General features: G+C 75.5%; 49 protein-coding genes and 1 pseudogene (1 of these 50 cut by a window edge). 29 read left to right on the plus strand and 21 right to left on the minus strand.

The annotated features are described in order from the left end of the window. From ABD345_RS40335 to ABD345_RS22775, 5 genes and pseudogenes are all read left to right on the plus strand, one after another. A pseudogene (locus tag ABD345_RS40335) lies at positions 1-96 on the plus strand (neutral zinc metalloprotease); the annotation flags it as partial. 170 nt (positions 97-266) lie between these two features. Further along, a complete protein-coding gene (locus tag ABD345_RS22760; RefSeq protein WP_344554438.1) occupies positions 267-1,598 on the plus strand; it encodes an ammonium transporter in 1,332 nt (443 codons plus the stop codon). Next, complete coding sequence (locus ABD345_RS22765) at positions 1,595-1,933, plus strand: P-II family nitrogen regulator (protein ID WP_014135467.1); 339 nt, start codon at positions 1,595-1,597, stop codon at positions 1,931-1,933. Before ABD345_RS22760 ends, ABD345_RS22765 begins: the two co-directional genes overlap by 4 nt. A 304-nt stretch (positions 1,934-2,237) precedes the next feature. Then, positions 2,238-3,419, plus strand: a complete 1,182-nt coding sequence (locus tag ABD345_RS22770) for a macrolide family glycosyltransferase (protein ID WP_344554439.1) — start codon at positions 2,238-2,240, stop codon at positions 3,417-3,419. A gap of 312 nt (positions 3,420-3,731) precedes the next feature. Continuing rightward, a complete protein-coding gene (locus ABD345_RS22775; protein WP_344554440.1) occupies positions 3,732-5,885 on the plus strand; it encodes a carbohydrate binding domain-containing protein in 2,154 nt (717 codons plus the stop codon). Between the two features lie 133 nt (positions 5,886-6,018). Here ABD345_RS22775 and ABD345_RS22780 read toward each other — a convergent pair whose 3' ends face one another. Continuing rightward, positions 6,019-6,765 carry an SDR family oxidoreductase gene (locus tag ABD345_RS22780; protein WP_380273044.1) on the minus strand — a complete coding sequence of 249 codons (747 nt, stop codon included), beginning with the start codon at positions 6,763-6,765 and terminating at the stop codon, positions 6,019-6,021. A gap of 352 nt (positions 6,766-7,117) precedes the next feature. On the opposite strand from ABD345_RS22780, the gene ABD345_RS22785 reads away from it, so the two are divergent. The 6 genes from ABD345_RS22785 to ABD345_RS22810 all read left to right on the plus strand — a co-directional run bounded on the left by ABD345_RS22785 (position 7,118) and on the right by ABD345_RS22810 (position 12,397). After that, entirely contained in the window at positions 7,118-8,158 is a 1,041-nt protein-coding gene (locus ABD345_RS22785; RefSeq protein WP_344554442.1) for an alpha/beta hydrolase, read from the plus strand. A 210-nt stretch (positions 8,159-8,368) separates the two neighbouring features. Further along, complete coding sequence (locus tag ABD345_RS22790) at positions 8,369-9,121, plus strand: hemerythrin domain-containing protein (RefSeq protein WP_344554443.1); 753 nt, start codon at positions 8,369-8,371, stop codon at positions 9,119-9,121. 103 nt (positions 9,122-9,224) lie between these two features. Beyond that, positions 9,225-9,866 (plus strand): TetR/AcrR family transcriptional regulator, encoded by a 642-nt coding sequence (locus ABD345_RS22795; protein WP_344554444.1) that lies wholly within the window; start codon positions 9,225-9,227, stop codon positions 9,864-9,866. A gap of 69 nt (positions 9,867-9,935) precedes the next feature. Next, positions 9,936-10,691 (plus strand): SDR family NAD(P)-dependent oxidoreductase, encoded by a 756-nt coding sequence (locus tag ABD345_RS22800; RefSeq protein ID WP_344554445.1) that lies wholly within the window; start codon positions 9,936-9,938, stop codon positions 10,689-10,691. A 58-nt stretch (positions 10,692-10,749) separates the two neighbouring features. Continuing rightward, entirely contained in the window at positions 10,750-11,790 is a 1,041-nt protein-coding gene (locus tag ABD345_RS22805; protein ID WP_344554446.1) for an NAD(P)-dependent alcohol dehydrogenase, read from the plus strand. Positions 11,791-11,845: 55 nt separating this feature from the next. Next, positions 11,846-12,397 carry a DUF1697 domain-containing protein gene (locus ABD345_RS22810; RefSeq protein WP_344554447.1) on the plus strand — a complete coding sequence of 184 codons (552 nt, stop codon included), beginning with the start codon at positions 11,846-11,848 and terminating at the stop codon, positions 12,395-12,397. Between the two features lie 28 nt (positions 12,398-12,425). Here ABD345_RS22810 and ABD345_RS22815 read toward each other — a convergent pair whose 3' ends face one another. Next, on the minus strand, positions 12,426-13,430 hold the full coding sequence (locus tag ABD345_RS22815; protein ID WP_344554448.1) for a helix-turn-helix transcriptional regulator: 1,005 nt from the start codon (positions 13,428-13,430) through the stop codon (positions 12,426-12,428). 145 nt (positions 13,431-13,575) lie between these two features. Between ABD345_RS22815 and ABD345_RS22820 the strand changes: the two genes are divergently transcribed. Continuing rightward, positions 13,576-13,974, plus strand: coding sequence for a VOC family protein (locus ABD345_RS22820; RefSeq protein ID WP_344554449.1), 399 nt, complete (start codon positions 13,576-13,578; stop codon positions 13,972-13,974). A 7-nt stretch (positions 13,975-13,981) separates the two neighbouring features. Here ABD345_RS22820 and ABD345_RS22825 read toward each other — a convergent pair whose 3' ends face one another. The 5 genes from ABD345_RS22825 to ABD345_RS22845 all read right to left on the minus strand — a co-directional run bounded on the left by ABD345_RS22825 (position 13,982) and on the right by ABD345_RS22845 (position 17,483). Next, positions 13,982-14,716: a TetR/AcrR family transcriptional regulator gene (locus ABD345_RS22825; protein WP_344554450.1), complete on the minus strand. Its 735-nt coding sequence runs from the start codon at positions 14,714-14,716 to the stop codon at positions 13,982-13,984. Positions 14,717-14,818: 102 nt separating this feature from the next. Beyond that, a complete protein-coding gene (locus tag ABD345_RS22830) occupies positions 14,819-15,043 on the minus strand; it encodes a tautomerase family protein (RefSeq protein WP_344554451.1) in 225 nt (74 codons plus the stop codon). 74 nt (positions 15,044-15,117) lie between these two features. After that, positions 15,118-15,864 (minus strand): SDR family oxidoreductase, encoded by a 747-nt coding sequence (locus ABD345_RS22835; RefSeq protein WP_344554452.1) that lies wholly within the window; start codon positions 15,862-15,864, stop codon positions 15,118-15,120. 126 nt (positions 15,865-15,990) lie between these two features. Continuing rightward, a complete protein-coding gene (locus ABD345_RS22840; RefSeq protein ID WP_344554453.1) occupies positions 15,991-16,965 on the minus strand; it encodes a DUF1152 domain-containing protein in 975 nt (324 codons plus the stop codon). 158 nt (positions 16,966-17,123) lie between these two features. Then, complete coding sequence (locus ABD345_RS22845) at positions 17,124-17,483, minus strand: arsenate reductase family protein (protein WP_344554454.1); 360 nt, start codon at positions 17,481-17,483, stop codon at positions 17,124-17,126. A gap of 274 nt (positions 17,484-17,757) precedes the next feature. On the opposite strand from ABD345_RS22845, the gene ABD345_RS22850 reads away from it, so the two are divergent. Further along, complete coding sequence (locus ABD345_RS22850; protein WP_344554455.1) at positions 17,758-19,011, plus strand: PP2C family protein-serine/threonine phosphatase; 1,254 nt, start codon at positions 17,758-17,760, stop codon at positions 19,009-19,011. 77 nt (positions 19,012-19,088) lie between these two features. On the opposite strand, the gene ABD345_RS22855 is transcribed toward ABD345_RS22850, so the two are convergent. From ABD345_RS22855 to ABD345_RS22880, 6 genes are all read right to left on the minus strand, one after another. After that, entirely contained in the window at positions 19,089-20,003 is a 915-nt protein-coding gene (locus ABD345_RS22855; protein WP_344554456.1) for an ABC transporter substrate-binding protein, read from the minus strand. A 332-nt stretch (positions 20,004-20,335) separates the two neighbouring features. Continuing rightward, positions 20,336-20,923, minus strand: coding sequence for a hypothetical protein (locus ABD345_RS22860; protein WP_344554457.1), 588 nt, complete (start codon positions 20,921-20,923; stop codon positions 20,336-20,338). Positions 20,924-21,035: 112 nt separating this feature from the next. Beyond that, complete coding sequence (locus ABD345_RS22865; protein WP_344554458.1) at positions 21,036-21,533, minus strand: hypothetical protein; 498 nt, start codon at positions 21,531-21,533, stop codon at positions 21,036-21,038. Beyond that, positions 21,530-23,293, minus strand: coding sequence for an alpha/beta hydrolase (locus ABD345_RS22870; protein WP_344554459.1), 1,764 nt, complete (start codon positions 23,291-23,293; stop codon positions 21,530-21,532). The genes ABD345_RS22865 and ABD345_RS22870 overlap by 4 nt, the downstream gene beginning before the upstream one ends. A gap of 2 nt (positions 23,294-23,295) precedes the next feature. After that, positions 23,296-23,628 carry a WXG100 family type VII secretion target gene (locus ABD345_RS22875; protein ID WP_344554460.1) on the minus strand — a complete coding sequence of 111 codons (333 nt, stop codon included), beginning with the start codon at positions 23,626-23,628 and terminating at the stop codon, positions 23,296-23,298. Between the two features lie 437 nt (positions 23,629-24,065). Next, positions 24,066-25,610, minus strand: coding sequence for an MFS transporter (locus ABD345_RS22880; protein ID WP_344554461.1), 1,545 nt, complete (start codon positions 25,608-25,610; stop codon positions 24,066-24,068). A 126-nt stretch (positions 25,611-25,736) separates the two neighbouring features. Between ABD345_RS22880 and ABD345_RS22885 the strand changes: the two genes are divergently transcribed. Then, positions 25,737-26,393, plus strand: a complete 657-nt coding sequence (locus ABD345_RS22885) for a TetR/AcrR family transcriptional regulator C-terminal domain-containing protein (RefSeq protein ID WP_344554462.1) — start codon at positions 25,737-25,739, stop codon at positions 26,391-26,393. Between the two features lie 168 nt (positions 26,394-26,561). On the opposite strand, the gene ABD345_RS22890 is transcribed toward ABD345_RS22885, so the two are convergent. The 4 genes from ABD345_RS22890 to ABD345_RS22905 form a co-directional block, all read right to left on the minus strand. Further along, complete coding sequence (locus ABD345_RS22890; protein WP_344554463.1) at positions 26,562-28,028, minus strand: pyridoxal phosphate-dependent decarboxylase family protein; 1,467 nt, start codon at positions 28,026-28,028, stop codon at positions 26,562-26,564. Further along, positions 28,025-29,440, minus strand: coding sequence for an MFS transporter (locus tag ABD345_RS22895; protein WP_344554464.1), 1,416 nt, complete (start codon positions 29,438-29,440; stop codon positions 28,025-28,027). The genes ABD345_RS22890 and ABD345_RS22895 overlap by 4 nt, the downstream gene beginning before the upstream one ends. Further along, positions 29,437-30,054, minus strand: coding sequence for a TetR/AcrR family transcriptional regulator (locus ABD345_RS22900; protein ID WP_344554465.1), 618 nt, complete (start codon positions 30,052-30,054; stop codon positions 29,437-29,439). The genes ABD345_RS22895 and ABD345_RS22900 overlap by 4 nt, the downstream gene beginning before the upstream one ends. Before the next feature lie 145 nt (positions 30,055-30,199). Then, complete coding sequence (locus ABD345_RS22905) at positions 30,200-33,280, minus strand: AfsR/SARP family transcriptional regulator (protein ID WP_344554466.1); 3,081 nt, start codon at positions 33,278-33,280, stop codon at positions 30,200-30,202. 264 nt (positions 33,281-33,544) lie between these two features. On the opposite strand from ABD345_RS22905, the gene ABD345_RS22910 reads away from it, so the two are divergent. The 7 genes from ABD345_RS22910 to ABD345_RS22940 are packed head-to-tail and all read left to right on the plus strand — an operon-like array spanning position 33,545 to position 43,704. Continuing rightward, positions 33,545-34,579 carry a ScbA/BarX family gamma-butyrolactone biosynthesis protein gene (locus ABD345_RS22910; protein ID WP_344554467.1) on the plus strand — a complete coding sequence of 345 codons (1,035 nt, stop codon included), beginning with the start codon at positions 33,545-33,547 and terminating at the stop codon, positions 34,577-34,579. After that, the gene (locus ABD345_RS22915) at positions 34,570-35,247 is read left to right on the plus strand and encodes an HAD family hydrolase (RefSeq protein ID WP_344554468.1); all 678 of its coding nucleotides are present in this window, start codon (positions 34,570-34,572) and stop codon (positions 35,245-35,247) included. The genes ABD345_RS22910 and ABD345_RS22915 overlap by 10 nt, the downstream gene beginning before the upstream one ends. Next, on the plus strand, positions 35,244-36,899 hold the full coding sequence (locus ABD345_RS22920) for an FAD-dependent monooxygenase (RefSeq protein WP_344554469.1): 1,656 nt from the start codon (positions 35,244-35,246) through the stop codon (positions 36,897-36,899). Before ABD345_RS22915 ends, ABD345_RS22920 begins: the two co-directional genes overlap by 4 nt. Continuing rightward, entirely contained in the window at positions 36,884-39,196 is a 2,313-nt protein-coding gene (locus ABD345_RS22925; protein ID WP_344554470.1) for an MMPL family transporter, read from the plus strand. Before ABD345_RS22920 ends, ABD345_RS22925 begins: the two co-directional genes overlap by 16 nt. After that, the gene (locus tag ABD345_RS22930; protein ID WP_344554471.1) at positions 39,193-40,227 is read left to right on the plus strand and encodes an NAD-dependent epimerase/dehydratase family protein; all 1,035 of its coding nucleotides are present in this window, start codon (positions 39,193-39,195) and stop codon (positions 40,225-40,227) included. Before ABD345_RS22925 ends, ABD345_RS22930 begins: the two co-directional genes overlap by 4 nt. Beyond that, positions 40,224-41,447, plus strand: coding sequence for an alpha/beta hydrolase (locus tag ABD345_RS22935; RefSeq protein ID WP_344554472.1), 1,224 nt, complete (start codon positions 40,224-40,226; stop codon positions 41,445-41,447). Before ABD345_RS22930 ends, ABD345_RS22935 begins: the two co-directional genes overlap by 4 nt. 43 nt (positions 41,448-41,490) lie before the next feature. Further along, entirely contained in the window at positions 41,491-43,704 is a 2,214-nt protein-coding gene (locus tag ABD345_RS22940) for an MMPL family transporter (RefSeq protein ID WP_344554473.1), read from the plus strand. A 120-nt stretch (positions 43,705-43,824) separates the two neighbouring features. Here the strand turns inward: ABD345_RS22940 and dacB are convergent, their stop codons facing one another. Continuing rightward, on the minus strand, positions 43,825-45,447 hold the full coding sequence (gene dacB, locus ABD345_RS22945; RefSeq protein WP_344554474.1) for a D-alanyl-D-alanine carboxypeptidase/D-alanyl-D-alanine endopeptidase: 1,623 nt from the start codon (positions 45,445-45,447) through the stop codon (positions 43,825-43,827). A gap of 215 nt (positions 45,448-45,662) precedes the next feature. Between dacB and ABD345_RS22950 the strand changes: the two genes are divergently transcribed. After that, positions 45,663-46,232 carry a TetR/AcrR family transcriptional regulator gene (locus ABD345_RS22950; RefSeq protein ID WP_344554475.1) on the plus strand — a complete coding sequence of 190 codons (570 nt, stop codon included), beginning with the start codon at positions 45,663-45,665 and terminating at the stop codon, positions 46,230-46,232. A 113-nt stretch (positions 46,233-46,345) separates the two neighbouring features. Here ABD345_RS22950 and ABD345_RS22955 read toward each other — a convergent pair whose 3' ends face one another. The 3 genes from ABD345_RS22955 to ABD345_RS22965 all read right to left on the minus strand — a co-directional run bounded on the left by ABD345_RS22955 (position 46,346) and on the right by ABD345_RS22965 (position 50,597). Continuing rightward, on the minus strand, positions 46,346-47,770 hold the full coding sequence (locus ABD345_RS22955; protein WP_344554476.1) for a DHA2 family efflux MFS transporter permease subunit: 1,425 nt from the start codon (positions 47,768-47,770) through the stop codon (positions 46,346-46,348). Continuing rightward, entirely contained in the window at positions 47,767-48,273 is a 507-nt protein-coding gene (locus ABD345_RS22960) for an FBP domain-containing protein (protein WP_344554477.1), read from the minus strand. Before ABD345_RS22960 ends, ABD345_RS22955 begins: the two co-directional genes overlap by 4 nt. A gap of 101 nt (positions 48,274-48,374) precedes the next feature. Further along, entirely contained in the window at positions 48,375-50,597 is a 2,223-nt protein-coding gene (locus tag ABD345_RS22965; protein ID WP_344554478.1) for an MMPL family transporter, read from the minus strand. A 408-nt stretch (positions 50,598-51,005) separates the two neighbouring features. On the opposite strand from ABD345_RS22965, the gene ABD345_RS22970 reads away from it, so the two are divergent. The 7 genes from ABD345_RS22970 to ABD345_RS23000 form a co-directional block, all read left to right on the plus strand. Further along, positions 51,006-52,445, plus strand: coding sequence for a sensor histidine kinase (locus ABD345_RS22970; protein WP_344554479.1), 1,440 nt, complete (start codon positions 51,006-51,008; stop codon positions 52,443-52,445). Beyond that, entirely contained in the window at positions 52,442-53,128 is a 687-nt protein-coding gene (locus ABD345_RS22975; protein ID WP_344554480.1) for a response regulator, read from the plus strand. The genes ABD345_RS22970 and ABD345_RS22975 overlap by 4 nt, the downstream gene beginning before the upstream one ends. Before the next feature lie 121 nt (positions 53,129-53,249). After that, positions 53,250-53,696, plus strand: coding sequence for a DoxX family protein (locus ABD345_RS22980; protein WP_344554481.1), 447 nt, complete (start codon positions 53,250-53,252; stop codon positions 53,694-53,696). A gap of 79 nt (positions 53,697-53,775) precedes the next feature. Next, positions 53,776-54,696, plus strand: coding sequence for a LysR family transcriptional regulator (locus ABD345_RS22985; RefSeq protein ID WP_344554482.1), 921 nt, complete (start codon positions 53,776-53,778; stop codon positions 54,694-54,696). Between the two features lie 291 nt (positions 54,697-54,987). Beyond that, complete coding sequence (locus ABD345_RS22990) at positions 54,988-55,821, plus strand: inositol monophosphatase family protein (RefSeq protein ID WP_344554483.1); 834 nt, start codon at positions 54,988-54,990, stop codon at positions 55,819-55,821. Between the two features lie 42 nt (positions 55,822-55,863). Beyond that, positions 55,864-56,460 (plus strand): NADPH-dependent F420 reductase, encoded by a 597-nt coding sequence (locus ABD345_RS22995; protein ID WP_344554484.1) that lies wholly within the window; start codon positions 55,864-55,866, stop codon positions 56,458-56,460. Positions 56,461-56,642: 182 nt separating this feature from the next. Continuing rightward, a protein-coding gene (locus tag ABD345_RS23000) for an FAD-dependent oxidoreductase (protein ID WP_344554485.1) crosses the window boundary here: on the plus strand, positions 56,643-56,968 show its 5' end (the start). 805 nt of this gene lie beyond the right edge of the window; the window shows 326 of its 1,131 coding nt (coding positions 1-326); the start codon lies at positions 56,643-56,645; its stop codon lies beyond the right edge, outside the window.

Consider the following 56,968-nt stretch of genomic DNA (forward strand, 5'->3'; position numbering starts at 1 on the left):
GCGGGCCAGAGCGTCACGGTGAAGTTCAGCGCGGTCGAGGACGCCTCGCTGCAGACCTCCTTCGTGATCGACGACACCGCCGTCCAGACCGGCTGACCCCGCTGATCCACCGGGGCCCGGCAGCCGCACCCCTCCGGCTGCCGGGCCCCGGCGCGCCGCCCGCCGGGCGTCCGGACGGTGAGATCCAGGAAACCCCCGGGCAACACGAAACACCGCCGAAACACCGGTGACGGCGACCCGAAATCCGGCCCGGCGACACTCCCCGCATGCTCCTCGCTGACTCCCCACCCACCCTGGACAGCGGCGACACCGCCTGGCTGCTGGCCTGCACCGCGCTCGTGCTGCTGATGACGCCGGGCCTGGCGCTGTTCTACGGCGGCATGGTGCGCACCAAGAGCGTGCTCAACATGATCATGATGAGCTTCGTGTCGATCGCCGTGGTCACCGTGGTCTGGCTGCTCGCGGGCTACTCGCTGGCCTTCGGCACGGACGCCGGCTGGGGCCTGATCGGCTCGCTCGACCACCTCGGCATGGCCGGCATCACCCCGCACAGCCTCACCGGGGACGTCCCCACCCTGCTGTTCGCGACCTTCCAGCTGACCTTCGCGATCATCACCGCCGCGCTGATCTCCGGCGCCATCGCCGACCGGGCCAAGTTCGGCTCCTGGGTCGCCTTCACCGCGGTGTGGACGCTGCTGGTCTACGTGCCGGTCGCGCACTGGGTGTTCGCCCCCGACGGCTGGATCCTCAAGCACCTGGGCGCCCTCGACTTCGCCGGCGGCACCGTCGTCGAGATCGACTGCGGCGCCAGCGGCCTCGCCCTGGCCCTGCTGCTCGGCCCGCGGCTCGGCTTCAAGAAGGAGGCGATGCGCCCGCACAACCTCCCGCTGGTGCTGCTCGGCGCGGGCCTGCTCTGGTTCGGCTGGTTCGGCTTCAACGGCGGCTCCGCGATGGGCGCCAACGGCCTGGCCGCCGCCGCGGTCCTCAACACCCAGGCGGCCGGCTGCGCGGGCCTGCTCGGCTGGCTGCTGGTGGAGAAGAAGCGCGACGGCCACGCCACCACCCTCGGCGCCGCCTCCGGCGCGGTCGCCGGACTGGTCGCCATCACCCCCTCCTGCGGCAGCGTCGACCTGTTCGGCGCCCTGGTCGTCGGCCTGGCCGCCGGCGTGGTCTGCTGCTACGCCGTCAGCTGGAAGTTCCGGCTGAACTACGACGACTCGCTGGACGTGGTCGGCGTGCACTTCGTGGCCGGCGTCCTGGGCACCCTGCTGATCGGCGTGTTCGCCACCGCCGTGATGACCGGCGGCCCCGCCGGACTGCTGCACGGCGGCGGCCTCGGCCAGCTCGGCAAGCAGCTGGTCGCGGTGCTGGTGGTCGCCGGGTACGCGTTCGGCGCGACCTACGGCATCGGCCTGGCGATCGACCGGGTGATGGGCTTCCGGGCCGCGCCCGAGCACGAACTCACCGGTCTGGACCTCGCCGTGCACGCCGAGAACGCGTACGATCACGGCGTCCTGGGCCACGGCTCCGCCAGCGCCCACGCCACCAGCGTGCACCCGCACGGTGCGCCCGCCTCCGACAGGACCCGCACGGTATGAAGCTGATCACCGCCGTCGTCAAGCCGTTCAAGCTGGACGAGGTCAAGACCGCGCTGCAGGAGCTCGGCGTGCACGGCCTGACCGTCACCGAGGCCAGCGGCTACGGGCGGCAGCACGGCCACACCGAGGTCTACCGCGGCGCGGAGTACCGGATCGACCTGGTGCCCAAGGTCCGGATCGAGGTGGTGGTGGAGGACGAGGACGCCGAGCGGGTCACCGACGCGATCGTGGCCGCCGCCCGGACCGGGAAGATCGGCGACGGCAAGGTGTGGGTGGTGCCGGTGGACGGCATCGTCCGGGTCCGCACCGGCGAGCGCGGGCCGGACGCGGTCTGACGGTCCGACAACTCGGTTGCGGCCCCCGGGAGTCCGTCCCCCCGGGGGCCTCCGCCGTTCCCCGGCGCGCCCGTTGGTGCGTCCGTCGGCGCGCTCGTCGGCGCGTCCGTTAATCGGATGCGGGGCGGGCGGTTCCGGGTTAGGGTCCCGGTATGTCCTCCTTCCAGCAGATCTACGGCTGACGCGGCCGGGGCAGTGCCCCGAGCCCGTGCGTCCCGCCCGCCCGCGCGCGCCCCTCGCGGCAGCGCCCGGTGGTGCGGTGTGTTGTCCACGCCCCCGTAGAACGGAAGCAGGTGCTCTCCGCATGACCCGTGCGTCCCGCCGTGCCCACATCGCCATGGTCGGCATCCCGGCCGTCAGCCACGTCCGCCCCAGCCTGGAAGTGATCCGCGAACTCGTCGCCCGCGGCCACCGGGTGACGTACGTCAACGACCCCGCGGTCGCCGAACTGATCGCCCCCACCGGCGCCGAACTCGTCCCGCACCCCTCCACCCTGCCGGTCGCCGACCACGACTGGCCCGCGGACCCGATCGGCGCCATGCGGGTCTTCCTGGAGGACGCGATCGCCATGCTGCCCCGGCTGCGCGCGCACTACGACGCCGACCCGGCCGACCTCTACCTGTACGACATCGGCGCCTACGCGGCCCGGGCGCTGGCCGAGGCGCAGGGCCGGCCGATCGTGCAGCTCTCGCCGACGATCGTCGGCTGGGACGGCTATCAGGACGAGATCGGCGGTCAGCTGCACCAACTGCCGGGCGCGGAAGCCTACTTCGGCCGGTTCGCCGAGTGGCTGGCCGGCAGCGGCGCCACCACGCTCGACGTGGACGAGTTCTCCGGGCGCCCGGCCCGGGCCGTCGCGATGATCACCGAGGCGATGCAGCCGCACGCCGACCGGGTCGACCGGAAGGCGGTGGACTTCGTCGGCCCGTGCTTCGACCTGCGGGCCGAGCAGGGGAGTTGGCGGCGCCCGGCCGGGGCGGAGAAGGTGCTGCTGGTCTCGCTCGGCTCCGCCTTCACCCGGCAGCCGGAGTTCTACCGCAACTGCCTGGCGGCCTTCGGCGGCCTGCCCGGCTGGCACCTGGTGCTGCAGATCGGGAAGCACACCGACCCGGCGGAGCTCGGCGAGGTCCCGCCCGGCGTCGAGGTGCACCCCTGGGTGCCGCAGCGGGCGGTGCTGGCGCAGGCCGACGCCTTCGTCACGCACGCCGGGATGGGCGGCTGCGGGGAGGGCCTGCTCGCAGGGGTGCCGATGATCGCGGTGCCGCAGGCCGCCGAGCAGTTCATGAACGCCGACCGGCTGGTCGAGCTCGGCGTGGCCCGCCGGATCGACACGGCGGACGCGACGCCGCAGGCGCTGCGGGCGGCGCTGGCCGAGCTGACCGGGAGCCCGGCGGTGGCGGCCCGCTCGCGCGAACTGAGCGCCCGGGCGCGCTCCGAGGGCGGCACCGCCCGGGCCTGCGGCCTGATCGAGCAGCAGCTGGGCTGACCTCCCCGGAGTCCGGAACGCGTCGGCCCGCCGTTGACGCACCGTCAGCGGCGGGCCGGCGCGCGCGTTCCCGGGGGTGATCAGCAGCAGGTCACGGCCGTGCAACCTCTCTTGACGGGCGTCCGGGGGGACCCTATGGTCATGCCACTGCAAGTTTCCAGCAAGTTTCAACGGCTTTGCAGCGTCCTTGCAGTCGCGACCCTCCCCCCGTCGCACTGACGGCACCACCCCCGCCGTCGCGGCCCCCCACCCTGCCGCCTCCCGTTCCGCGACCTGCGTCCGCGGCCCGGGCCACCCCCCAGGAGTGCCCCCTTGCCCACCTCCGCCCCCGCCCGCAGAAGGCGCCTCGCCGCCGCCACCACCGCGCTCGCGGCGCTCGGCCTCTCGGTCGGCGCCGGGCTCACGCTCGCGCCCACCGCCACCGCCACCCCGCCGGGCGGCAAGGACGTCACCGCCACCCTCTTCGAGTGGAAGTTCGACTCGGTCGCCAAGGCGTGCACCGACACCCTCGGTCCCGAGGGCTACGGCTTCGTCGAGGTCTCCCCGGCCGAGGAGCACATCCAGGGCGGCCAGTGGTGGACCTCCTACCAGCCCGTCAGCTACAAGATCGCCGGCCGGCTCGGCGACCGCACCTCGTTCCAGAACATGGTCAACACCTGCCACGCCGCGGGCGTCAAGGTGATCGCCGACGCGGTGGTCAACCACATGAGCGCGGGCAGCGGCACCGGCACCGGCGGCACCAACTACACCAAGTACAACTACCCGGGCTACTACCAGGACCAGGACTTCCACTCCTGCCGGACGTCGATCAGCAACTACGGCGACCGCTCCAACGTGCAGAACTGCGAGCTGGTCGGCCTCTCCGACCTGAACACCGGCTCCAGCTACGTCCAGCAGACCATCGCCAACTACCTGAACGACCTGCTCACCCTGGGCGTCGACGGCTTCCGGATCGACGCCGCCAAGCACATCGCCGCCGGCGACCTGGCCGCCATCAAGGCCAGGACGAGCAACCCGAACGCCTACTGGGTGCAGGAGGTCATCTACGGCGCGGGCGAGGCCGTCCAGCCCTCCGAGTACACCGGCAACGGCGACGTCGACGAGTTCCGCTCCGCGACCTGGCTGAAGAGCGCCTTCAACGGCGGCCGGATCTCCGACCTGCAGAGCTGGGGCAGCGGCCTGCTCGGCTCCGCCCAGGCCCGCACCTTCGTCGACAACTGGGACACCGAGCGCAACGGCTCGACCCTCACCTACAAGTACGGCTCCGCCTACACGCTGGCCAACGTCTTCATGCTGGCGAACCCGTACGGCTCGCCGAACGTCTACTCCGGCTACGCGTTCAGCAGCAACGACGACGGCCCGCCCAACGGCGGCACGGTCAACGCCTGCTACCAGGACGGCTGGAACTGCACCCACGCCTGGCGCCAGGTCGCCAACATGGTCGGCTTCCGCAACGCGGTCTCCGGCACCGGCATGACCAACTGGTGGTCCAACGGCAACAACGCGATCGGCTTCGGCCGCGGCAACAAGGGCTACGTGGCGATCAACCGGGAGTCCGGCCCGATCACCCAGACCTTCCAGACCTCGCTGCCGGCCGGCACCTACTGCGACGTCCAGCACGGCGACCCGGTGAACGGCGGCTGCACCGGCCAGAGCTACGCCGTCGGCTCGGACGGCAAGTTCACCGCCACCGTCGGCGCGGGCGACGCGGTCGCCCTGTACGTCGGCGCGGGCGGCAACTCCACCGCCACCCCAACCCCGACCCCGTCGGCCTCCGCGTCCGCCTCGCCGTCCTCCTCCCCGACCGGCAGCGGGAACAGCGCCACCGTCTTCTACTCGACGAACAAGAACTGGTCGGCCTACGACCTGCACTACGCGCCCACCGGCGGCAGTTGGACCACCGCCCCCGGCGTGGCGATGGACGCGGCCTGCACCGGCTGGGTGAAGAAGACCGTCAGCCTCGGCACCGCCACCGGCCTCGCCGCCACCTTCAACAACGGCAACGGCACCTGGGACAACAACGGCGGCAACAACTACGCCCTGGGCACCGGGAACGTCACCGTCAAGGACGGCGCGATCGGCTCCGGCGACCCGTGCGCCACCGCCTCGCCGTCGGCCTCGGCCTCGCCCTCCGCGTCGGCCTCCGCGTCCGCGTCCTCCTCCCCGTCGGTCGGCTCCGGCGCGTCCTTCGCGGTCAACGCCACCACCACGGTCGGCCAGAACATCTACGTGGTCGGCGACGCGGCCGAGCTGGGCGGCTGGGACACCTCGAAGGCGCTGCCGCTCTCCTCCGCCGCCTACCCGGTGTGGAAGCTGGACGTGGCGCTGAACGCGGGCACCGCCGTCCAGTACAAGTACGTCCGCAAGGACGCCGCCGGGAACGTCACCTGGGAGAGCGGCGCCAACCGCACCGCGACCGTCCCGGCGAGCGGAAAGGTCACGCTGAACGACACCTGGCGCAGCTGAGCCCGGTAGCCGATGGCCGGTGGGTCACGGCCCGGGCGGCCGAACCGCCCGAACGGATGGAATCCCGGCTCCGGGGGAGCCGGGATTCCGCCCGTCCCGGAAGCACCGGGCGGGCGGGCCCGGGCCCCGTCGCTCAGCCCCGGCCGACGTACGGCATCGCGGTGGCCATCACGGTGGCGAACTGCACGTTCGCCCCCAGCGGCAGCTCGGCCATGTGACGGACGGTCCGGGCCACGTCCGCGACGTCCATGGTCGGTTCGGGCGCGGTCCGGCCGTCCGCCTGCCGCACCCCGGTGCTCATCGCCGCCGTCATGTCGGTGGCCGCGTTGCCGATGTCGATCTGCCCGCAGGCGATCCGGTACGGGCGGCCCTCCAGCGACAGGGCGCGGGTCAGGCCGGTGACGGCGTGCTTGGTCGCGGTGTAGGCGACGGCGTACGGGCGCGGCACGTGGGCGGAGACCGAGCCGTTGTTGACGATCCGTCCGCCCTGCGGGTCCTGCTCCTTCATCCGGCGGAACGCGGCGCGCGCGCAGAGGAACGCGCCGGTCAGGTTGAGGTCCACCACGGCCCGCCAGTCGGCCGCCGTCACCTCCTCCACCGGCGCGGGGCGGCCGAACGTCCCGGCGTTGTTGAACAGCAGGTCGATCCGGCCGAAGTGCCCGGTCGCGGCGTCGAACAGCGCCTCCACCCGCTCCTCGTCGGTGACGTCGGCGGGCACCGTCAGCACCCGGTCCGGGCCGAGCCCGGCGGCGGTCTCCGCCAGCGGCGCGGCCCGGCGTCCGGCCAGCACCAGCCGCCAGCCGGCCGAGGCGAGTTCGCGGGCCACGGCGCGGCCGACGCCGCTGCCCGCACCGGTGATGACGGCAACCTGCTGGGACACGCGCACACTCCTCGGGGTGGTTTCCGGCCGCGCGGGCTCCGGACGCGGAACCCCATGATCGCCGGACCGGGGCGCCGCGTCAGCCGGAGGAACGTCCAATCCCGCCGCCGGGCCGCCCGCACCCCCGCCGACCGGCCGGAACCACCCCCGCCGGACGGCGGGTCCCGGGCCCCGTCGCAACCGGCTCCGGGGGACGGCACGTCATAGGATCACGGGAGGCCCGGACCGCCGCAGCGCGTGCGGCCGGGGCCGCACCCGGGGTGTGCCGGTGGAAGCGTCGCGGCCCTCCCGACACACACTGACCAGGGCCCCGCCCGGCTGCCGGGCCGGCCCTCCGCCCGGAGAGACCACCGTGCTGCCGCAGCCCCGCACCGCCGTCCGCCGCCCGTGGGCGGCCGCCGTCCTGCTCGTCCTCGCCGCCCCGCTCGCCGCCTGCGGCGGTTCCGGCGGCGGCGCCGCCGACGCCCGGGCGGCGATCTCCACCGACCACGGCTCCGCCGCGTCCGCCGCGCCCTCCGCGCCCGCCAGCAGCAGCCCGCCGCCGAAGCCGTCCAAGGTGCTGATGCCGACCGGCCCGGCCGCCCGGCTCTCCGAGGTCCGCGACACCGGGGCCGGCCCGATCATGATGACCACCCTGGCCGGCGCCAAGTCCGGGGTCAGCGGCAAGGTCTGGGTCTGGCTGCCCCCGCAGTACGACGACCCGAAGTACGCGAAGACCGGCTTCCCGGTGCTGACCCTGTACGCGGGCGGGCAGAGCGCCGGCTACAACACCTGGACCGACGACCAGCTGCCGATCCAGGAGATCGACCAGCAGTTGGTCGCCGAGGGCCGGGCCCACCCGTTCATCATGATCATGCCGGTGCAGAACCTCGACTCCAACGAGTCCAAGGCGCTGGAGTGCGCCGACATCCCCGGCCAGCCGAAGATCGGCACCTGGATGGCCGAGGACATCCCGGACTTCGTCCGGGCCAACTTCCGCACCCTCAGGGGCCGCGACGGCTGGGCCGTGATGGGCGCCTCCACCGGCGCGTTCTGCAGTGCCAAGCTGGCGCTCCAGCACCCCGAGGTGTTCAAGGCGGCCGTCCCGATCGACGGCTACTGGAACCCCGACTCGCCGCTGTGGAAGGGCCACGAGCAGGAGCGCCAGGCCAACAGCCCCGACCAGCTGGTCGGGGCCGGCACCGCGGACGTGCGGATGCTGGCCACCGCGGGCGGCGCCAACCCGTACGAGACCAAGCTGGTCAAGAACTGGGTGGCCAAGGCCAAGACCCCCACCACCGTGGAGTACTACGAGCAGCCCGGCGGCAAGCACCTCACCTCGGACTTCAAGAAGATGATCCCCACCGCGCTGGAGTGGCTGACCGCCAACACCGCCGGGCCGGAGTCCGACTGAGCCCGGACCACCGCCCGCGGACGAGGGCGGAGCTTCGTCAGAAACCGTCACGGGACGCCTGGAAAACGCGCTGACCTGCGCATCAATCGGTCGTTCATTCGCCCCTGATGGAGTGTGGACACCCTGGAGCCGTGGACCGGAGAACTGGACCGGGGCGCCGCACCGCGGCTCCCGCTCCGGCCAGCCCCAGACCGTCGTGAAGAGAGCGCCATGTCCCGTCACCTGCTGTCCGTCGGCCCCGCGACCACCCCGGCACCGTCGGGCGACGGCACCGCCGTCCGGCAGGCCCCGGCGCCCGCCGCCCCGGCGGTCGAGCTCCTCCCGTTCGCCGGACTGCGCCTGGTGCACGCCGCCGTCCGGCGCGACCTGGCCCGCATCCCGCAGGCGCTCCGGCTGCTCCAGCCCGAGGACCACGAGTCCGCCCAGGCGCTCAAGCGGCACTGGGACTTCGTCACCGCCATGATCACCTGCCACCACGAGCAGCAGGACACCCGGCTGTGGCCGCTGCTGCGCCGCTTCGCGCCCGAACTGCGGCTGCTGCTGAACTGGTTGGAGTCCGACCACCACAACCTCGACCAGTGCTTCACCCGCACCACCACCCTGGTCGGCATCGCCACCCGCGACCCGGCCAGCGCCTGGCCGGTCTCCTACGCGGTCGAGGAGCTGGCCGCCCGGGTGGAGACCCACCTGCGGATCGAGGAGCGCCAGCTGCTGCCCCGGATGGCGGGCGTCTTCCCGCCCGGCTCCCGGATCGGCACCCTGCCCGAACTGCTCGACCTGCTGCGCCTGGCCGACGGCCCGTCCGCGTCCGACGCCCTGGTGTGGCTGCTGGAGGGCGTCGACCCGGCGCAGGTCGACCGGCTGCTCGCCGACTGCGACGACGAGACGGTGCGGCACTGGCCGCACTGGCGCGACACGTACGCCCGCTGCACCGACCGGTTGTGGGGGCCGACCGGGCAGTGACCGGTGCCCCGGACCCGTCCGGGGCGTGAGCAGCACGGCCCGGGGCAGATGTCCCGGCGGGACTGATGTCCCGCCGGGACATTTTTGGTAGTACGGTGGGGCCATGAGCAGCGAGCAGCCCGCACCCGGAGCCGTTCCGGGCGAGACCGGGCGGCGCGACCGCAAGGCCCGCCGCACCCGGGAGGCGCTGGCCGCCGCCGCCCTGCGCCTCACCCTGGAGCACGGCCTCGCCGCCCTCGCCGTCGAGGACGTCACCGACGCCGCCGACGTCTCCCGGCGCACCTTCAGCCGCCACTTCGGCTCCCGCGAGGACGCCGTCCTGGACTGCCTGCGCGCCGACTTCGCCCGGATCAACGAGGCGCTGGCCGCCCGGCCCGCCGCCGAGACCCCGGTCGCCGCCTACCGGGCCGCCGTCGCCGCCTGGCTGCACGACCCCGACCCCGAGCACCCCGCCTGGCACCGCCGCCCCGGCATGCGCGACCTGTTCGTGCTGATCGACGAGGAGCCCGCGCTGACCGCCGCGTTCCGGCGGATCTCGGTCGCCGAGGAGGAGCGCTCGATCCGGCTGGTCGCCGCCCGGCTCGGCCTGCACCCGGAGACCGACCTGCGCCCCGCCGTCGCCGTCGGCCTCGGCGTCGCCGCCCTGCACGCCGCCACCCGCACCTGGGTGCGCGACCCCGCGGGCGACCTGCCCACCCTGCTCGACCGCGCCTTCGACCTGGCCGCGGCCGAACCCCCGCACTGACCACCCGTCGGTCCGGAACCAGCACCACCCGCGCCCACCCCTTCGCGCGGCGTACGAGAGGAACCAGTCATGACCACCCAGGAGTTCGCCGGCCGCACCGCCCTCGTCACCGGAGGCGCCTCCGGCATCGGCCTGGCCACCGCCACCCTGCTCGCCGAACGCGGCGCGAACGTCGCGATCGCCGACTACAACCTGGACGGCGCCCGCGAAGCCGCCGCCGCCATCGAGGCCACCGGCGCCAAGGCGCTGGCCGTGCGGCTCGACGTCACCGACCCGGCCTCGGTCGAGGCCGCCGTCCGGGCCACCGTCGAGGGCCTCGGCCCGCTCAGCCTCGCCGTCAACAACGCCGGCATCGGCGGCCCGTCCGCCCCCACCGGCGAGTACGACCCCGAGGCGTGGCGCCGGGTGCTGGCCACCAACCTGGACGGCGTCTTCTACTCGCTGCGCTACGAACTGCCGGAGATCCTGGCGGCCGGCGGCGGCGCCGTCGTCAACATGGCCTCCATCCTCGGCACCAACGGCTTCGCCGGCTCGCCCGCGTACGTCGCCGCCAAGCACGGCGTGGTCGGCCTGACCAAGACCACCGCGATCGAGTACGCCCCGCAGGGCGTGCGGGTCAACGCGGTGGGCCCCGGCTTCATCGACACCCCGCTGCTCAAGGACACCGACCCGGCCGGGCGCGAACTGCTGATCTCGCTGCACCCCGCCGGACGCCTCGGCCGCGCCGAGGAGGTCGCCGAGCTGACCGCCTTCCTGCTGTCGGACCGGGCGTCCTTCGTCACCGGCAGCTACCACCTGGTCGACGGCGGCTACGCCGCCCGCTGACCCACCGCCAGGGGGGGCCGTTTCCCGGGGGACCCGCGCGCGAAGGAGCGTCGAAACCATGAAGGCAGTCCAGTACCGCACCGTCGGCGGCCACCCCGAGGTGGTCACCGTCCCCGACCCCGAGCCCGGCCCCGGGCAGGTCCTGCTGAAGGTCACCGCCGCGGGCGTCTGCCACTCCGACATCGCGGTGATGAGCTGGACGGCCGAGCAGCTGCCGTTCCCGCTGCCGCTGACCCTCGGCCACGAGGGCGTCGGCACCGTCGCCGCGCTCGGCGCGGGCGTCACCGGCCTCACCGAGGGCGAGTCGGTCGCCGTGTACGGCCCGTGGGGCTGCGGCAGCTGCGCCAAGTGCGCCGAGGGCAAGGAGAACTACTGCCTGCGCGCGAACGACCTCGGCATCATGCCGCCCGGGCTGGGCGCGCCCGGCGCGATGGCCGAGTACATGGTCGTCGACGACCCGCGGCACCTCGTCCCGCTCGGCGACCTCGACCCGGTGCGCACCGTCCCGCTCACCGACGCCGGACTGACGCCGTACCACGCCATCAAGCGCTCGCTGCCCAAGCTCGTCCCCGGCTCCACGGCGGTCGTCATCGGCACCGGCGGCCTCGGGCACGTCGCGATCCAGCTGCTGCGGGCGATGACCGCGGCCCGGGTGATCGCGCTGGACGTCACCGAGGAGAAGCTCGCGCTGGCCCGCACGGTCGGCGCCCACGAGGCGGTGCTCTCGGACGGCGCGGCGGCGGGCAAGGTCCGCGAACTGACCGCCGGGCTGGGCGCGCAGGCCGTCTTCGACTTCGTCGGCGCCCCGCCCACCACGGCCCTGGCCGGGCAGCTGGCCGCCGTCGAGGGCGACGTCACCATCGTGGGCATCGGCGGCGGCAGCCTGGAGGTCGGCTTCGGCGCGCTGCCCTACGAGGTCTCCGTCACCTCCCCGTACTGGGGCAGCCGCTCCGAGCTGATCGAGGTGCTCGACCTGGCCCGGGTCGGCGCGGTCGACGTGCACGTCGAGACGTACGGCATCGACGAGGCGCCGCTCGCCTACGAGCGGCTGCACGCGGGCAAGGTCAACGGGCGCGCGGTGATCCTGCCGAACGGCTGACCCGCGGTCGGCGCGGCCACCGACGCCGTCGGTGGCCGCGCCTACACTCGGCCGGATGGAGACCTACATCGCCTTCCTGCGGGCGATCAACGTCGGTGGCCGCACCGTGAAGATGGACCGGCTGCGGGAGCTGTTCGCGGAGTTGGGGCTGGAGGGGGTGCGTACCTACATCCAGAGCGGGAACGTGTTCTTCCGCTCCGCCGAGACCGACCGGGCGGCGCTGGCGGACCGGATCGAAGCCGGCCTGGAGGCCGGGCTCGGCTACCCGGTGCCGGTCATGCTGCGGACGGTCGGGGAGGTCGAGGCGCTGCTCGCGCTGGAGCCGTTCGCCGCCGTGGAGCCCAGCGAGGACCAGCGGCTGTGCGTGCTGTTCCTGTCCGAGCCGCTGCCGGAGGAGGTCGTGGCCGCGCTGCCGGTCGCCTCGCCGAAGGGCGACTGGGAGATGATCGGCGCCACCGCGGACGCGGCGTTCGTGGTGATGCACCTGCGCAACGGCCGGTTGAACGGCAACCCGGCCACCGCGTTCCCCCCGTCGTACCGCGGGCAGGCGACTTCGCGGTTCTTCCACACCACCGGGAAGATCGCCGCGGCGGCCCGCAAGGGCTGAGGACGGGCCGCGGGGCCGGTCGGTCGGGTCAGTCCGGGCGGGCCGCGGCGGCCAGTCGTTCGGCCAGCTCCGCGACCAGGACGCGGAGTCCGGCCGGCTCGACGATCGTGAACGGGCGGTCCAGGGCCGCCAACACGCCCGGCAGCCAGTCGAGTTCGGCCACCCGCAGTTCGACGTCCGACCAGCCCTCGGCGTCCGGCCCGCCGACCAGGGCCAGCCCGGCGGGCAGCCGGCTGCGGATCAGCCCGGCGTCCGCCCGGACCCGCAGCCGGACCCGGTGCCGGTGCGGGGCGGTGGCCAGGGCGCGCAGGACGCGTTCGGCCGGGTCCGGCCCGGCGGGCGGGTCGAAGGTGCCCGGCAGCGGGCGCGGCGCGGCCAGCCGGTCGAGCCGGAACAGCCGCTCCGCGTCGGCCCCGGTGTCCCAGCCGGTCAGGTACCAGCGGCCCGCGTGCAGCACCAGCCCGTACGGCCGGACGGTCCGCTCGGTGGTGCGGTCGGCGGTGCGGGTGGCGGTGGGCTCGCGGGCGGGGCCGGTCGCGGGGGTGTAGCGGAAGGCCAGCGGGCGGCGGTGGCGCACCGCGTCGGCGACGGTCAGCAGCGCCTCCGGATCGGGGGCCGCGGCGGGCGCGGCGGGCGCGGCGGTGAAGGACAGCGCCGACAGCAGGGCGTCCAGGCGGTGGGCGAGCCGGGGCGGCAGCACCCGGCGGATCTTCGCGGCGGCCGTCTCGCCCGCGGTGGCGGAGGCCGCGGACAACCCGGCCCGCTGCGCGGCGGCCAGGCCGAACAGGGCCGCCAGCGCCTCCTCGTCGGTGAGCATCAGCGGCGGCATCCGGTGCCCGGGCGCGAGCCGGTAGCCGCCGTAGCGGCCGCGCACCGACTCCACCGGCAGGTCGAGGTCGACCAGGTGCGCGACGTACCGGCGTACGGTGCGCTCGTCCACCTCCAGCCGTTCGGCCAGCTCCGCGACGGTCCGGACGCCGCCGGACTGCAGCAGTTCCAGCAGGGCGAGGACGCGGGCCAGGGGTCGGGTCATGCCGCCGATTCTCCTCCCGATACCGGGCGGATTCCGTCCGGTATCACCGCTAGCGTCGGAAGCCGGAAGCCGGAAGCCGGAAGCCGGAAGCCGGAAGCCGGAACCGCCGTACTGGAACCGCTGGAACACTGCACGGGAGCCCCGCATGAACCTCGTCTCCGTCCGCCTGATCACCGCCGACGTCGACCGCCTGGTCGCGTTCTACGAGCAGGTCACCGGCCTGACCGCCGTCCGGCCCACCCCCGACTTCGCCGAACTCCGCACGCCCGCCGGGACGTTGGCGATCGGCAGCACCCGCACTGTGCCGCTGTTCGCCCCGGGCTCGGCCGAGCCGGCCGCGAACCGCAGCGCCATCGTGGAGTTCCTGGTCGAGGACGTCGACCTGCTGCACCGCCGACTGGCCGACGCCGGCGCGGAGTTCGTCAGCGGACCGGCCACCCTGCCGTGGGGCAACCGCTCGCTGCTGCTCCGCGACCCGGACGGCACCCTGGTCAACCTCTTCACGCCGGTGACGCCGGAAGCCCGAGCCCGGCAAGGGGTCTGACGGTACGTCAGGCGGTGGAGGGGTGCTGGAGGGTGCCCAGCCAGACCAGCAGCAGGGCGGTCTCGGCCTCGCCCAGCGGGCCGGTCCGCTGCTTCAGCTGAGCCTCCAACTGGCGGGCGGCGGCGGCGAGTCGGTCCTCCTCGGGGGCGGCCGCGGCGGCCGACTCGTCCAGGCAGGCGGCGAACACCGCGTCCCGGACCCGGGTCGGCAGGGCCGGGTCGGCGAACCGCTCCGGCTGGGAGAGCAGGCTCAGGGTGACGCCGACGTTGGCGGCCAGGATCGTCTGCGCGGCCTCGTCGGTGGGGATCCGCAGCGCGCCGACCGCCGCGCACCGCTCCAGGGTCCGCTTGAGCAGCTCGAAGATCCGGGCGGCGGTGTCCGGCACCTCGGGCAGCACCGGCGAGAACATCAGCCGGTACAGCGCCCGGTTGGAGAGCGCGAAGTCCAGGTGGTCGTCCCAGCCCGCGCGCAGGTCGGCGACCGGGTCGGCGGTGACGGCCAGGCTCTGCTTGCGGCCGATGTAGCGCTCGAAGCCGTGCGCGACCAGCGCGGTCAGCAGGCCGTTCTTGTCGCCGAACAGCCGGTACAGCACGGGCTGCTTCACGCCGACCGCCTCGCAGACGGCACGGGTCGAGACGTCGTTGTCGGGGGACTCCTCCAGCAGGTCCTCGGCGGCCTCCAGCATCCGGGAGCGCAGGTCGCCCGTCCCCCGGGGGGTGCTGCCGGTGGTGGCGTCGCTCATGGCCTGCTCCTCGGTTCCTCGCTGCCCGGGCCAGCGTAGTGGAGAGCGGGTCCGCCCCGGCCCGGCGCCGTTGCCGCCTCGGCCGGGCCCGGGGCGACGCCGCTACGCGGTCGGGGCGGTGTCGACTCCGTTGATCATGTCGGCGGTCAGGACGTGGCCGCCGATGCCCCAGCCGCCGTCGGCGACCTCCTCGACCAGGACCATGGTGTTCTGCCGGGCGCGTTCGCCGTAGACCTCGGCGTACAGGTCGGTGACGCGGTCGACGATCAACTGCTTCTGCGCCGGGGCCAGGGTGCCGGCGGGAACCTTGAAGTTGGCGAAAGGCATGGAGTTCTCCTCGTGCGGACGGGGTGGGACGGGGTGGAACGGGACGGGGTGGAGCGGGACGGGGTGGGGCCGGGTCAGACGATGCCGCCGTTGCTGCGGATGTTCTGGCCGTTGACCCAGCGGCCGGCCGGGCCGGCCAGGAAGGCGGCCAGTTCGGCGATGTCCTCGGGGACGCCCAGGCGCTCCAGCGGGGACTGGGCGGCCAGCCGGTCGACGGTCTCCTGGTCCTTGCCGTCCAGGAACAGCGGGGTGGCGGTGGGGCCGGGGGCGATCGTGTTGACCGTGACGTCCCGGCCGCGCAGCTCGCGGGCCAGCACCAGGGTCAGGGCCTCGACGGCGCCCTTGCTGGCCGCGTACGCCCCGTAGCTCGGGAACTGCAGCCCGACCACCGAGGTGGAGAAGTTGATCAGCGCCCCGCCCCGGCGCAGTCGGCGGGCGGCTTGCTGGGCGACCACGAAGGTGCCGCGGACGTTGACCCGCTGCACCTCGTCGAAGTCGGCCAGGTCGAGTTCGGCGACCGGGGCCAGCCGCATCACGCCCGCGGTGTGGACGACCACGTCCAGCCCGCCGAACTCGGCCTCGACCAGGTCGAACGCGGCGGCCATCTCCTGCTCGTCCGCGACGTCGCCGCCGACCGCCAGGGCCCGGCCGCCGGCCTCGGTGACCTCCGCGACCAGGGCTTCGGCCTTGGCCCGGTTGCCGGAGTAGTGGACGGCGACGGGGTGCCCGGCGCGGGCGAGCTGCCGGACCACGGCCCGGCCGATGCCGCCGGAGCCGCCGGTGACCAGGGCGACCCGGGGTGCTGCTTCGGTGCTGGACATGGCGGAACCTCTTTCGTCTCGGCGAAGCCGCTTATCGTTGATCTCGCTCTGCTGTTGTCAACGATAACACCAAATCGTTTCGACGCTACGGAGTTTCTGTTATCAATGAAACGCGGTGGACGCCGGTCAGTGCGGGAAGGCCCGGGGCGGGCGCTGGTGGGGGAGGGAGTCCTGGAAGCGTCCGATGGCGGAGGCGATCTGCCCGATCAGCACGGTGTGCTCCAGTCGGTCCAGGTAGAGGTTCCGGGCGGCCAGCGCCTCGACCGTGGCGCCGAAGTACAGCGTCATCAGCGGGTTGACGAACAGGGTGCTGTCGCCGGTGCGTTCGGTGAAGCGGACGTCGCCGAACTCGCCGCGCAGCGCGGCGGCGATCGAGCCGTGCACGATGCTGGGGTGTTCGGGGCACTCGTCCCGGGCGTGCGTGACGGCGTCCAGGTAGTGCGCGGCCTCGGGGGAGTCGGCGGGGATCGAGAAGGCGCCGAGGTAGCCGCCGTCGCGCTGCAGCGCGGCCAGGTTCTCCAGCACCAGGCTGTGGTTGACGCCGTGGTAGGCGTCGATGCCGAAGCCGAGCGCGGCGACCAGCCGGTGCGGCACCTCCGGCATCCCGGCGACGGCGGCGAGCGAGGCCATGTCCTCCTCGGGGGTGCCGAGTCCGGCCTCGTCGCCGCGCAGCAGGATGTCGGTGCCGCCGTCGACCAGCAGGATCGCGTCGATGTCCAGCAGGTCGACCAGCGCCCGGTAGGCGGCCCGCAGCGGCTGCACCCCGGTCGGCGGGAACGCCCAGACGGTGTCCGGCAGCCGGGCCTCGTCCCGGTGCGCCCGCAGCCAGCGGGCCAGCGACCGTTCGGGGAAGTACCGGTCGGCGGACCGCACGTCCGGGGTGATCCGGGCCAGCTCGGGCGCCGCCCAGACGTCCAGCCCGAGGCCGTGCAGACTGCTGAACGAGGAGTTCGCGAAGTGCACTTCGCGCCCGGCCGCCCGCAGCGCGAGCCCGATCGGCAGCCCCGCGTACACGTCGAACCCGCCACCCGCGCCGGCGATCAGGATCCGCTCCGCGGCCAGCAGCCGGGTGAGCAGCGGGGGTTGCAGCAGACTCGTCACCAGCGGAAGGTACCAGGCGGTCGGCCCGGCCCCGCGGCTGTCGGTGGCGGTGGGCGGAGTGCCCGGCAGGTTCGAGGGACTCGACGCGATCGCCCGGCCGCCCCGGTAGGCCGGAGCGGGCGGGCGGGCGGGGGCGGGGCGGGGTCCGGGGCGGCGGGTCAGTGCGAGAGGACGTCGTCCAGCGCGTCCGGGGTGCGGCCGATGACGGTGTAGCCGTCGTCCGCGGTGATGATCGGGCGCTGGATCAGCTTCGGGTGCGCGGACATCGCCTCCACCCAGCGGGCCCGGTCGGCCTCGTCGCGGCCCCAGGAGCGCAGGTCCAGCTCCTTGGCCGCGTCCTCGTCCAGCCGGGCCACGTCCCACGGTTCGAGGCCCAGTCGCTCCAGGACCGCCGTGAGCTCGGCGGCGCTGGGCGGGTCCTCCAGGTAGCGGCGGACGGTGTACTGCACGCCGGCCCCGTCGAGCGCGCCCAGGGCGGTGCGGCACTTGCCGCACCGGGGGTTGATCCAGATCTCCATGGCCGCCCAGCGTACCCAGTGCCCGCCGCCGCCCCGGCCGCGACGCGGGAACCCGGCGGGTCCGCCGCGACCGGCCGGTCCCGCGCGGCTACCGCACCCCCCGGTGCTCCCCGGCCGGTCCGGGCGGTGACGCGGCTCACGGCACGTCCCCCCGTCCGGCCGGAACGGGCCGAAGGTCCCGAGCCGTCGGGACCTTCGCGAGCGGTGACCGGCCCGGGCCGCACGCGACCATGGAGGGAGAGCCGCATCCGCACCGGCCGTCGAGGAGGCCAGCATGACCGCGCCGCCCGTCCCCGCCGCCCGGCACCGGAACGCCCGGCACCGGAGCGAGTCCGACCGTCGGAGTGAGCCCGGGCACCGCAACGGGCCCGAGCACCGGAACGAGCCCGAGCGCCGGGGGCAGCCCGGGCGCCGGGGCGAACCCGTGCCCGGGACGGCCCGGGAGGCCGGGGCCCGCTGGGAGGCCGCGATGGCGGCGGCGCTGCGCACCCCGACCTGGGTGCGGCTGCTGCCCGTCCTGCTGCTGGTCGCCGACCTGGTCATGGAGCGGTCCATCCCCAGCTCGATCGCGGCGGGCTTCCTGCTCACCGTGATCCCGGTGGTGGTCGCGTTCAGCAGCGGACCCGCCCTGGTCGTCGGCTCCACCGCCGTCACCGTCGCCCTGCAGGCGCTGCTCGCGCTGCGGGCCGGCCACCTGACCGAGCAGCACCACATGTGGACGTACCTGGCCACCGTGCTGGCCGGCGCGATGGGCGCCGGGCTCGCCGCGCAGCGCCGCCGCCAGGCCCGCGACCTGGTCCGGATGCGGACCGTCGCCGACACCCTCCAGCACACCGTGCTGCGCCCCGTCCCCGCCCGCGCCGGGGGCCTGCGCACCGCCGGGCTCTACCACCCCGCGGAGGCGGACGTCGGCATCGGCGGCGACCTGTACGAGGTGTGCGAGACGGAGTACGGCACCCGGATCCTGCTCGGCGACGTCCGCGGCAAGGGGCTGGACGCCGTGCGCACCGTCGCCGACGTGATCGGCGCGTTCCGGGTCGCCGCCCACGAGACCGCCGGACTCGGCGAACTCGCCGACAAGCTCGACCGGCACGTCCGCCGCACCGCCGAGCAGGACGGCGACCGCGAACTCTTCGTCACCGCCGTGCTGCTCCAGCACCGCCCCGGCGAGGACCGGATCGACCTGGTCAACCGGGGCCACCTGGCCCCGCTGCTGCTCGCCCCCGGCAGCGTCGGCACCGTGACCTGCCCCGAGGACCTCCCGCTGGGCCTGGGCCACCTGGCGGCCGGCCCCGCCGAACCGCCCGCCACCGTCCCGCTGCCGCCCGGCCGCACCCTGCTGCTGCACACCGACGGCCTCACCGAGGTCCGCGACCGCACCGGCGCGTTCTACCCGCTCGCGGCCCGCCTCGGCACGCTGCCCGCCACCGGCCCGGACGCGGTCGTCGCGTTCCTCGACCACGACGTCCGCCGCCACGCCGGCGCGCTGACCGACGACGTGGCGGTGCTGGCCTTCAGTACCGCCTGAGGCGCGCCGCCCGGCCTTCCCGGGGCCGCCGCCCCGCCCGGCGGGCCCCCGCACGGGCCCGCGGCGCTCCGGGCGCCCTACGCGCCGTTGGTGACCGAGTTCTGGATCGCGCCGACCGTCAACTGGTGGTCGCTCAGCACCTGGTCGTAGGTGCCGTTGGTGATCAGCCGGTTCATCGCCCGCATCAGCGCGTCGCGCAGCTGCTGGTCCTCCTTGCGCAGCGCGATGCCGAACGGCCGGGGCTGCAACTGCGGGCCGCCGATGTCGAAGAGGGAGCCGTTGCCGACCGTCTGCGCGGCGTAGACGGCCTTCGGGTAGTCGGTGACGAACGCGTCCGCCTGGCCCTTGAGGTTCTCGATGGCGGCGGTGTCGCTGTCGGTCTCCATGATCGTCAGCGGGTGCCCCTCGCGGTCGCAGGACCCCTTCTGCAGGGTCACCAGGTCGTCGTGGGTGGTGCCCTTCTTGACCGTGACGGTGTGCCCGCACAGCTTCTCGACGTCGGTGACGCCCTTCGGGTTGCCCTTGTCGACGGCGATGCCGATGCCCGCCATGAAGTAGTCGACGAAGTCCACGCCCGGGTTGGCCTGCAGACCGCTCTTGTCGAGCCCCTGCTCGCGCTCCCGGGTGTCGGTGATCCCGGACATCGCGATGTCGTACTTCCGGTCCAGCAGGCCCGGCAGCACGTTCGCGAACTGCCCGACGTCCTGGAACTCCAGTCTGACGCCCAGCAGCGCGCCCAGTTTCTCCGCCAGGTGCGGGTCGAGCCCGTCCGGCTCGTTGCGGTCGTTGCGGTACACCACCGGCGCGGCCGTGAACGAGGCGCCGACCGTCAGCACCCCCGCCTTGCGCACCCGTTCCGGCAGCATCGAGTGCAGGTCCACCTGCCGGTCCGGGGCGTTCCCGGTCCCGACGATGCCGCACCCGCTCACCAGGAGCGCCCCGCCTACGACGGCGGCGAGCGCGGTGCGCCCCCGCCCGGTCAACTGAACCATGGCCCGTCATCTCCCCGTGGTCGACGCGGAACGCGACAAGCCCAGGGACGACGGACGGCACGGCGGCATGACGGCGGAACGCGGCATGGCGATACCGAGGAAGACCCCTCGGCCGGCCGCCGTTCCGGCTAGATCGTTCCGACTATAGCCAGCATGGTCACGACACCCCAATGCCACCCGCCAACTACCGTCCGTCAGAATCGCCTTGACGTCCGATCAGCCCGGATCGGCCCCGTTCTGTCCTGACGGCGCGTTATGTCCCCTGCGCTGAAGGCGAATTGCCAGGTCACGCCGGGTGTGCGGGTGCGCCGCAGGGGGTGGGTGCGGCGGGATCAGGACCAGGCGGGGTCCTCGAAGGTCGGCATGGTGTCCGGCCCGCCGTCCGGGGCGGTCGGCAGCGGGCTGGGGGCGGGGCCGAACGGGGCGCTGCTGCCCGGGTCCTTCACCCAGGCGTCGGCGACCACCGTGACGTTGCCGGGGACGCCGACGCTGACGCTCACCCCGGTGCCGTCGGGGGCGGAGGCGGAGGCCAGGTCGGGGGCGTCGGTGTCGTGCAGGGTGTAGCCGAGGCCCCGCCAGTACGCCCGGACCTGCTCCAGCAGCCGGGGCCGGTTGGCGTCGGCCACCTTGGTGAGCACGTAGCGGCGCAGGGTCAGCTGCGCGGTGCCGTCGGCGTCGCGGGCGGCATTCTCGTGCGGGACGGACCGGAACGCGTCGTCGGCGTACCGGACGGCGGGGGTGAGCGCCCCCGTGGTGCCGTCCACCAGTTCCTGCAGCCGGCTCCGGGCGGTGTCCAGCGCGACCAGCCGGCGGCCGCTCCGGGCGTCGCCGTCCCCGCCCCCGGACGAGCCGCAGCCCGCCGCGCCCAGCACCAGCACCAGCACCAGCCCCGCGACGGCGCCCGCTATCCGCAGCCTCATCCGACTCCCTCTCCCCTCCCCGCCTGACCTGTTCCGTTCCCGGAGCGGCTCTTCCGTCCCGTTCGTGGAACGGCCTGCCGCGTTCCGTCTCCGGAACGTTCTCCGACCGACCCTAGACCGACCAGAACGGGTCCTGCCGCCTGGGCATGGTGTCCATCGACCCGTCCGGGCCGATCGGCACCGTGCTGGCGCCGCCGAACGGGTACGAGACGCCGGGGGCGGCCAGCCCGTCCACCCGGGCCAGCAGCGTCCCGTTGCCCGCGAAGCCGATCCGGAACTCGGCCGTCCCCAGCGGGGACTTGGCCCGCAGCACGGGGAGCACCGGGTCGTCCTCGCCCTCCACCGTCCAGCCGCGCTCCCGCCAGGCCCGCCCGAGCTGGGCGAGCAGCTCGGGGTAGCGGCGTTCGGCCACCCGGGTCAGCAGGTAGCGCCGCTTCTCCAGGTGCGCGGTGCCGTCCGGCTCCCGGGTGAAGGCGTGCTCGTGCGCGACCGCGACGTAGGGGCCGTCCGCCCAGTGCACGGCGGGGGTGAGCGCGGCGGGGGCGGAGTCCAGCAGTTCGTCCACCGCGGACCGGGCCGCCAGCAGCTCGGGCGCCAGGTCGTCGTTCATCGGTACTCCTGTCCGGACACCCGGTCGCCGTGGCCGGAGACGATCAAGCCCATGTTGCGCAGCGAGTGCCCGTCCCGGCCGTCGCCCTGGTTCCAGTAGTCGGAGTGCGAGTCGAAGCCCAGCGGCCCGTCCGCGACGTCGAAGCGGTGCGCCCCGAACCCGCTGCTGGCCGGGTCCTGGCCGAACCACAGCTCGTGCGGGTCGTCGTGCCCGGCGATCTTGTCGCCGATGAACCCGCCGGCCGCCGCCCCCAGCGGCCCGGCCAGCAGCCCGCCGATGCCCGCGCCGATGCCGATGCCCTTGGCCTCGTCGTGACTGGGCAGGTGCGAGACCGGGTCGTGCTCGGCCGCGCCGACCCACACGTGGTCCGCGCCGACGCCCAGCTGCGAAGCCCGCTGCGCGCCGGTGCCGGGGGAGCCGACCAGGACGATGTCGTCCGCGGGGATGCCGCCGGGGCGCTGCGCGGCCTGGCCGACGGTGAACGAGCCGTACGAGTGCCCGAGCGCGGTCAGGTGCGCGGGCTCGCCCTCGTGCGAGGCGCGCAGGCCCTGCAGGAAGCCCTGGTACGCCTCGCCGCCCTGCTTGGCGCGCTCGTCGTCGGCCACCGCGAACATGTCGGAGCCGATGCCCTTGACCTGCGGGGTGTCGTAGCCCAGCCAGGCGATCGAGGCGGTGGAGCGGCTCGGGTCGAGGTCGTGCGCGGTCTGCCACAGGTCGCGGGCCCGGTTGGCGTCGCCGCCGCCCATGTTCTTGACCTCGGTGTTCAGCCCGGGCACGTACGCCACCACGTCGTCGGCGGTGTCCGGGTTGCCGTACGAGAGGGCGGCCCGGCCCTGGCCCTGGTCGCCGATCACCATCAGGTAGACCGGGGGCTGCTTGCCCTGCTCCTCGCGCAGCCGGCCCTGGATCGCCCGGAAGCCCTCCAGCTTCTTCGCGTCCCACTCGGAGAGGTCCTGGCGGGAGGAGAGGTCGGCGACCATCCGGTCCAGGTTGATCCGGTTGGCCTGGTCGCGGGCGGGCGTCGGGATGCCGTCGCGGTTGCCGAGCTCGGCGGGGTACGCCCGGAGCAGGCGCTGCTGCTCCTCCGGCGGGAGCGCCTTCCACCAGGCGTTCACCTCGGTGGGCGGGGCGTCCTGGCCGGGCATCCCGGCGTGCACCAGGTCCTCGGGGCCGCCGAACGGGACGACCGCGCCGAGCACGGCGCTGTTCAGCCGCATCGCGGCGGTGGCCGGGTCCAGCCCGGCGCCGGTGCGGGCGTCCTCGGTGTACTGGCGCAGGCGCCGCGCGGTGACCTGGTCGGCGTGCGCGGCCTCGGTGAGGGCGTCGGCGATCCGGTCGCGCAGTTCGGTGCCCTGCCGGGAGCGGTCCGGCGCGTCGGGGTCGTGGCGTTCGGCGGCGGTGGGCGGCGGCCAGGAGACCCCGCCGTCGTCGGCCACCGTGAAGCCGTGCGCGGCGGCGTCGGCGAGCGCGGCCCGCAGCTTGGAGCGGGCCAGCAGGAACGCCTCGGCGCCCTCCCGCAGCACGGGGGCGATCCGGGCCAGTTCCAGGTGGGCGGCGGTGAGCTTGCCGGTGGTCCGGGCCAGCGACTGCCGGGCCCCGTCGGCCGCGGTGCCGGTCCAGCCGGAGGCGCTCACCCGGCCGTCGACGCCGCCGCGCCAGGTGTCCGCGTGGCCGGAGAACTCGGCGGCCAGCGAGGCGTACGCGTCGGCGGCGGTGAACAGCCGGTCCGGGTCCGCGTCGCGGAGGGTGGGGACGTCCACGCTCACCGCCCCGTCAGCCCGGCGGCCGCGTCCTGCTCGGCGCGCCGGTAGTTCGCCGCGGTGCGCCGCAGGTTGTCGCCCTGCCGGTCCATCTCGGCGGAGAGCTCGTCCAGCAGCCGCTTCCACTGGTCGGTGCAGGCGTCCAGTTCGCCGCCGGTGCTCCAGCCGCGCAGCCCGGCCTCGGCCTCGTCGGAGGCGCCCAGCACCCGCGAAGTCCCGCCCGGCACCTGCTCGGCGACGCTGCCCGCGGTCTGCGCCGCCCCGTCCAGCTCGTCCGGCTCCACCCGGAACCCGCCGCCACCGCCACCGCCGCCGTCCGGCCCCACGCTCAGCACGCCATCCCCCAACACCGGTGTCGGTCCGACCACTTGAGCGGGCCATGCTAGCGAATGCGCAGCCCGCGCCCGCTCCGGTTCACCACATCGGCACTCCCGCCGCCCACCCTTCGCCCGCCCGTCCCCCGCCGTTCCGCCACCGGAACGGGCGAACCCGGGCCGGACGCGCTCGCGTCACCCGATCCGGCGAGAGTCCCTGCCGGGGGCTCGGCGGCGTGCGCATTCAGGGGCTCGGGGAACGGCGAGGCCCGGGCTGCTGACGGTGCACTGCCGTTGCGTGCATCGGCTTCGGGTTCTGCTCACTACACGCAGCAGCACGGACACTCCGATGGGCTCCGGCCACCAGCAGCATCGACTCGCCGTTCCCCGAGCCCCTGACGGGGCCACTGCGCAGCACAGACCGAGCCGTTCCCCGGGCCCCTCGCTCCGACGGGTAGTCAGAGGGCCGCGGCCGGTTCCGGGGTGGTGGGTCGGGCGGGTGCGGCCGTGGGGGTGGGCCGAAGGAGCAGGGCGACCAGGACGGCGGTGGTGGCGAGGGTCGCGGAGCCGCAGCGCAGGGCGAGGTGCAGGGCGTCGACGAACGCGGTGTCGACGGCGGCCAGGACGGGCGCCGGGGCGGGGGCGGCGGCCGGGGCGGCGTGGCCGGTGAGGGCGGAGACCGCGTGCGGCACGCCGTCGGCCGGCAGGCCCTGCCGGTGCAGGGAGTCGGCCAGTGCGCTCGTCAGCCGTCCGGTCAGTACGGCGCCGAGGACCGCGATGCCCAGGACGCCGCCGAGTTCGCGCAGCGTGTTGATGGTGGCGGAGGCCGTCCCGGTGCGCTCCGGGGCGACCCGGTGCAGCACCGCGATCGACACCGGGGTGAAGGTCAGGCCCATGCCGAAGCCGAGCAGCACCAGCGTCCACGCGTACGACCAGTAGTGCGCCTGCCCCGAGTACAGCGACAGTCCGCCGAGGCCCGCCGCGCACAGTGCGATGCCCAGCACCAGCGGCGTGCGCGGGCCGTGCCGGCCGGTCAGCCGGCCAGACAGCGGGGCCGCGAGGACGATCACGCCGCTCATCGGCAGCCCCGCGTACCCGGCGTCGGTCGGCGCCCAGTGCATCACGCCCTGCAGCATCAGCGGCAGGAAGAACAGCGCGCCGAACATGCCGAAGCTCACCATCAGCCCGCTCAGCATCGCCCCCGCGAGCACCCGGTCGCCGAACATCCGCAGCTCCAGCATCGGTTCCGCGACCCGCAGTTCGACCAGCGCGAAGAGCGCCAGCAGGACGGCCGCGACCGCCCCGCAGGCCAGCACCCGGGGGTCCGTCCAGCCCCGGCCCGGGCCCTCGACCAGCCCGTACACCAGCGCGCCCAGGCCGCCCGCGGACAGCAGCAGGCCCGGCAGGTCCACCCGCCGCTCGCGCGGCGCGACCACCGGCAGGACGCGGTAGGTCAGCACCAGGGCGAGCACCCCGATCGGGACGTTGATCCAGAACACGCTGGCCCAGCCGAACGCGTCCACCATCGGGCCGCCGAGCACCGGCCCCACCGACAGGCCCAGCGCCGAGACGCCCGACCACAGGCCGATCGCCCGGGCCCGCTCCTTCTCGTCCGTGAACACGTGCCGGAGGATCGCCAGGCTGCCCGGCGTCAGCAGCGCCGCGCCCACCCCCTGCAGCATCCGGGCCGCGACCAGCGCCCCCGTCCCGCCGGCCAGCGCGGCCGCGGCCGAGCCCAGGGTGAACAGCGCCAGCCCGATCCGGTACACCCGGGTGCGGCCGTACCGGTCGCCGAGCGTGCCGCCGGTCAGCAGCAGCGCCGCGTACAGCAGGCTGTAGCCCTCGGCGACCCACTGCAGGCCGCTGATGCCCGCGTCCAGGTCCCGGCCGATCCGGGGGAGGGCGATGTTGACGATGACGTTGTCCAGCATCGCCATGAACATCGTGACGCAGAGCGTGGCGAGCGCCTGCCACTTGTACCGGGCGCTCCTGGTGCCGTCCATTGCTTCCCTCCGGGCGTGCCGAGCAGCCCCCTAACGGTGTTAGGGGGCGCGATTGCGCACCCAGCATCGCCCTAACGGTGTTAGATTGCAAGCGCGAAACCGCGTCCGCCGCCCCGAGGAGCACCCGTGGCCCAGCCCCCCTCGCGCACCCTCACCCGCGAGCACATCGCCGCCGCCGCCCTGGCCGTCCTCGAACGCGAAGGACTCGCCGGGCTCTCCATGCGCAAGGTCGCCACCGAGGTCGGCGTGCAGGCCCCCTCGCTCTACTGGCACGTCCGCAACAAGGAGGAACTCCTCGACCTGCTCGGCGACGCGATCATCGCCGACGCCGAGATCCCGCTCCGCACCGGCGACTGGCGCGAGCAGTACCTGGAGTACGGGCGCCGCTACCGCGCCCTGCTGCTCGCCAAGCGCGACGCCGCCAAGGTCGTCGCCGGACGCCTCACCACCGGCCCCCGCGTCCTCGCCGTCCTGGAGGACCAACTCGACCGCCTGCGCGGAGCCGGCTTCGCCGACGCCGACGCCGCGATGGCCTCCTACCTGCTCTCCGCCTACGTCCAGGGCTTCGTCCTGCAGGAGCAGTCCCCGCTCTCCGCCGCCGAAGCGGCCGGCGCGAGCCGCGGCCAGGTCTCCCGCGCCGCCGGCGAGACCTTCCGCGCCCTCCCCGCCGAGACCCACCCCAACCTGGTCGCCCTCGCCGAGCACCTCACCGACCCCGACATGGACACCCGCTTCGAATTCGGCCTCCAGCGCATCGCGGACGGCCTCGCGGCCCTGCTCTGAGCCCCGACAGGGGCTCGGGGAACGGCGAGGCCCAGTCTGCTGACGGTGCACTGCCGGAGCGCGCATCGGCTTCCGGTTCTGTTCACGACACGCAGCAGCACGGACACGCCGATGGGCTCCGGCCGTCAGCAGCACGGCCCCGCCGTTCCCCGGGCCCCTGAAGATTCCCTACTTCCCCAGGTAGGGGGAGTACAGCGCCGACAGGAACCGCGTCGCCAACTGGTCGCGCAGGTGCGGGGGGAGGGCGTTCAGGAGGCGGTTGACGCCGGCCATCCGGGTGGCGGCCTCGGGGGAGAGGTCGAGGCCGGTGGCGGGCAGGAGGGCGGCGAAGGTCGCGTCGTCCAGGGTGGTGAAGTCGAGCCCGTCGAGCAGGGCGAGGATCTCGGTGGGCGGGGCGACCGGCCCGCGGGCGCGGACCGCGGCGACGCTCTCGCGCAGGGCGTCGAGCAGCGCGTCCACGCCGTGCCCGCTGACGCCGGTGAGCGTGACGTGCAGGCTGGCGGGCAGGCCGTCGACGCTCAGCTGGGGCTGGAGGAAGAAGCCGCGGGCGCGGGACTCGTCGGCGAGCTCCCACAGGTCGACGGGGTCGTCGCCCTCGGTGCCGATGGCGACCAGCGTCGCGTCCGGCGTGCCGAGCACCCGCAGGCCGTCGACGGCCCCGACGCCCGCGACCAGCCGCCGGGTGGCGTCGAGCGCCGCGCGCCCCAACTCCCGGTAGCCGTCGGCCCCGAGGGCCTGCAGGGTGGCCCAGGCGCCGGCCAGCGGGCCGGCGCCCTTGCTGCTCTGGACGGTGGAGTTGACCACCGGGTAGCCGGGCCACTGGGCGCAGGCGAAGTACGCGGCGAGCCGCATCGGCTGGTCGCGGAAGAGCAGCACGGACGCCCCCTTGGGCGCGTACCCGAACTTGTGCAGGTCGCAGGAGAGCGAGGTGACGCCGGGCACCGACAGGTCGAACGGCGGGACCTCGGCCCCGGCCTCGGCGAGCCAGGGCAGCAGCCAGCCGCCCACGCAGGCGTCCACGTGGCAGGGCAGGCCGCGCTCGGCGGCGGCCGCGGCGATCGCCGCGACCGGGTCGACCACGCCGTGCGCGTACGAGGGCGCGGAGGCGACCACCAGGACGGTCCGCTCGGTGCAGGCCGCGGCCATCGCCGCCGGGACGGCCCGGAAGGTCTCCGGGTCGACCGGCACCGCGACGACCTTGACCTTCAGGTACGTCCCGGCCTTGAAGAACGCGGCGTGCGCCGTCGCGGGCACCACGATCTCGGGCTCGGCGACCTCGGGCCGGGCGTCCCGGGCCGCCTTCACCGCGAGCAGGATCGACTCGGTGCCGCCGCTGGTGAAGATGCCGGGGGTGCGCTCGTCCCCGCCGAGCCGGGCGGCGACCGCGCCGACCACCTGGCGCTCCAGCGCGACGATGCTCGGGAAGGCCGTCGGGTCGAGGCCGTTGACCTCCAGCATGGCCAGGTAGGCGCCCTCGGCGGCGGCCCGCACCTCGGGCCGCCCGGCGTCGTAGGTGTAGGCGGTGGTGCGCCCGCCGCGGGTGGGCAGGTCGGCGGCGGTGAGGGCGCGCAGTTCGGCGAGCAGGTCCTCGGCGGGGCGGCCGGCGTCCGGGAGACCGGTCTGGCGGTCCGTCATGAGATTTCTCCAGCGGGTGAGTCGACGACAACGGCGGGGGTGGCGGCCCGGCGGCGCCCGTACGCGCGCAGCGCGGGCAGCGAGGCCAGCATCAGCAGGGCCGGGACGAGGCTGAATCCGAGCAGGACGCCCGCCCGGGCGGTGGCGGTCTGCGCGACGGGGTGGTCGGTGGTGGAGGAGGCGAACCCGGCGGCGGCCAGCGCCAGCGAGAACAGCCCGGGCCCGGCGGCCAGTCCGGCGGTCTCGCCCGCCGTCCACAGCCCGGTGAACGCCCCGGACTGCAGCCGCCCGGTGCGGGCCGCGTCCGCGTGCACGGTGTCCGGCAGCAGCGACAGCGGCAACACCTGCAGCGCCGCGTACGCCACGCCCAGCAGCGCGCACAGCACCAGCGTGGCGGTGACCCGCGCCGCCCCCGTCCCGGCGGCGGGCCACAGCGCGGCCGAGGCCAGCACGAACAGCACGGTCGCCGCGCCCAGGCAGCGCAGCCGCCCCCACCGGGCGGCGGCCCGGCCCCACAGCGGGACGGCGACGGCGCTCGGCGCCACCAGGCAGACGAACAGCACCGAGGTCAGGCCGTAGCCGCCCAGCCAGTAGGTGGCGGTGTACGGGGCGGCCGCCAGCATGATCGCCACCGCGGCGGCCTGCAGCACGAACGCGCCCAGCAGCGCGAAGAACGCCCGGTTGCCGCGCGCGGTGCGCAGCGCCGCCCGCAGCCCGAGCGGCTCCGGGCCGGGCCGGGCGGGCACCCGGCGCGAGCCCAGCGCGGGCACCAGCAGCGTCGCCAGCAGCAGGACGGCGACCACGGCGCCCATCACCGCGTACCCGCGCCGCCCGTCCCCGGCCAGCGACACCACGGCCGGGGCCAGCCCGCCCGCGACCAGGATGCCGACGGTCAGGCAGACGATCCGCCACACCATGATCCGGGTGCGCTCCCCGGGCCGGTCCGACATCTCGGCGGGCAGCGCCACGTACGGGACCTGGAACAGCGCGAAGGCGCTGGAGGCCAGCACGAAGGTGACCGCGACCCAGGCGGCCGCGCCGGAGCCGGTCAGCGGGGAGAGGAACATCGCGGCGAAGGCCACCGGCAGGGCCAGCGCCCCGGCCAGCAGGATCCGGGTGCGGCGGCCGGTGCGCAGCGCCTCCCGGTCGCTGGCGGCGCCCACGGTCGGGTTGAACAGCGCGTCCCACGCCTTGGGCAGCGCCACGACCAGGCCCGCGACCCCGGCGGGCACGCCCAGCGCGTCGGTCATGAAGTACAGCAGCAGCAGGCCGGGGACGGTCGAGTGGATGCCCGTCCCGACCGAGCCGAGCGCGTACCCGGCGAGCTGCCGCCGGCCTATGCCGCCCGTACCGTCCGTGCTGCCGGTGCCGCCTATGCCGTCGGTGCCGCCGCCTATGCCGCCGCCGCTCACCGCTCGCCCCCGAGGCCCAGTTCGCGCAGCACCAGGCCGTGCAGGTGCTCCCGGAACCGCGGCACCTGGCCGCGGATCATCGACCGGCAGAAGCCGTGTACCGTCCACAGCACCGTCCACACCGCCAACTCGGCCCGCTCCGGCGGCACTTCGGGCAGTGCGGCGGCCAGCGCGTCGCGCACCGACTCCAGCAGCGGCCGGGTGTACTCCTCCTCCAGCCCGGCGAACTCGGCGGCGTCTGCCAGCCAGCGGCGCATCCATAGCGCGGGGACGTCCGGCCGCTCCAGGCAGAAGTCCAGGTACCGGTCGGCGAAGGCGACGGCCGCCCCCGCCGGGTCCGCGGCCGCCCGCGCCCCGAAGTCCCGCAACGCCCCGCCCACCGCCGCCAGTTCGGCCTCGTGCGCGCGCCGCATCACCTCCCGGTACAGGTCCGCCTTCCCGCCCACGTGGTACGCCACGGTGGCGACGTTCAGCCCGGCGGCGGCCGCGATGGTCCGGGTGGTGGTGCCGTCGTAGCCGTGCTCGGCGAACAGTTCGGTGGCGGCCGCGACGATCCGCTCCCGGCTCAGATCGGCCTGGCTCGGGGCGGGGGGCGGGGGCGGTGGCTCGGTCATGGCGGGGAGCGTACGCGCGCCACCTGCGTCAATCAACCGTTTGATTGATACGGCTGCATGAAATCCGCGGCCCCGGCGGCGGCGGCGGCGACGGCCCGGCCGGGGCCCGGGGCGCTTGCTCCCGGACCGGGCCGGGAGGGCGGCGTCAGCAGCCCAGGTGTTCCCGGTCGGCCGGGGCGGGGCCGGGGACGGCGCCCGGGGCGGTGCGCAGGCGGCCCTCGATGCGCAGGGCCTCGGCGGCCAGCGGGAGGTGGCCGAGGTCGGTGGCGGCGGCCCGGACCCGGCCCGCGTAGTCCGCGGCGCGCGGGGTGTCGCCCCGGCGCAGGGCGGTCTCGGCGAGGCCGAGCAGCGCCTGGAGTTCGGCCCGGCGGTAGCCGAGTCGGGTGGCCAGGGCCAGCGCGGCGCGGTGGCGGGCGGCGGCGGTGTCGGTGTCGCCGGTGGCCAGTGCGGTGGCGGCCGTCGCGTTCAGGCACTCGGCCTCGATCCAGTGGTCGCCGTGGGCCTGCGCGACGTGCAGCGCGCCCTGGGCGTCCGTCAGGGCGCGCTGCGGCCGGTCGCCGTCCGCCCGCAGCAGGCTGAGCCGGGCCAGGGCGAGCGCCTCGGCCCGCCGGTGGCCGCCGTCGCGGCCGAGCGCGAGGGCGGCGCGCAGCGAGCGGACGGCGTTCTCCGGCCGGCCCAGGGCGGAGTGCAGGACGCCCAGTTCGACCAGGGCCATGGTCTCGACGGCGGTCGCGCCGATGGTCCGGGCCAGCCGCAGCACCTGGGTGCAGTGCCGGTACGCCTCTTCGGCGCGGCCCGCGTCGAACTCGGTCCGGCCGAGCGCCGACAGCGAGGTGGCCAGGCCGAGCCGGTCGCCGGTGCGGGCGTGCACGTCGACGGCGGCGGTCAGCAGCGTCCGGGCGGCCTTCAGGGTGCCGCGGATCCAGGCGGCCCGGCCGAGCTGGTCCAGCGCGGACGCCTCGATCCGGTCCAGGCCGAGTTCGCGGCCGAGCGCCAGCGCCTGCCGGGCGTGTTCGGCACCCTCCTCCACCAGGGCGGAGTTGTGCTCGGCGTCGCTGAGGTTGAGCAGCATGGCGGCCTCGGCCCGCCGGTCGCCGGCCCGCCGGGCGGCGGTCAGTCCGGCTTCGGCCAGCCGGCACCACTGCGCGGTGCGGGCGCGCTGCTTGCAGAACGTCCGCAGTGCGTCGGCGAGTTGCCACACCGGCGGGTACGGTCCGGCGATGGCGGCGTGCAGGACGGCCGCCGTCAGGTTGTCGAACTCGCGCTCCAGGTCGGTCGTTTCGAGGTCGGCGTCGAGTTCGGGGCCCGGGACGTCGGAGCCCGGGACGTCGGGGCCGGGGAGGCCGCGCCCCTCGGCGCGGAGCACGGCGGCCAGGTAGTGACCCAGCAGCCGGTGCGACGCCTCGTCCCGCCGGGCGGCGGGCACCTCCCGGTGGGCGCGCTCCTGGGCGAACAGCCGCAGCAGCTCGTGCGGGAAGCGGTAGCGGTCGGCGGCGCGTTCCAGCAGGTTGGCGACCTCCAGGTCGCGCATCCCGCGTTCGGTCGCGGCCGGCCCGCGGCCGGCCATCGCGGCGGCGGCCCGGACAGTGAAGTCCGGCCCGGGGACGAGTCCGAGCAGGCAGAACAGCTCCCGGTCGTCCGGCGGGAGCAGGTCGTAGGAGAGGCCGATCGAGCAGTCCAGCGCGGTCTGCGCCTCGTCCGGGACGGAGATCGCGGCGACCCGGTCGCGGGCCAGTTCGCGGGCGATCCGGGCGAGCGGGAGGTCGGCCCGGTGGGCGGCGTTGGCGGCGACGATCCGCAGGGCCAGCGGGAGTCCGGAGCAGAGCGCGACGATCCGGTCGACCGCCGCGCCGTCCCGGCCCTGGTCGGGGCCGAGCAGCGAGCCGACCAGTTCCCGGGACTCCTCGTCGGGCAGCACCGGGACGACCAGCCGGTGGGCGTCCTCCCGCACGGTCAGGCTGATCATGCGGCGCCGGCCGGTCACCAGCACGGCGCACCGGTGGCCGCCGGGCAGCAGCGGCCGGATCTGGTCGGCGTCCCGCGCGTCGTCCAGCACCACCAGCACGGCCCGGCCGGCCAGGATCGACCGGTAGAGGCCGATCCGTTCGCCGAGTTCCCGGGGCAGGCGTTCGGCGGGCACCCCGAGGGCGCGCAGGAAGCCGCCGAGCACTTCGGACGGGTCGGCGGGCAGGCCGCGGCCGAAGCCGTGCAGGTCGGCGAAGAGCTGCCCGTCCGGGAAGAGTCCGGCGGCCCGGTGGGCGGCGCGCAGGGCCAGCGCGCTCTTGCCGACCCCGGCGGTGCCCTCCAGGCAGACCAGTGGCGGCGGCCCGGTCGGCACCAGCAGTTCGGCGAGCCGGGCGGCGAGCGCCGTGCGGCCGACGAACACCCGCTGCGGCGGCGGGAGTTGGGCCGGCGGGAGCTGGGCCGGGGTGAGGCCGGCGGGCGCCGGGTCGGGCGGTGCGGCGGGGCGGGCCGGGTCCGGCGCGTCCGAGGTCATCCGCAGGACCTGCTCCTGGGCGGCCCGCAGGTGCGGGCCGGGGTCGAGGCCGTGCTCGTCGGCGAGCCGGCGCCGGGCCCGGTCGTGCTCGGCCAGCGCCTCGGCGGGCCGGCCGGCCCGGGCCAGCGCCAGCACCAGTTGGGCCCGGAAGCGTTCGCGCAGCGGGTGTTCGGCGGTCAGCCGACGCAGCTCGGACAGCCGGTCGGGCAGTCGGCCCAGCTCCAGCTCGGCGTCGAACAGGTCCTCCTTGGCGGCCAGCCAGGACTCGGTGAGCCGCAGCCGCAGCGGTTCGAGGCCGGGGCCGCCCACCCCCTGCGCCAGCGGGCCACGCCACAGCGCCACGGCCTCGGCGAGCGCCGCCGCGGCGGCGGCCGGGTCACCGGCGGTCCGGGCGGTGCGGCCCGCGGCGAGCAGCGCCTCGAACCGTTCGACGTCCACCGTGCCGTCCGGCGCCAGCACGTACCCGGCGTCGGTCCAGGAGAGTTCGGCGACGCCCTGCAGGGCGCGGCGCAGCCCCGAGACGTACTTCTGCACCAGGTTGACGCCGCGCTCGGGGGCGTCGGTGCCCCACACCAGTTCGACGATCCGTGAAGTCGACACCGGTCGGCGGCAGTTGAGGATCAGGACGGTCAGCACCGCCCGCTGTCTGGGCGGTCCGAGGTCCGTCTCCGCCGACCCCCGCCGCACCCGAACCGGTCCGAGCACCTCGAACCGCGTCCCGCCCGTCATCGCCCCGCCCCGATGCCATCCGTGGACCAACCAACCCCGCGCGACGCTACCACCGCGCCGCGGCCCCGGCCGGGCTTTCGCGCCGCCGTCACGGGCCCGTCGCAGCACCGCTTCCCGGTGGCTTCCCGTCCGTTTCAGCCGACGGGAAGCGCGGACCGGGACAGTGGTCACCGAGGCGGGGCGCGGTGGGGGAACGCAGCGGACCCCGGGCACACGGCGGTGCCCCGCCCACGGAACTCAGATGTCACACGGGGGGCAACACACATGAACGCGATACCCGAAGTCCTACCGCGCGATCCGAAGGAGCACGAGGGGCACCGGCCGCAGGCCGACCTCCGCTTCGACGCGACGGTGCCGCGCGCCCTGGTGCACCGCGCCGCGGTCGCCGAGGTCTTCGTCACCGACTCCGCCCGGATCACGGGGGCACAGCCCCCCGACGACCGGCACACCTTCGAGGTGGCCGCCCAACTGCCGCGCGGCCACGTGGTCGGCGAGCACGGCGGCAGCTACGACTTCCTGCTGCTGGTCGAGGTGCTGCGGCAGTCCGGCGTGCTGGTCGCCCACCGCTACCTGGACGTGCCGCTCGACCGGGCCTTCATCTTCAGCGCCCTCAACCTGGACGTGTTCGGCCTGGAGGCGCTGCGGATCGGCCCCCGCCCGGCCCAGGCCGTGCTCTCCACCACCGTCAGCCCGCAGCGCAACGGCGCCGGCCGGGTGCTCGGCTTCGACTTCACCGGCACCCTCTGGCTGGACGGCGAGCCCGCCATCGTCGGCTCCGGCGCGCTGACCTTCGTCAGCACCCGGGCCTTCCAGATGCTCCGGGCCGGCAACCGCAAGAAGCTGGACGGCCGCTCGCCGCGCCACCCGCAACTGCTGCGCGCCGAACCCGCCCTGGTCGGCCGCCGCGACGAGGCCAACACGGTGCTGACCGAGCCCTCGGTCAGCGACTCCGGCACCGCCTCGGCGCTGCTGGTGGTCGACACCGGGCACCCGCACCTGTTCGACCACCAGCTGGACCACGTGCCCGGCAACCTCCAGCTGGAGGCCGCCCGGCAGCTGTCCGTCGCGGCGGTCGCCAAGCTGCACGGACTGCCCGCGGAGAGCCTGGTGGTCACCGCCGCCCGGGCCGAGTTCACCGACTTCGCCGAGCTCGACCTGGTCACCAGGGCGGTCGCCCGGGTCGGCCAGGCGGGCTTCGACGGCGACCTCGGCGCCGTCACCGTCCCGGTGGAGATCACGGTGTCCCAGGAGGACCACCCGGTCGCCACCCTCGCCATCGAGGTGACCCAGTGGAGCTGACCCCCGGACACCCGCCGGTCGGGCCCGTCGACACCGTGGTGTTCGACTACGGCGGCGTCCTGACCAACCCGCTGTCGGAGACCTTCGCCGCCTTCGGCCGCCGCACCGGCATCGAACTCGCCGACATCGCCCGGGCGTTCGCCGCCGCCACCGAGCGCCACGGGATCAGCCCGATGGCCGAGCTGGAGGTCGCCGCGATCACCGAGCGGGAGTTCACCGAGCGGCTGCTCGCCGAACTCCCGCCGGGCTCGGAGGCCGCCCTGGCGGGCCGCCCGTTCGGCGAGCTGTGGTTCCTCGGCCGCCGGGCCAACGACCGGATCGTCGACTACGCGCGCAAGCTCAAGGCCGACGGGTACCGGATCGCGCTGCTCACCAACAACGTCGCGGAGTGGGGCCCGCGCTGGCGCGCCACCCTCCCGGTCGAGGAGCTGTTCGACGCGGTCGTCGACTCCTCCGCGGAGCGGGTCCGCAAGCCCGACCCGGAGCTGTACCGGCGGCTGCTGACCCGGCTCGGCACCACCGCCGGGCACTGCCTGCTGGTCGACGACACCGCGGAGAACTGCGCGGCCGCCGAACGGCTCGGCCTCGGGGCCGTGCTGTTCCAGGACGACGCGCAGGCCGTCCGGGACGTCGACGCGCTGCTGGCCGCCGGGGCGGGGGAGCGGTGAGCGCCGCCCCCGAGGTCCTGGTCGCGGGGGCCGGCCCGACCGGCCTGACCACGGCCTGCACCCTGCTCCAGCACGGCGTGCCGGTCCGGCTGGTCGACCGCCGCTCCTGCTTCACCCCCGAGCCGAAGGCCCTGGTGCTGTGGAGCGGCGCCCTGGAGGCGCTGCACCGGCTCGGCGTCGCCGACGCGCTCGCCGAGCGCGCCCTGCCGCTCAACGGCGCCTCCTACTGGTCGGGCGGCCGCCGACTGGCCGGCGTCCGCTTCGGCGGCCTGACCGGGACCCGCTTCCCCCGGCCGCTGTGCGTGCCCCAGCCGGTCACCGAGGAACTGCTCTACGAGCGGCTGCTCGACCTCGGTGGCCGGGTCGAGTGGGGCACCGCCGTCACCTCGGTCACCACCGCCGACGGCCGCGCCGAAACCGGCCTGACCAGGGCCGACGGCACCGCCGAGACGGTGTCGGTGCCCTGGCTGGTCGGCGCCGACGGCACCCGCAGCACCGTCCGGGAGAGCATCGGCGTCCCGTACGGGGGCAGCAGCTACGACCGCGAGTTCGTGCTCGGCGACGGCCGGATCGACGGCGACCTGCCGCCCGACGAGGCCCAGTACCACCTCAGCCCGGACGGCGTCCTGGTGCTGGTCGCGCTGCCCGACGGCGGGCACCGGATCTTCTTCGACCTGCCGCCCGGCAGCCGCACCGGCCCGCCCGACGCCGCCGAGCTCCAGCAACTCCTGGACGCCCGCGGCCGCGGCCGCTGGACCGTCCGGGAGACCTGGTGGACCAGCCGCTTCCGGGTGCACACCAAGGTCGCCGCACGCTTCCGGGAGGGCCCCGTCCTGCTGGCCGGCGACGCCGCGCACGCGCACAGCCCGGCCGGCGGGCAGGGCCTCAACACCGGCGTCCAGGACGGCTTCGACGCCGGCTGGAAACTCGCCGCGGTGCTCCGCGGCGCCGACCCGGCCCTGCTCGACAGCTACGACCCGGAGCGCCGGCCCGCCTCCGCCAGGGCGGTGCGCAACTCCGAACGGCAGACCAGGCTCTGGCTGCTCAGGCCCCGCCCGGCCCGGGCGCTGCGCGACCTGCTGCTCGGCGCGCTCGCCCGGACCGGCGCCCTGGAACGCCGGATCGTCCCCGAACTCGCCCAGCTCGAACTCGACCTGACGGCCAGTCCGGCCGTCCGGTCGGGCACCGCCCCCGGCGCCCCCGTCCCCGGCCGCCGACTCGGCGACGCCCCGCTGCGGCCCCTGCGCGGCACCTCGGCCACCAGCCTGCACGACTACCTGGCGACCGGCCGGCACACCGTGCTGGTCGCGGGCGACGGCCCGGCCGCCGCCCGCGCGGCCGAGCGGGCCACCGCCGAACTCGTCCGGCGCGGCCTGCCCGACCTCACCGACGTCCTGCTGCTGCTGGCACCCGGCACCGCCGCGGACGACCCCGAAGGCCCCGCGGGCCCCGACCTCGCGGCCGGCACCCTGCCCGGCACCCCGCCGGCCGCCGGCACCGCCCTGGCCTGCCTGCTGCGCCCGGACGGCGTGGTCGCCGCGACCGTCGCCCTCGACCGGCCCGACCGGGTGGACGCGCTGCTGTCCGCGCTGCCCACCGGGCGGCGCTCCACCGCCCCCGCCCCGCGAGGACCCCGATGCTCCACCGACTGAGCCGGACGGTCACCCTCCGGCCCCGCACCGTCCTGCTGTTCGCGGTGGTCTTCCTGATCAACGCGCTGGTCGTCGGGACCGGGGTCACCGACCGCCTGCACAACGGCGGCACCACCGACCCGTCCGCCGAGTCGGCGCACGCCGCCGCCCTGCTCGAACAGGCCTTCCCCGGCGGCTCGCCCAACCTGGTGCTGGAGGTCACCGCCGCGGACGGCGGCACCGTCGACAGCCCCGCCACCGCCCGGGCCGGCGCCCGGCTCGGCGAACGGCTGGCCTTCGAACCCGGCGTCGCCGGCGTCGGCTCCTACTGGCAGACCGGCGCCGTCGAACTGCGCTCCGCCGACCACCGCAAGGCACTGGTCGTCGCCCGGATCGAGGGCGACGAGGACCGGGCCCGGACCGTCCTCGACCGGATCGCCCCGCACTACCGGGGCAGCCCCGACGGCCTGCCCGAACTGCACGTCGCACTCGGCGGCACGGTCGCCGTCCGCGAGCAGATGCAGAGCACCATCGCCGAGGACCTGGCCCGCGCCGAGCTGATCGCGCTGCCGATCACCCTGCTGATCCTGGTCCTGGTGTTCCGCGGCCTGACCGCCGCCCTGCTGCCGCTGGCCGTCGGGATCTGCGCGATCCTCGGCACCAACGCCGCGCTGCGGGTGATCACCTCCTTCACCGAGGTGTCGGTGTTCGCGCAGAACCTCACCACCGCGCTCGGCCTCGGCCTGGCCATCGACTACGCGCTGCTCGTGGTCCGCCGCTTCCGCGAGGAGCGGGCCCGCGGCTCGGAGGTCCGCGCGGCGGTCGCCACCACCCTGCGGACCGCCGGCCGGGCGGTGCTGTTCTCCGCGCTGACCGTCGCCGTCTCGCTCTCCGCGATGCTGGTCTTCCCGCTGTACTTCCTGCGCTCCTTCGCCTACGCGGGCATCAGCGTGGTGCTGATCGCCGCCGCCGCCGCGCTGGTCGTGCTGCCCGCGCTGCTCACCCTGCTCGGCCACCGGATCGACTCGCTGCGCATCCCGCTGCCCCGCCGCCGGGGCCGCCCGGGCGCCGCCGGCGGCGAGCCCGGCGCCGGCTGGCACCGGGCCGCGACCGCGGTGATGCGCCGCGCCCCGCTGTTCGCGCTCGCCGTCACCGCCCTGCTGCTGGCCGCCGGGGCCCCGTTCCTGCGGGTCCAGTTCGCCGCCGCCGACGACCGGCAGCTGCCGGCCGGGGCCGAGGCCCGGGTCGTCCAGCAGGCCGTCCGGGACGAGTTCACGGCCGGCGCCACCGGGGCCGTCGAGGTGCTCGTGCACACCACGACCACCGCCACCGGCACCGTCACCGGGCCCGACCGGGCCGCGCTCGCCGACTTCGCGGCGAAGCTCTCCGCGCTGCCCGGCGTCAGCGAGGTCGCCACCCCGCTCGGCCCCTACCGGGCCGGCGCCCCCGCCGGCGCGGCCGGCCCCGCCGACAGCGTCCGCACCGCCGACGGCTACGGCCACCTGACGGTGACCCCCGCCGACCGGCGCGGCGACGTCTCCGAGGCCAACCAGGACCTGGTCGGCGAGATCCGCCGGGCCGGGCGGGACTTCCCCGCGCTGCGGCCGGCGGTCGGCGGCCAGGCCGCGAGCCTGGTCGACGCCAAGCACGCCATCGCGGTGCGGCTGCTGCCCGCCGGGGCACTGATCGCCGGCGCCACCCTGGTGCTGGTCTTCCTGCTCACCGGCAGCCTGCTGATCCCGCTGCAGGCCGTCCTGCTGAACGCGCTCAGCCTCACCGCGATGTTCGGCGTGGTGGTCTGGGTCTTCCAGGAGGGCCACCTGTCCGGGACGCTCGGCTTCACCCCGACCGGCAGCGTCGAGACCACCCTGCCGGTGCTGATGTTCTGCGTCGCCTTCGGCCTCTCCATGGACTACGGGGTCTTCCTGCTCGCCCGGGTCAAGGAGGAGCGCGACCGCGGCGCCGACCCGCGCGGGGCCGTCGCCGCCGGCATCCGGCACACCGGCGGGCTGATCACCGCCGCGGCGGTGATCCTCTCGGTGGTGCTGGTCGCGATCGGCACCTCCCGGATCACCAACACCAAGATGCTCGGCCTCGGCGTCGCGCTCGCCGTCCTGGTCGACGCCACCGTGGTGCGCTGCGTCCTCGTCCCCGCCGTGATGGCGCTCGGCGGCCGCGCCACCTGGTGGGCGCCCGCCCCGCTGCGGCGCTTCCAGGAGCGCTTCGGCCTGCGCGAGGAGGCCCGCCCGGCCCCCGCGCCCGCGTCTGCGCCCGTCGTTGACGCCGAACCGCCCGCCGCCGGGAAGGAGACCCGATGAACGACGTCCGCCCCGCGCCCGACCGGGTCGTGGTCACCGGCGCCACCGGCCTGCTCGGCGGCGCCGTGGTCCGCGCCCTGCTGGCCGACGGCCACCGGGTGACGGCGCTGGTCCGCGACCGCGACAAGGCCGCCCGGCTGCTCCCCGCCGACGCCCGGATCACCGTCGCGGCCGCCGACGTCACCGACCCGGCCGCCTACCGCCCCGCCCTGCGCGGCGCCGACGCCGTCGTGCACACCGCCGCGTACTTCCGCGAGTACTACCAGCCCGGCGCCGACCCCGCCCGGATGCACGCCGTCAACGTCGAGGCCGTCACCGCGCTGCTGCGCGAGGCCGTGGACGCGGGCGTGCCCACCGTCGTCCACACCAGTTCGATCACCACGATCGGCCCCGGCACCCCCGGGGCGCCCGCCGACGAGGACACCCCGCCGCCCGCGCGCTGGGAGCGCAACGGCTACCGGGCCAGCAAGGTCCGCGCCGAGCGGGCCGTCGCCGAGTTCTGCGCCCGCGAGGGGCTGACCGTCCCGCTGGTGCTGCCCGGCTGGATGTGGGGGCCGGGCGACGACGGCCCCACCTCGGCGGGACGGCTGTTCCTGTCCGTCGCCCGGGGCGAGCTGCGGGCCGTGCCGCGCTCCGGCAACCACGTGGTCGACGCCCGCGACGTCGCCGACGCCTGCGTCGCCGCGCTCACCCGCGGCCGCGGCCTGCGCCGCTACGCGGTGGCCGGCTCCTGGTACGGCCTGCACGACCTGGTCGGCGGCATCGCCGCCGCCACCGGCCGGCCCGCCCCCCGGGAGATCCCGGCCGCCGCCGCGCTCGCCTTCGCCACCGTCCTCGAACAGGGCGCCCGGCTGCGCCGCCGCCCCCCGGTCGCCACCCGGGAGGGCGTCCGGGTGCTGCTCGACGGCGCCCGCACCCGGATCTCCTCCGCCCGCGCCCGGCAGGAGCTCGGCACCGCCTTCCGGCCGCTCGCCGACACCCTCGCGGACGAGGCCCGCTGGTACCGCGACCACGGGCGGCTCCCGGCATGACCACCACCGACCCCGCAAGGACCGAAGAAAGGGCCGCCGCCGTGCCCCGCTCCAGGAAAGCCGCCCTGTGGACCACCGTGGCGGCGCTGCTCGCGCTGTCACCCGCCGCGGCCGCCGTCGCGGTCCGCGCCGACGGCGCCGGGGCCCCGGCCGCCGCCCCCGCCCCCGCCGCCGCCCCGGCCGCGCCGACCGCCGAGCACGCCGAACGGGCCGCCGCCGACACCCGCGCCCGGCTGGCCGCCGAGGACATCGTCGACGTCCCGGTCAGCTTCACCGTCCAGAACACCGACCGGACCCCGGCCGCCTGCCCCGTCGACGGCCGCACCTACCGGGTCAGCGGCCACCTCACCGCCCCCGCCGCGCTGCTCGCCGACGGCGCCGGGCCGCGCGCCGTCACCCTCTACGAGCACGGCATCGCGGCCGGCGAGTGGTACTGGCGGCTGGACGCGCCCGGCTACCACCACACCGAGGAGATGGCCCGCAAGGGCGACGCCTCGCTCACCATCGACCGGCTCGGCTACGGCGCCAGCGACAAGCCCGACGGCTTCGAGAGCTGCATCGGCGGCCAGGCCGACATCGCCCACCAGATCGTCCAGCAGCTCCGCTCCGGCGGCTACCGGGCGGACGGCCGGGCCGCCGTCCCGTTCGACAGGGTGGTGCTGGCCGGGCAGTCCAACGGCGGCCAGATCTCCGAGATCGAGGCGTACACCTTCCAGGACGTCGACGGCCTGGTGCTGATGGACTGGGCCGACCTCGGCCTCACCCCGCAGGCCAACGCCCGGTTCTTCACCTCGCTGCAGACCTGCCTGCACGGCGGGTCCCCGGTCGACGGCGCCGCCGGCCCCGGCGGCTACGCCTACTACGACCTGGGCACCGAGGAGTTCCAGGCCGGCAACTTCCACGACACCGACCCCGCCGTGCTCGCCCTCGCCGCCCCGCACCAGAACCGGCACCCCTGCGGCGACATGGCCTCCCAGCTGAACGCCGTCCTGGTCGACCTGCGGCACCTCGCGGACATCAAGGTCCCGGTGCTGTTCCTGTACGGCGAGAAGGACGCCCGCGTCCAGGGCGGCGCCGAGCACCGCGCCCTGTTCACCGGTGCCGCCGACACCCAGCTGGTCGAGATCCCGGGCGCCGGCCACTACATGGGCATGGCCCGGGACGCCCACCAGGTCCACGACAGCCTCGCCGACTGGCTGGCGGCCCACCGGCTGCGCTGAACCCGCCGACCGAACCCGCCCCCGACCCAGGAGACCCGCCGCCATGACAACCACCCGCGAACCCGGCACCGCCCGGTCACCCCGGCCCGCGCCCGGCCTGAACCGGCTGGGGCGCCTGCTGGTCGAACGGCGCCGCGCCGTCCTGATCGCCGGCACCCTGCTGCTGCTGGTCGCCGCCGCCCTGGGCGCCGGCGCCCAGAACGCCCTGTCCCTGTCCCGCTTCGAGGCGCCCGGCTCGGCCTCCCACCGGGCCGAGCAGGCCCTGCACGCCGAGTTCGGGCAGGGCAGCCCCAACATGGTCCTGCTGGTCACCGCCGAGCACGGCACCGTCGACGACCCCGCCGTCGCCGAGGCCGGCCGGAAGCTCGCCGCCGAACTCGCCACCGCCCCCGGCGTCCGCACCACCAGCTCCTACTGGGCGCAGGGCGACAGCCCCGGGCTCGCCTCCACCGACCGCACCAAGGCGCTGGTGACCGCCTGGCTGGACGGCACCGCCACCGAGTCCCGGGCGGCCCTGGCCGAGCTGTCGCCGCGCTTCACCCGGCAGGACGCCACCGTCAAGGTCGAGGTCGGCGGCCAGGACGAGGTGTTCCGGCAGGTCGGAGCCCAGGCCCGGAAGGACTTCCTCGGCGCCGAGGCGATCGTGCTGCCCGCCGTCCTGCTGCTGCTCCTGCTGGTCTACCGGCGCTGGTCCGCGGCCGGGCTGACGATCGGCGTCGGCCTGTTCTCGGTGCTCGCCACGCTCGCCCTGCTGCGCGGCGTCACCCTGTTCACCGAGGTCTCCACCTTCGCCGCCAACCTGGCCCTGGTGATGGGCCTGGGCCTGGGCATCGACTACAGCCTGTTCGTGATCTCCCGCTTCCGGGAGGAGCGCGCCGCCGGGCACGACCGCCACCGGGCCGTGGTCCGCACCGTCGAACGGGCCGGCCGGACGGTGCTGTTCAGCGGCGTCACGGTGGCGATCTCGCTGCTCGCGCTGTTCGCCTTCCCGTTCGGGTTCCTGCGCTCCTTCGCCTACGCGGGCGTCTTCGTGGTCGGCACCGCCGTGTTCGGCGCCGTCGTGCTGCTGCCCGCCGCGCTCGCCGCCGTCGGCGACCGGGTGCTGCGCCCGGCCGCGGCCGCCCCGGCCCGGGTCGAGGACGGCCGCTGGTACCGGCTGACCCGCCGGGTGATGGCCCGCCCGCTGGCCTCCGGCACCCTGGTGGTCGCCGTCCTGCTGCTGCTCGGCGCGCCGTTCCTGGGCGTCCGCTTCGGCCTGCCGGACGAGCGGGTGCTGCCCGCCGACGCCACCAGCCGGGTCGTCCAGCAGCAGGTCCGGGACGGCTTCGGGGCCCGCGAGACCGACGCGCTGCAGGTCGTCGCGACCGGCGTCACCGACCCCGGCCCCGCGGACACCGCCGCCTACGCCGCCCGCCTCTCCACGCTGCCCGGGGTCTTCCAGGTCGACACCTTCACCGGCTCCTACGCCCACGGCCTGGCCCGCGGCGGCCCGTCCCCCGACGCGGCGCGCTTCCGCACCGGCTCCGCCGTCCGGCTCGCGGTGATCCCCGAGGAGGCCGCGCTGGCCGGCGACGTGCCCGCCCTGGTCGACCGGGTCCGCACCGCGCAGGCGCCCTACCCCGTCCTGGTGGGCGGCTTCCCCGCCGACCTGACCGACTTCCGCTCCGGCCTGCTGGACGCGCTGCCCCTGGTCGCCGCCCTGGTGCTGGTGCCGACCTTCGTGCTGCTGTTCCTGATGACCGGCAGCCTGCTGATCCCGGCCAAGGCCACCCTCTCCAACCTGCTCAGCCTCACCGTGATGTTCGGCGTCCTGGTCTGGGGCTTCCAGGACGGCCACCTGGCCGGGCCGCTCGGCTTCACCTCCACCGGCACGATGGAACCCAGCATCCCGATCCTGATGTTCTGCATCGCCTACGGCCTGTCGATGGACTACGAGGTCTTCGTGGTCGCCCGGATCAAGGAGGAGCACGACCGCGGCGCCGACACCGAGAGCGCCGTCGCCACCGGCATCCAGCGCAGCGCCCCGCTGATCACCTCCGCCGCCGGTATCCTCGGCCTGACCTTCGCGGTCTACGCCACCGGCTCGGTGGTCTTCCTCAAGGAGCTCGGCGTCGGCCTGGCCCTCGCCGTGCTGGTCGACGCGCTGCTGATCCGGGCCGTCCTGCTGCCCGCCGTGATGCGGCTCGCCGGACCCGCCAACTGGTGGGCCCCCGCCCCGCTGCGCCGCCTGCACCGGCGGATCGGCCTCGCCGACTGAGACCCGCGGACCGGGACCCGCGGGCCGGGCGGCGGCGGCCGGCCGCGGGACGGAACACCGGCGGAACGCGGGACGGGCCCGGCGCGCGTGGTGCGCGCCGGGCCCGTCCGCCGGTACTGCTCAGCAGTGCGAGACGGCTTCGCAGTCCTCCCAGCGGGTGCCGGTGTAGGCGTCCTCGGGGGCGCCCGCGGCGGGGGCGGTCAGCGACTTGGCCCGCTGCTGGGCGGTGCCGGCGGTGGCGGTGGCGGTGGCGGCGGGGCCGGTGGCCAGGCGGACGGCGATCGCGTCCAGCACCGGGCGGGGGCTGGTGCCCGCGTAGTCGTTGATCAGCACGGCGAAGACCAGTCGGCGGCCGTCCGGGGCGGTGGCGTAGCCGACCAGGTTGTCGACGCCGCCCATCGAACCGCTCTTGGCGTGCACGTTGTTCTCGGCCTTGGTGCCGCGCATCCGGGCGGCCAGCGTGCCGCCGACCATCCGGTCCGGGTTGCCGGCCACCGGCAGCGCGTTGTACCAGGCGCCGAACCAGGGCTTGCTCTGGGCGAGTTCGAGCAGGCCGGCCATCTTGGCGGGGGTGATCAGGTCGTAGCGGGACAGGCCGGACCCGTCGACCTGCCGCCCGGCGGGGGTGCCCAGGCCGTTGGCCTTCAGGAAGCCCTGCACCTGGGCGACGCCGGTGGCCCAGTCACCGCGGCCGCCCTTGACCTTGCCGATCTCCTTGGTCAGGTGCTCGGCCATGCCGTTGTTGCTGATCTTGAGCATCGGGACGATCAACTGCGCCAGCGTCTGCGACTGGTGCGAGGCCAGCGGCTGCGAGTCCTCGGCCCCGCCCGCGGCCTGCACGCCCCGCTGCACGCTCACGCCGTGCCGGGCCAGCGCGCCCGCGAACACCTTGCCCGCGTACACCGACGGGTCCTCGACCGTCGCCCACGCGGTGACCGGCGCGGACCCCGCCGCGATGCTCCCCGACAGCAGCAACTCGTTGTTGCCGCGCCGCCGTTCGGCGTCGGCGGTGGTCGCGCTGCCGGCCGCCCCGGTGGTGACCTTCCCGGAGAACGTCATCGGCGCCTCGGCCGGGTTCAGGGTGACCTTCGCGGCCTCCCCGGCCGCGCCCGGCGCGATCGTCACCCGCACGGTGTCCATCAGGTACTCGGGGTCGTTGGCGACGGTGAGCCCGGATATCTGCGGGCTGTACGAGTACGCCTCGTCGTCCCAGGCCCAGCCCGGCCCGAGCGGCGTCGCGTCGTACCGGGTGCCGTCGGCCAGCACCCGGCCGGTGACGCTGGTGATCCCGGACGCGGCGACCCGCGCGGCCAGGTCGTCGAGGTCGGTGGCCAGCAGGGTCGGGTCGCCGCCGCCGCGCAGCACCAGGTCGCCGACCACCGTGCCGCCGTACCGCTTGCCGGAGGTGCGCACCTCGGTGGTGAACCGGTAGTCCGCCCCGAGCAGGTCCAGCGCCGCGGCCGAGGTCACCGTCTTGAGGGTGGACGCCGGGGTGAGCAGCGCCTGCGGCTGCCGGGCGTACACCACCTGGCCGGTGGTGGCGTCCAGCACCTCGATGCCGGTCTGGGCGTTGGCCAGCCGGGCGTCCGCCAGCAGGGCGTCGAGGTCGGCGGTGAGGGTGGCGTCGGCCGGGGCCGGGTCGTCGGCCTGGGCCGAGCCGGCGAGCAGGGAGGCGGCCAGGGCCGCGGCCGCGAACGGCAGGCTGCGGCGGAACGTGCGGTGGCGGGACGTGCGTCCGGGCAAGGGTGCTCCAGGGTGCGGGAACGGGCCGGGGCACGCGTCGGTCACGCCCCCGTTTTGCCATGGACATTACCATTTGACGGGGTATCAGCCGATCTTCCGGCCGGCCCCCTCGGTGCGTCCGGCTCCCTCATCCACGCGCCACCGCCGCGAAAAGTCGCACCCCCGCCCCGATAAACTCGCAATCCGCACGGAGGGCCACCCACGGGACGAGGAACATGGCAGCGCACGCAGGGCTGACGGTCGACCGCATCACCCGCGCCGCCGCCGAACTCGCCGACCGGGTCGGCATCGAGAAGGTCACCGTCTCCGCCCTGGCCCGGCAGTTCGGCGTCAAGGACGCCAGCTTCTACTCGCACGTCAAGAACCTGCGGGAGATCCGCACCCGGGTCGCCCTGCTGGCCTCCGACGAGATGAACCAAGCCCTCGCCGCCGCCATCGCCGGCCGCTCCGGCGCCCAGGCCCTCGCCGCCTTCGCCGACGCCTACCGCGACTACGCCCTGACCCACCCCGGCCGCTACGCCGCCACCCAACTCCCGCTCGACCCGGCCGACTTCGCCGACACCGAGGTCCTCGCCCGGAGCATCGAACTCACCTACGCGGTGCTGCGCCACTACCGCCTGGAAGAACCCGCCCGCACCGACGCCGCCCGCCTGCTGCGCAGCACCTTCCACGGCTTCATCAGCATCGAGGCGGCCGGCGGGTTCAACCACCCCCGCACGGCCGCCGACTCCTGGCAGCGCATCGTCACCGGCCTCCACCACCTCCTCGACACCTGGCCCGCCTGAAAGGCCCCGACCGAAGGGCGCGATCAGGGGCCCGGGGAACGGCGAGCCCGTGCTGCCGGAGCCCGTCGAGGGTCGGGGCTGCCGCGTGCTTTCCACCCCCGGGACCCGCTCTCTCACCCCTCCTTCCGCCCCGCCGGCAGGAACGCCGCCGGCACGGCCGTCAGCACCACGAACCCCAACGCCCCCCAGAACGCCGCGCGGAACGCCCCCGCGCCCGCCGCCCCGACCGCCGCGTGCCGCACCAGCAGCCCGACCACGGTGGTGCCGATCGCCGCCCCCAACTGCTGCGACACCGCGTTCGCGGTGGTCGCGGCGGCCACCGCCGCCGGCGGCAGCGAGTGGTAGAGCGTCACCATCACCGGCGCGGCGGCCAGCGCCAGCCCGACGCCCTGGACGAACAGCGCCCCGAGCAGCAGCGGCCCCGGCTCGGCCCGCCCGGCCGTCGCGAACGCCACCAGCGCGGCCGCCACCAGCGCCAGCCCGGCCAGCACCAGGGCCCGCGGGTTGCTCCGGGCGTCGACCACCCGGCCGACCAGCAGCACCGCGACACCCGCGCCCGCGCCCTGCGCGACCATGATCGTCCCGGCCGCCAACGGGTCGTAGCCGCCCGCCCGTTGGAAGAACAACGGCACCAGGACCACCGCCCCGTACAGGCCGAGGCTGTTGAGCAGGCCGACCGCGGTGGAGGCCGAGAAGGCGCGGTCCCGGAACAGCCCGAAGTCGATCACCGCCCCGACCGGCCGCCGCCGCGCCCGCACCCCGTGCCAGGCCAGCAGCACCGCCGCGGCCGATAGCGGCGGCAGCGCCCCGGCCACCGGCCCGGCCGCGCCCAGCCGGCCGAGGCCGAGCACGCCGGCCGCCAGCCCGGCGCCCACCGTGACCAGCCCGACCGCGTCCAGCCGCTCCGGCCGCGGGCCCCGGACGTTCGGCAGCAGCAGCGGCGAGAGCAGCACGACCAGCAGGCAGACCGGCACGTTCAGCAGGAACACCCAGCGCCAGGACAGGCCCTGCAGCACCGCCCCGCCGAGCACCGGCCCGGCGACCGGCGCGAGCAGGACCGGCACCGCGATCAGCGACATCGTCCGGCCCATCCGCTGCGGCCCGGCCACCTGCACCACCAGGATCCGCATCAGCGGGAACAGCATGCCCGCCCCGAGCCCCTGCACCGCCCGGAACGCCACCAGCGACCCCAGCGACCAGGCCGCGCCGCACAGCACCGACCCGGCCAGGAACACCGCCAGCGAGCCCGTCCAGCAGGCCGCCGCCCCGAACCGCCGCGCCGCCCAGCCGGTCGCCGGGATCACCGCCGACATCGCCAGCAGGTACGCCGTCGCCACCCACTGCACCACGGCCGGACCGGCCCCGAAGCGCAGGCCCAACCCGTGCAGCGCCACGCCCACCACCGTGGTGTCCAGCAGCGCGACGAACGCCCCCAGCGCGAGCACCAGCGCCGCCCGCACCAGCGGCCCGTCCAACCCCGGCGGCCGGGCCGCCTCCTGGGCGCCCGCCCCGGCCGTCCGCGTCGCCGCCCCGCTCACGGCCCCAGCACCCGGGCCAGGAACGCCGCCAGGTTCGCCCTGGTCCGGGCGACCTTCTCCGCGGCGCTCAGGCTCTCCCGCATCCGCGCCCCGCCGGTCGAGGCCCGCTTGCGCCCCCGCACGTACAGCGAGCACGCCAGGTCGCCGCAGAAGTACTCGCCCGCCGAGGCGTACTCCTCGCCGGAGCCCCGCCCCGCCTTCCGCGCCGTCAGCAGCGCCACCCCGGACGCCGCGTGCACCGTCAGGCAGATCGAGCACATCGCCCCCTGCCGGGCCCCCGCCCCGGCCCGCTGCGCCCGCCGCAGCGCCACCCCGACCAGCCGCCCGCCGTGCTCGGCCACCAGGTACCCCCGGTCGGGCGCGCCCGGGTCCCGCCAGCCGAGGAAGTCCAGTTCCTCCCACGGCAGTTCGGACAGCCGCCGGGGCAGCGCGAGCCGCCCCGCCTCGCCCTTGGTGCAGTTGACGAACGATGCCCGGATCGCCGGTTCGGTCAACTCCTTCATGGTCCCTCTCGCCTCCGCTCAAGCCTAGGGGTCCTAGGCTTGAGCCAAGATAGCCTAGGTGACTGGCTCGGCCAAGCCGGTCACCCGCCCCCGGCCCCGGGTCAGGACGTCGGGAGCCGCTCTGCCCGCGCCACCGCCGGGTCCTCCCACCCGGCCTCCCGGCCCGGCTCCGGCCCGGCCTCCCGGCCCGCCGGCGGTCGCAGCGGCCACCACAGCGCGCGGCCCAGCAGCGCGGCCACCGCCGGGACCACCACCAGCGACAGCAGCAGCGCGGAGAGCAGGATCCCGAGCGTCAGCGCGAAGGCGATCTGCTCGCTGCCCGGCGTGGTGGCCAGGCTGGCGAACGAACCGCCCAGCACCAGCCCGGCGGTGGCCACGGCGGGCGCGGTGTGCCGCACGGCGCGGGCCACGGCGGCCCGGGCCGGGCCCGGGTGGTGCATCTCCTCGCGGATCCGGTCGGCGATCAGGATGTTGTAGTCGGTGCCGAGCGCCACCACGAACAGGAACAGCACCAGCGGCAGGGTGAAGGCCACACCGGGCCGGTCCAGCACGTGCTGGAACACCAGGACGGCGCTGCCCAGGGTGGCGGCGAACCCCATCCCGACCGAGAGCAGCAGCGCCACCGGGGCCAGCAGGCTGCGCAGGAGCAGCAGCAGGATCAGCGCGATCAGCCCCGCCGCGACCGGGAACACCACCAGCAGGTCGCGGTCGACCGCGTCCGCCACGTCGGCGTACACCGCCGAGGTGCCGCCGACGTGGGCGCTCGTCCCGGCGGGGGAGTGGGCGGCGACGGCGGCCCGCAGCGGGCCGGACACCAGCGCCCGGGCCTGCGCGCTCTGCGGGTCGGCGACGGGGTAGACGTCGATCCGGACGGCCCGGCCGTCCGGGCTGCCCACCGGGTCGGCGACCTTCCCGACGCCCGCGACCCCGCCGAGCTCCCGGGCCAGCCCGGCGAACGCCGCCGGGTCGACGGCGCCGCCCCCGTCGGCGGTGGCGTACACGGCGGCCGGGTCGGACACCCCGGCCGGCAGCGAGCGGGAGATCTCGGCGGCGGTGGCGGCCGCGGGCGTCCCCGAGCCCTCCCCGAGCCCGTAGTCCATCCGCATCCCCACCAGGCCCGCGGCCAGCGCGCCCAGCAGCGCCACGGACGCCAGCAGCGCGGCCGCCGGACGGCGGGCCACCAGCCCGCCCAGGCGGGCGGCGACCCCCGGACGCGGCTCCCGCCGCAGCGCGCGCGACGGCCAGAACATGCCCCGCCCGCAGGCCGCCAGCAGCGCCGGCATCAGGGTCAGGCTGCCCAGCAGCATCACCAGCACCGCCACGGCGATCGCCGGGCCGAGCGAGCGGAACAGGCCGAACCCGGCCACGCCCAGGGTGGCGAACGCGGCGACGATGGTCAGCGCGGCCGAGGTGATCGCCGTGCCGACCCGGCCCGACACCTCGGCGGCGACCAGGCGGGCGGGCGCGTCCGGGCGGGCCCGCAGCACCTCGCGGAACCGGAACAGCAGGAACAGCAGGTAGTCGACGCCGATGCCGAGCAGCACCACCGAGATCAGACCCGGGGTGGAGGCGTCCAGCCGCAGCCCGGTGAGCCCGGCCAGGCCCGCCACCGCGCCGCCCGCCGCCCCGCCGACCAGCGCCACCGCCAGCAGCGGCAGCACGGCGGCCAGCACGCTGCGGAACACCAGCACGTTGAGCAGCACGATCAGCCCGACGACGAGCGCGCTGCCGACGGTGGCCGCCGTCCGGTTCGCGTCGGTGCCGTCCGCCGCCTCGGCCACGCCGCCGGTGAAACCGGTGCGCATCCCGGCCGCGGCGAACCGCTCCCGGGCGGAGTCCCGGAACGCCCGGTAGACGTCCTGCACGCCCTCGTCGGCGACGTTGCCGGCCAACTCGACCGCCAGCAGCTCGAAACCGCCGTCCGGGGCGACCATCGCGGGCGCCACCTTCGGCGTCTGCGAACGGTCGGTCACCAGGAAGGACGGCTCGTCGGCCTTGCGCGGCATCACCACCCGCTGCCGGCCGAGCTCGGCCGCCTCGGCGTCGATCCGCCGCCGGTCCCCGTCGGTGAGCGCGCCGCCGTCGGTACGGGCCACCAGCACCGTGACGGTGGTGGCGTCGGGCCGCAGCCCGAAGTGCTCCTCGGCGACCCGCATCGCCGCCGCCGAGTCGTAGCGGGCCGGCAGGAAGTCCGCGGTGCTGCTCCCGGTGACCCGGGCGAACAGCACCGGCGCCACCCCGGTCAACGCGACCCCGAGGAGCGCCCACACGGCGATCACCTTCCAGGCGTGTCTGGTGGAGAATCCGGTCAGTGCGCGGATCACGGTCGCCCTCCGTCTGCGTGGCTGCTGGTCGGACGGCGGTCGCCGCCCGATGACAGACCATCAGCCCGGACACCCCCGGGGCGTCCGGGCGACGGACGATCCGCACCGGGGCCCGCGGGCCCCCACCGGCCCCGCACCCGGGAGCCGGCTCCCAGGACCGCTCGCCCGGGGAGACGACGTCCGCCCGCCGGGCCGGTGCCAGAATGAGGACATCGGGGCTGGTCAGCGGCAGCACCACCGGGAACGCGACCCGCCCGGGACCCCGGCCGGGCCCCGGCGGGGTACGGCGGGGTACGGGACGCGCACGGGGCACCGGAGACGGGGCGCCGGACACGGGCCGCGGAAGACGGGCCAGGGAAGACGGGCCAGGGAAGACGGGCCGCAGAAGACGGGACACGGGGGACGGACATGGGACGACCGCAACAGCACCCGGGCAGCGCGGCGGCGCCGGACGGCGCGCCGTGGACCCGGACCGACGCCCTGGTGGCGGTCGCGGCGGGCGTGATCGACGCCACCGCCAACCTGCTGTTCAGCGCGGCCGACGGCGAACGCGGGCCCGGCCTGCCCGGCTTCCTGTTCGGACTGCTGGCGGCCCTCCCGCTGCTGTTCCGGCGCGGCCGCCCGGTGCCGGCGCTCGCCGCGACCCTGGTGCTGAGCGTCGCCGCCGACCTGTGCGGCCCCGGGAAACCGCACTTCGGGGTGGTCCTGACGATCGCCACGTACTCGGTGGCCCGGGTGAGCGGCCCCGCCACCACCGGCGCGGCCGTACTGGCCACCTCGGTGGCCACCGTCCTCGGCCAGGGCCACTTCCGGCCACCGGCCTGGGACGTGGCGGTGTCCGCCCCCTGCTCCGCGCTGCTGGTCGCCGCCGCCGGCCTCGCGGTCGCCCGCTGGCAGCGCGAGGTGGCGGCCAACCGGCAACTGCTCGCCGACCGCGCGGTGGCCGAGGAACGCCGCCGGATCGCCCGCGAACTGCACGACATCGTCGCCCACCACATCACCACCATGCAGCTGATGGCCGGCGGCGCCCGGGCCAACCTCGCCGACCCCGAGGTGGTCCGGGACGCCCTGGTCACCCTGGAGTCCTCCGGCCGCCTCGCCCTGCGCGAGATGCGCCAACTCCTCGACGTGCTGCGGGCCGGCGACGAACCCGACACCGCCCCGCCCGCCCCGCAACCCGGCACCGACGACCTGCCCCGACTGCTGGAGGACTCCCGCCGGGCCGGCCTGCCCGCCGACCTCACCGTGCACGGCGAGGTCCGCCCGCTCCCGCCCGCCCTCGGCCTGACCGTGTACCGGATCGTCCAGGAAGCCCTGACCAACACCCGCAAGCACGCCGGCCCGACCCGCGCCACCGTCCTCCTCAGCTACGCCCCGGACCTGCTCACCCTCCACATCCGCGACCACGGCCCCGGCCCCGGCCCCGGCCACGCCCCCGCCCACCCCCCGACCGAACGCGGCGGCCACGGCCTGATCGGCATGCGCGAACGCACCGCCCTCCACGGCGGCACCCTCACCGCCACCCCCCACCCCGCCGGCGGCTTCGCCGTCCACGCCGAACTCCCCCTGCCCCCCGAGGAGCCGCCCCCCACCACCCCACCCGCCACCAGCACCGAACAGCCCGTCCTCGCAGGCGAGTTCGCCTCTCCAGTCGCCGCCCCGCCCGCCCCGTCGGCCGAATCGCCGCTCGGGCCGGACGAGTCCGCCGTTCTCCCGGCCCCGGCCGGTGAGCCGACCACCCAGCCCTCCGAACCGCCTTTCCTCGCAGGCGAGTTCACCTCACCGTCCGCCGAACCGCCCCGCGCTGTCCGGGAGTCCGCCGCGCTCCCCGTGGAGGTCCTCCGATGACCCCGATCCGCATCCTGGTCGCCGACGACCAGCCGCTGGTGCGCCGCGGACTCTGCCTGATCCTCGCGCCCGACCCGGCTTTCGAGGTGGTCGGCGAGGCCGAGAACGGCGCCGCCGCGGTCGAGTCGGCGCGGCGGCTGCGTCCCGACGTGGTGGTGATGGACATCCGGATGCCCGTCCTCGACGGTGTCGACGCGACCCGCGAACTCGCCCGGGTCCTCCCCGACTGCCGGGTCCTCGCGCTCAGCACCTTCGACCTCGACGAGTACGTGGTCGCCGCGCTCCGGGCCGGGGCCGGCGGCTTCCTCCCCAAGGACGTCTCGCCGGAGGAGCTCGCCGCCGCGATCCGCACCGTGCACACCGGCGAGGCGGTGGTCGCGCCGCGCCTGCTCACCCGCCTGATCTCCACCTACGTCCGCAGCACCGCCCCGGCGGCCCCCGCCGTCGCCCCGCGTTCCGTCGCGGCCGAGCTGACCCCGCGGGAGACCGAGGTGTGGCGCCTGATCGCCACCGGTCTCGACAACGACGCCATCGCGGGTGCGCTCGACCTCAGCCGGTCCACCGTCAAGAACCACATCACCTCCCTCTTCGCGAAACTCGACGTCCGCGACCGGGCCCAGGCCGTCATCGCCGCGTACGAGTCCGGCCTGGTCACGGCCCGGTCCCCGGGCGGTGGCGGGTAGCGGCGGTCTGCCGTCCGCTTGCGGAGACTCCGTGGCGGAGCTTGCGCCCCCCATGAAACATAGGTGAGGCTCACCTAAGTTTCTGTTGTGAACGCGCCGACTTCGCTTCCCTGGAGGCCCCATGTCCCCGTCCGCCCCCCACCGCACGGTCGAAGCGGCCCGCCCCTACCTCCTCGGCCTGACCCGCGCCGTGACCGGCCTGCTCTTCGCCTGCCACGGCGCGGCCTCGCTCTTCGGCGTCCTGGGCGGCGCGAAGGGCGGCGGCACGGTGGAGGCCCTGTCCTGGCCGGGCTGGTACGCGGCCGTCATCCAACTCGTCGGCGGCACCCTGGTCCTGCTCGGCCTCGGCACCCGCACGGCGGCCGTGGTCTGCTCCGGCTCGATGGCCTACGCCTACTTCTCCGTCCACCAGGAGGGCGGCCTGCTCCCGATCCAGAACGGCGGCGAGAGCGCCGCCCTCTTCGCCTGGGTCTTCCTCGCCCTCGCCGTCACCGGCCCCGGCGCCCTCGCCCTCGACGCCCTGCTCCCGGCCCGCCGCCGCCCCGCCCCGGCCCCGGCCACCGCCTGACCCGGGCCCCGGGCCCTCGGCCTCGGAGGCGTTCACGGCTGACGCCACGTGCATGACTCATCGCCATATGGTTACCGTCATGCAATTGGATCTGAACCTGCTCGTGGCTCTGGACGCCCTGCTGGAAGAGGGCAGCGTGGCCGGAGCCGCCGACCGGCTGCACGTCACCGCCCCGGCGATGAGCCGCTCACTGGGCCGCATCCGCAAGGTCACCGGCGACCAGATCCTGGTCCGCACCGGACGCCACATGACGCCCACCCCTCGCGCACTGGCCATGCGCACCGAGGTCCACGTCCTGGTGCAGCAGGCCCACCAGTTGCTGTCCTCCCGTCCGGACCTGGACCTGGCGGGCCTGGAGCGGGTGTTCACCGTGCGCCTGCACGACGCCCTCACCACCGCCTGCGGCACCGCCCTCGTCGCCGCGGTGCACCGCCAGGCCCCGAAGGTGAAGATGCGCCTCACGGTCGAGCCCGGCCACGACACCCCCGAGCTGCGCCGCGGCGAGGTCGACGTGGCCTCCAGCTCCGGCCCCCCGCCCCAGCCCGACATCCGGCACCGCCTCATCGGCCAGGACCGGATCATCCTCGCCGTCCGAGCGGGTCATCCGCTCACCGAGGGGCCGGTGACCGTCGAGCGGTACGCGGCGGCCGACCACGTGACCGTCTCCCGGCGCGGAAGCCTGCGCGACCGGGTCGACGACGTCGTCGCCGCCCTCGGGCACGAGCGCCATGTCATCGTCTCCGCCCCCGCGACGGACACCGCGTTGCAGCTCGCCCGGGACGCCGACGTCGTGGTCACCCTCCCCGATGCGGTCACCCGCTCCGCCCGCGACCAACTGGGCCTGACCACACTGCCGTTGCCGTTCGCCCTGCCGCCCGTGCCGCTCTATCTGCTCTGGCACCAGCGCTACGACGACGACCCCGCCCACGCCTGGCTGCTCGACCTGGCGGCCAGGACCCTCCAGGGCCTGTTCGGCACTCCGGACGCCGCTGACCAGTAGCGTTCCGTCGGCCCGGCGTGCGATCCGGCCGCAGCGCGCACCCGACGGGGGACCGCCCACCCTCCTGCCGGGAACCGTCGTGCCGGCGCCCGGCACACCCGCCTCCTGCCGGGAGCCCGCCGGGCACCGCGGGAGGGGAGCGAATCCAGTTGCACGGGAGTCAACTCAGCAGTGAATGACATGCACTTGAGGTCAACGATCGGCCCCTCTACCTTCGAAACGCAGGCGGGAACGGAACGCGGTGTCGCCCGGTCCCCTTGATCACCCCCCTCCTCAGACGGGAGCACCACCATGTCCGAATCGATCCGGACCACCGAAACCGCTGCGCCCGCCGACCCCGGGTCCGACGCCGACCTGCTCGCGCGGACCGCCGACGCCGTACGCGCGGCGGGCTCCGTACTGCGGGAGCGCTTCGGGGACGTGGCCGCCCACCGGACCCGCGCAGAGCTGATGGCCGCGCTCGCCGCCAACGACGACGCGGCCCTCGCCGTCCTGCGTCCCGCCCTCACGGGCCTGCGCCTGGACGCGGGCTGGGTGGAGGACGAACTGGACGGCGGGGCGCTGCCGCCCGGCGAGTGGTGGGTCGTGGACCCGGCCGAGGGCAACGTCAACCACCTGCACGCCCTGCCGGAGTGGGCGGTGACCGCCACTCTCGTGCGCGACAACCGGCCGGTGCTCACCGCGGTCCACCTGCCGCTGACCGGTGAGACCTACACCGCGCTCGCCGGCGCGGGCGCCCACCTCGACGGCCGCCCGCTGCACGTGTCCCCGACCGCGGACCTCGGCCTGGGCATCGTGGCCACCAGCCAGGCCCGGCCGGACGAGGACGAGGAGGTCGTGCGGCGCATCGGCGCCTCCATCACCGCGATGCTCATCGACGCGCTCGTCGTCCGCGTCGCCGTCCCCGCGACCCTGCACCTGGTGAACGTGGCCGCCGGCCGGATCGACGCCTTCTGGCAGTTCGCCGGCGCCCGCGCGGACCTGCTGCCCGGGGCCCTGCTCGTCACCGAGGCCGGCGGGCGGATCACCGACGCCGAGGGCCGCCCCTGGACCCCGCAGAGCGCGAGCTTCCTGGCCGCCGCGCCCGGCGTCCACACCCGGGCCGTCACCACGCTCTCCCGCTGACCGGCCACCACCCACCCGCACCCACCGGAGGAACAGACCGCCATGACCACCATCGCAGTCCTCGGAAACGGCCGCGTCGGCGGCAACCTCGCCCAGGCCCTCGTCCGGGCCGGCCACCAGGTGACCGCAGTGGGCCGCGAGCCGGGCGCCGCCGCCGACGCCGCCGGGGCGGCGCGGATCGTCGTCAACGCCACCCCCGGCGCCGGCTCGCTGGAGCGGCTCACCGCGCTGCGCGGAGAACTGCGGGGCAAGATCCTCGTCGACGTCTCCAACGCCACCGTCGACGGACCGGACGGACTGCCCGCCGACCTGATCCACCCCGGTACGAGCCTGGCCGAGCGACTCCAGGAAGCACTCCCCGAAACGCGCGTCGTCAAGACGCTCAACACCATGCTCTTCCCCGTGATGACCGCGCCCGCCGCGCTCGCCCAGGCGCCGACCGCCTTCCTCTCCGGTGAGGACCCGCAGGCCAAGCAGGCCGTCCGCGAGCTGCTCGCCGACCTCGGCTGGCAGCAGGAGTGGATCACGGACCTCGGCGGGATCCGAACCGCCCGCGCCACGGAGGCCGCGATCCTGTTCGTCCCGCACGTCATCCGCGCCAGCGGATTCGCGCCCTTCGCGGTCTCGATCGTCCGCTGAAGCCCGGGCTATAGTCGCGGGGTCGCGAAAAACGGTGTCCCGCAGGTCCGTCCGCCGGGCACCGCTCGTACATCGATGCAGCTGCCCCTGATCGGTGAGCGTCTCCGGCCGAGAGCGGACACCCCGTCCGCCCACGGCGCCGACCGCCGCCGACGCCTGTCGGCGCCACCCGGGAGCGCAGCATGCGGAAGACCATCGCCATCGTCGGAGCGGGACTCGGCGGGCTCACGCTCGCCCGGGTGCTCCAGGCCCGCGGCGCAGCCGCGACGATCTACGAGAGCGAGGTCTCGGCGACGACCCGCGCACAGGGCGGCCTGCTCGACATCCACGAGGAGACCGGGCAGGTCGCGCTGCGCGCAGCGGGCCTGTACGACGAGTTCCTCGCCCTGGTCCGCCCGGGCGAGGACGCCAAGCGCGTGGTCGACCGCCACGGCACGGTCCTGTTCGACCGGCCCGCGGACCCCGGAACGGCCCGTCCGGAGGTGGACCGCGGCGAACTGCGGCGGCT

Source organism: Kitasatospora saccharophila (genome assembly GCF_039529925.1).
Taxonomy (GTDB): Bacteria; Actinomycetota; Actinomycetes; order Streptomycetales; family Streptomycetaceae; genus Kitasatospora; species Kitasatospora saccharophila.

What these genes read in the sequence shown, in the direction of transcription:
- ABD345_RS22910 (WP_344554467.1), top strand. Translation starts at nt 33,545, where the DNA reads ATGAACGCGATACCCGAAGTCCTACCGCGCGATCCGAAGGAGCACGAG.
- ABD345_RS22825 (WP_344554450.1), bottom strand. Translation starts at nt 14,716, where the DNA reads ATGAGCGACGCCACCACCGGCAGCACCCCCCGGGGGACGGGCGACCTG.
- ABD345_RS22865 (WP_344554458.1), bottom strand. Translation starts at nt 21,533, where the DNA reads ATGAACGACGACCTGGCGCCCGAGCTGCTGGCGGCCCGGTCCGCGGTG.
- ABD345_RS22995 (WP_344554484.1), top strand. Translation starts at nt 55,864, where the DNA reads ATGACCACCATCGCAGTCCTCGGAAACGGCCGCGTCGGCGGCAACCTC.
- ABD345_RS22845 (WP_344554454.1), bottom strand. Translation starts at nt 17,483, where the DNA reads ATGGAGATCTGGATCAACCCCCGGTGCGGCAAGTGCCGCACCGCCCTG.
- ABD345_RS22770 (WP_344554439.1), top strand. Translation starts at nt 2,238, where the DNA reads ATGACCCGTGCGTCCCGCCGTGCCCACATCGCCATGGTCGGCATCCCG.
- ABD345_RS22930 (WP_344554471.1), top strand. Translation starts at nt 39,193, where the DNA reads ATGAACGACGTCCGCCCCGCGCCCGACCGGGTCGTGGTCACCGGCGCC.
- ABD345_RS22960 (WP_344554477.1), bottom strand. Translation starts at nt 48,273, where the DNA reads ATGAAGGAGTTGACCGAACCGGCGATCCGGGCATCGTTCGTCAACTGC.
- ABD345_RS22970 (WP_344554479.1), top strand. Translation starts at nt 51,006, where the DNA reads ATGGGACGACCGCAACAGCACCCGGGCAGCGCGGCGGCGCCGGACGGC.
- ABD345_RS22820 (WP_344554449.1), top strand. Translation starts at nt 13,576, where the DNA reads ATGAACCTCGTCTCCGTCCGCCTGATCACCGCCGACGTCGACCGCCTG.
- ABD345_RS22835 (WP_344554452.1), bottom strand. Translation starts at nt 15,864, where the DNA reads ATGTCCAGCACCGAAGCAGCACCCCGGGTCGCCCTGGTCACCGGCGGC.
- ABD345_RS22765 (WP_014135467.1), top strand. Translation starts at nt 1,595, where the DNA reads ATGAAGCTGATCACCGCCGTCGTCAAGCCGTTCAAGCTGGACGAGGTC.
- ABD345_RS22880 (WP_344554461.1), bottom strand. Translation starts at nt 25,610, where the DNA reads ATGGACGGCACCAGGAGCGCCCGGTACAAGTGGCAGGCGCTCGCCACG.
- ABD345_RS22925 (WP_344554470.1), top strand. Translation starts at nt 36,884, where the DNA reads ATGCTCCACCGACTGAGCCGGACGGTCACCCTCCGGCCCCGCACCGTC.
- ABD345_RS22800 (WP_344554445.1), top strand. Translation starts at nt 9,936, where the DNA reads ATGACCACCCAGGAGTTCGCCGGCCGCACCGCCCTCGTCACCGGAGGC.
- ABD345_RS22790 (WP_344554443.1), top strand. Translation starts at nt 8,369, where the DNA reads ATGTCCCGTCACCTGCTGTCCGTCGGCCCCGCGACCACCCCGGCACCG.
- ABD345_RS22935 (WP_344554472.1), top strand. Translation starts at nt 40,224, where the DNA reads ATGACCACCACCGACCCCGCAAGGACCGAAGAAAGGGCCGCCGCCGTG.
- ABD345_RS22760 (WP_344554438.1), top strand. Translation starts at nt 267, where the DNA reads ATGCTCCTCGCTGACTCCCCACCCACCCTGGACAGCGGCGACACCGCC.
- ABD345_RS22795 (WP_344554444.1), top strand. Translation starts at nt 9,225, where the DNA reads ATGAGCAGCGAGCAGCCCGCACCCGGAGCCGTTCCGGGCGAGACCGGG.
- ABD345_RS22985 (WP_344554482.1), top strand. Translation starts at nt 53,776, where the DNA reads ATGCAATTGGATCTGAACCTGCTCGTGGCTCTGGACGCCCTGCTGGAA.
- ABD345_RS22805 (WP_344554446.1), top strand. Translation starts at nt 10,750, where the DNA reads ATGAAGGCAGTCCAGTACCGCACCGTCGGCGGCCACCCCGAGGTGGTC.
- ABD345_RS22900 (WP_344554465.1), bottom strand. Translation starts at nt 30,054, where the DNA reads ATGACCGAGCCACCGCCCCCGCCCCCCGCCCCGAGCCAGGCCGATCTG.
- ABD345_RS22980 (WP_344554481.1), top strand. Translation starts at nt 53,250, where the DNA reads ATGTCCCCGTCCGCCCCCCACCGCACGGTCGAAGCGGCCCGCCCCTAC.
- ABD345_RS22940 (WP_344554473.1), top strand. Translation starts at nt 41,491, where the DNA reads ATGACAACCACCCGCGAACCCGGCACCGCCCGGTCACCCCGGCCCGCG.
- ABD345_RS22890 (WP_344554463.1), bottom strand. Translation starts at nt 28,028, where the DNA reads ATGACGGACCGCCAGACCGGTCTCCCGGACGCCGGCCGCCCCGCCGAG.
- ABD345_RS22950 (WP_344554475.1), top strand. Translation starts at nt 45,663, where the DNA reads ATGGCAGCGCACGCAGGGCTGACGGTCGACCGCATCACCCGCGCCGCC.
- ABD345_RS22830 (WP_344554451.1), bottom strand. Translation starts at nt 15,043, where the DNA reads ATGCCTTTCGCCAACTTCAAGGTTCCCGCCGGCACCCTGGCCCCGGCG.
- ABD345_RS22975 (WP_344554480.1), top strand. Translation starts at nt 52,442, where the DNA reads ATGACCCCGATCCGCATCCTGGTCGCCGACGACCAGCCGCTGGTGCGC.
- ABD345_RS22990 (WP_344554483.1), top strand. Translation starts at nt 54,988, where the DNA reads ATGTCCGAATCGATCCGGACCACCGAAACCGCTGCGCCCGCCGACCCC.
- ABD345_RS22810 (WP_344554447.1), top strand. Translation starts at nt 11,846, where the DNA reads ATGGAGACCTACATCGCCTTCCTGCGGGCGATCAACGTCGGTGGCCGC.
- ABD345_RS22855 (WP_344554456.1), bottom strand. Translation starts at nt 20,003, where the DNA reads ATGGTTCAGTTGACCGGGCGGGGGCGCACCGCGCTCGCCGCCGTCGTA.
- ABD345_RS22815 (WP_344554448.1), bottom strand. Translation starts at nt 13,430, where the DNA reads ATGACCCGACCCCTGGCCCGCGTCCTCGCCCTGCTGGAACTGCTGCAG.
- ABD345_RS22860 (WP_344554457.1), bottom strand. Translation starts at nt 20,923, where the DNA reads ATGAGGCTGCGGATAGCGGGCGCCGTCGCGGGGCTGGTGCTGGTGCTG.
- ABD345_RS22905 (WP_344554466.1), bottom strand. Translation starts at nt 33,280, where the DNA reads ATGACGGGCGGGACGCGGTTCGAGGTGCTCGGACCGGTTCGGGTGCGG.
- ABD345_RS22850 (WP_344554455.1), top strand. Translation starts at nt 17,758, where the DNA reads ATGACCGCGCCGCCCGTCCCCGCCGCCCGGCACCGGAACGCCCGGCAC.